Annotated in this window: 52 protein-coding genes (1 of these 52 only partly in view); 25 read left to right on the top strand and 27 right to left on the bottom strand. The window is 61.3% G+C overall.

The window, feature by feature from the left end:
* The 3 genes from AAFO90_RS07545 to AAFO90_RS07535 form a co-directional block, all read right to left on the bottom strand.
* A protein-coding gene (locus AAFO90_RS07545; protein WP_274828959.1) for an acetolactate synthase 3 large subunit crosses the window boundary here: on the bottom strand, positions 1-990 show its 5' portion. It extends 762 nt beyond the left edge of the window; only the first 990 of its 1,752 coding nucleotides appear in the window; the start codon lies at positions 988-990; its stop codon lies beyond the left edge, outside the window.
* Positions 991-1,361: 371 nt separating this feature from the next.
* Entirely contained in the window at positions 1,362-1,994 is a 633-nt protein-coding gene (locus AAFO90_RS07540) for a response regulator transcription factor (protein WP_274833384.1), read from the bottom strand.
* Between the two features lie 91 nt (positions 1,995-2,085).
* A complete protein-coding gene (locus AAFO90_RS07535) occupies positions 2,086-3,525 on the bottom strand; it encodes a cache domain-containing protein (RefSeq protein WP_347508980.1) in 1,440 nt (479 codons plus the stop codon).
* Between the two features lie 280 nt (positions 3,526-3,805).
* Here AAFO90_RS07535 and AAFO90_RS07530 point away from each other — a divergent pair, with 280 nt between their 5' ends.
* The 3 genes from AAFO90_RS07530 (at position 3,806) to AAFO90_RS07520 (ending at position 8,357) form a co-directional block, all read left to right on the top strand.
* Positions 3,806-4,888, top strand: coding sequence for a twin-arginine translocation signal domain-containing protein (locus tag AAFO90_RS07530; RefSeq protein ID WP_065270601.1), 1,083 nt, complete (start codon positions 3,806-3,808; stop codon positions 4,886-4,888).
* A 149-nt stretch (positions 4,889-5,037) separates the two neighbouring features.
* Entirely contained in the window at positions 5,038-5,985 is a 948-nt protein-coding gene (locus AAFO90_RS07525) for a TRAP transporter small permease subunit (protein ID WP_065270600.1), read from the top strand.
* A gap of 17 nt (positions 5,986-6,002) precedes the next feature.
* Positions 6,003-8,357 carry a TRAP transporter large permease subunit gene (locus AAFO90_RS07520; RefSeq protein WP_347508979.1) on the top strand — a complete coding sequence of 785 codons (2,355 nt, stop codon included), beginning with the start codon at positions 6,003-6,005 and terminating at the stop codon, positions 8,355-8,357.
* A 227-nt stretch (positions 8,358-8,584) separates the two neighbouring features.
* Here AAFO90_RS07520 and AAFO90_RS07515 read toward each other — a convergent pair whose 3' ends face one another.
* The 4 genes from AAFO90_RS07515 to AAFO90_RS07500 all read right to left on the bottom strand — a co-directional run bounded on the left by AAFO90_RS07515 (position 8,585) and on the right by AAFO90_RS07500 (position 11,169).
* Complete coding sequence (locus AAFO90_RS07515) at positions 8,585-9,400, bottom strand: arginyltransferase (protein WP_274828962.1); 816 nt, start codon at positions 9,398-9,400, stop codon at positions 8,585-8,587.
* A gap of 145 nt (positions 9,401-9,545) precedes the next feature.
* Positions 9,546-9,986, bottom strand: coding sequence for an RDD family protein (locus AAFO90_RS07510; RefSeq protein ID WP_347508978.1), 441 nt, complete (start codon positions 9,984-9,986; stop codon positions 9,546-9,548).
* A gap of 95 nt (positions 9,987-10,081) precedes the next feature.
* A complete protein-coding gene (locus AAFO90_RS07505; RefSeq protein ID WP_065270596.1) occupies positions 10,082-10,528 on the bottom strand; it encodes a DUF2852 domain-containing protein in 447 nt (148 codons plus the stop codon).
* Positions 10,529-10,686: 158 nt separating this feature from the next.
* Positions 10,687-11,169 (bottom strand): MarR family transcriptional regulator, encoded by a 483-nt coding sequence (locus AAFO90_RS07500; protein ID WP_347508977.1) that lies wholly within the window; start codon positions 11,167-11,169, stop codon positions 10,687-10,689.
* Between the two features lie 217 nt (positions 11,170-11,386).
* On the opposite strand from AAFO90_RS07500, the gene ectA reads away from it, so the two are divergent.
* The 4 genes from ectA to AAFO90_RS07480 are packed head-to-tail and all read left to right on the top strand — an operon-like array spanning position 11,387 to position 15,087.
* A complete protein-coding gene (gene ectA / locus AAFO90_RS07495; RefSeq protein WP_065270594.1) occupies positions 11,387-11,917 on the top strand; it encodes a diaminobutyrate acetyltransferase in 531 nt (176 codons plus the stop codon).
* 55 nt (positions 11,918-11,972) lie between these two features.
* The gene (ectB, locus tag AAFO90_RS07490; RefSeq protein WP_347508976.1) at positions 11,973-13,259 is read left to right on the top strand and encodes a diaminobutyrate--2-oxoglutarate transaminase; all 1,287 of its coding nucleotides are present in this window, start codon (positions 11,973-11,975) and stop codon (positions 13,257-13,259) included.
* 4 nt (positions 13,260-13,263) lie between these two features.
* On the top strand, positions 13,264-13,665 hold the full coding sequence (locus AAFO90_RS07485; RefSeq protein ID WP_274833388.1) for an ectoine synthase: 402 nt from the start codon (positions 13,264-13,266) through the stop codon (positions 13,663-13,665).
* A 3-nt stretch (positions 13,666-13,668) separates the two neighbouring features.
* Positions 13,669-15,087, top strand: a complete 1,419-nt coding sequence (locus AAFO90_RS07480; RefSeq protein ID WP_274866314.1) for an aspartate kinase — start codon at positions 13,669-13,671, stop codon at positions 15,085-15,087.
* Between the two features lie 168 nt (positions 15,088-15,255).
* Here AAFO90_RS07480 and AAFO90_RS07475 read toward each other — a convergent pair whose 3' ends face one another.
* A complete protein-coding gene (locus AAFO90_RS07475) occupies positions 15,256-15,753 on the bottom strand; it encodes a MarR family transcriptional regulator (RefSeq protein ID WP_347508975.1) in 498 nt (165 codons plus the stop codon).
* Positions 15,754-15,915: 162 nt separating this feature from the next.
* On the opposite strand from AAFO90_RS07475, the gene mnmH reads away from it, so the two are divergent.
* Positions 15,916-16,983, top strand: coding sequence for a tRNA 2-selenouridine(34) synthase MnmH (gene mnmH, locus AAFO90_RS07470; protein WP_274837225.1), 1,068 nt, complete (start codon positions 15,916-15,918; stop codon positions 16,981-16,983).
* On the opposite strand, the gene selD is transcribed toward mnmH, so the two are convergent.
* Genes selD through AAFO90_RS07435 form a run of 7 tightly spaced genes read right to left on the bottom strand, consistent with a single transcriptional unit; the run spans position 16,980 to position 25,115 of the window.
* Positions 16,980-19,142 carry a selenide, water dikinase SelD gene (gene selD, locus AAFO90_RS07465; RefSeq protein WP_347508974.1) on the bottom strand — a complete coding sequence of 721 codons (2,163 nt, stop codon included), beginning with the start codon at positions 19,140-19,142 and terminating at the stop codon, positions 16,980-16,982. The genes mnmH and selD overlap by 4 nt on opposite strands.
* 54 nt (positions 19,143-19,196) lie before the next feature.
* Positions 19,197-19,583, bottom strand: a complete 387-nt coding sequence (locus tag AAFO90_RS07460; RefSeq protein WP_347508973.1) for a Na+/H+ antiporter subunit G — start codon at positions 19,581-19,583, stop codon at positions 19,197-19,199.
* A 7-nt stretch (positions 19,584-19,590) separates the two neighbouring features.
* Positions 19,591-19,860, bottom strand: a complete 270-nt coding sequence (locus tag AAFO90_RS07455) for a K+/H+ antiporter subunit F (RefSeq protein WP_065270586.1) — start codon at positions 19,858-19,860, stop codon at positions 19,591-19,593.
* Positions 19,857-20,354: a Na+/H+ antiporter subunit E gene (locus AAFO90_RS07450; RefSeq protein ID WP_347508972.1), complete on the bottom strand. Its 498-nt coding sequence runs from the start codon at positions 20,352-20,354 to the stop codon at positions 19,857-19,859. The genes AAFO90_RS07455 and AAFO90_RS07450 overlap by 4 nt, the downstream gene beginning before the upstream one ends.
* The gene (locus AAFO90_RS07445) at positions 20,351-21,904 is read right to left on the bottom strand and encodes a monovalent cation/H+ antiporter subunit D (RefSeq protein ID WP_347508971.1); all 1,554 of its coding nucleotides are present in this window, start codon (positions 21,902-21,904) and stop codon (positions 20,351-20,353) included. The genes AAFO90_RS07450 and AAFO90_RS07445 overlap by 4 nt, the downstream gene beginning before the upstream one ends.
* The gene (locus AAFO90_RS07440) at positions 21,901-22,251 is read right to left on the bottom strand and encodes a Na+/H+ antiporter subunit C (protein WP_347508970.1); all 351 of its coding nucleotides are present in this window, start codon (positions 22,249-22,251) and stop codon (positions 21,901-21,903) included. Before AAFO90_RS07440 ends, AAFO90_RS07445 begins: the two co-directional genes overlap by 4 nt.
* Positions 22,252-22,253: 2 nt before the next feature.
* Complete coding sequence (locus tag AAFO90_RS07435) at positions 22,254-25,115, bottom strand: monovalent cation/H+ antiporter subunit A (protein ID WP_347508969.1); 2,862 nt, start codon at positions 25,113-25,115, stop codon at positions 22,254-22,256.
* A 297-nt stretch (positions 25,116-25,412) separates the two neighbouring features.
* Here AAFO90_RS07435 and AAFO90_RS07430 point away from each other — a divergent pair, with 297 nt between their 5' ends.
* The gene (locus AAFO90_RS07430) at positions 25,413-25,919 is read left to right on the top strand and encodes a rhodanese-like domain-containing protein (protein ID WP_274833396.1); all 507 of its coding nucleotides are present in this window, start codon (positions 25,413-25,415) and stop codon (positions 25,917-25,919) included.
* The gene (locus AAFO90_RS07425; protein WP_347508968.1) at positions 25,877-26,794 is read left to right on the top strand and encodes a PHB depolymerase family esterase; all 918 of its coding nucleotides are present in this window, start codon (positions 25,877-25,879) and stop codon (positions 26,792-26,794) included. Before AAFO90_RS07430 ends, AAFO90_RS07425 begins: the two co-directional genes overlap by 43 nt.
* A gap of 21 nt (positions 26,795-26,815) precedes the next feature.
* On the opposite strand, the gene mdoH is transcribed toward AAFO90_RS07425, so the two are convergent.
* From mdoH to AAFO90_RS07370, 11 genes are all read right to left on the bottom strand, one after another.
* On the bottom strand, positions 26,816-28,735 hold the full coding sequence (mdoH, locus tag AAFO90_RS07420) for a glucans biosynthesis glucosyltransferase MdoH (protein ID WP_347508967.1): 1,920 nt from the start codon (positions 28,733-28,735) through the stop codon (positions 26,816-26,818).
* Positions 28,732-30,237, bottom strand: a complete 1,506-nt coding sequence (locus AAFO90_RS07415) for a glucan biosynthesis protein G (RefSeq protein ID WP_347508966.1) — start codon at positions 30,235-30,237, stop codon at positions 28,732-28,734. Before AAFO90_RS07415 ends, mdoH begins: the two co-directional genes overlap by 4 nt.
* Positions 30,234-31,535: an OpgC domain-containing protein gene (locus AAFO90_RS07410; protein ID WP_347508965.1), complete on the bottom strand. Its 1,302-nt coding sequence runs from the start codon at positions 31,533-31,535 to the stop codon at positions 30,234-30,236. The genes AAFO90_RS07415 and AAFO90_RS07410 overlap by 4 nt, the downstream gene beginning before the upstream one ends.
* Positions 31,536-31,638: 103 nt before the next feature.
* On the bottom strand, positions 31,639-33,006 hold the full coding sequence (locus AAFO90_RS07405) for a tetratricopeptide repeat protein (RefSeq protein ID WP_347508964.1): 1,368 nt from the start codon (positions 33,004-33,006) through the stop codon (positions 31,639-31,641).
* A 248-nt stretch (positions 33,007-33,254) separates the two neighbouring features.
* On the bottom strand, positions 33,255-34,457 hold the full coding sequence (locus tag AAFO90_RS07400; RefSeq protein WP_347508963.1) for a CoA transferase: 1,203 nt from the start codon (positions 34,455-34,457) through the stop codon (positions 33,255-33,257).
* A complete protein-coding gene (locus AAFO90_RS07395; RefSeq protein WP_347508962.1) occupies positions 34,441-36,060 on the bottom strand; it encodes a thiamine pyrophosphate-binding protein in 1,620 nt (539 codons plus the stop codon). Before AAFO90_RS07395 ends, AAFO90_RS07400 begins: the two co-directional genes overlap by 17 nt.
* Positions 36,061-36,148: 88 nt before the next feature.
* Positions 36,149-36,619: a DUF302 domain-containing protein gene (locus AAFO90_RS07390; RefSeq protein ID WP_347509001.1), complete on the bottom strand. Its 471-nt coding sequence runs from the start codon at positions 36,617-36,619 to the stop codon at positions 36,149-36,151.
* Positions 36,620-36,833: 214 nt separating this feature from the next.
* Positions 36,834-38,864 (bottom strand): PhoX family phosphatase, encoded by a 2,031-nt coding sequence (locus AAFO90_RS07385; RefSeq protein ID WP_347508961.1) that lies wholly within the window; start codon positions 38,862-38,864, stop codon positions 36,834-36,836.
* A gap of 201 nt (positions 38,865-39,065) precedes the next feature.
* On the bottom strand, positions 39,066-40,124 hold the full coding sequence (locus tag AAFO90_RS07380; protein ID WP_347508960.1) for a YeeE/YedE family protein: 1,059 nt from the start codon (positions 40,122-40,124) through the stop codon (positions 39,066-39,068).
* A gap of 240 nt (positions 40,125-40,364) precedes the next feature.
* Positions 40,365-40,694, bottom strand: a complete 330-nt coding sequence (locus tag AAFO90_RS07375) for a metalloregulator ArsR/SmtB family transcription factor (protein WP_065270573.1) — start codon at positions 40,692-40,694, stop codon at positions 40,365-40,367.
* 85 nt (positions 40,695-40,779) lie between these two features.
* Positions 40,780-41,145 (bottom strand): hypothetical protein, encoded by a 366-nt coding sequence (locus AAFO90_RS07370; RefSeq protein ID WP_237028475.1) that lies wholly within the window; start codon positions 41,143-41,145, stop codon positions 40,780-40,782.
* A 187-nt stretch (positions 41,146-41,332) separates the two neighbouring features.
* Between AAFO90_RS07370 and AAFO90_RS07365 the strand changes: the two genes are divergently transcribed.
* From AAFO90_RS07365 to katG, 10 genes are all read left to right on the top strand, one after another.
* Positions 41,333-42,070: a cytochrome c biogenesis protein CcdA gene (locus AAFO90_RS07365; protein WP_347508959.1), complete on the top strand. Its 738-nt coding sequence runs from the start codon at positions 41,333-41,335 to the stop codon at positions 42,068-42,070.
* A 29-nt stretch (positions 42,071-42,099) separates the two neighbouring features.
* Entirely contained in the window at positions 42,100-42,702 is a 603-nt protein-coding gene (locus tag AAFO90_RS07360; protein ID WP_347508958.1) for a thioredoxin family protein, read from the top strand.
* A 124-nt stretch (positions 42,703-42,826) separates the two neighbouring features.
* Positions 42,827-43,303: a sulfur oxidation c-type cytochrome SoxX gene (soxX, locus tag AAFO90_RS07355; RefSeq protein ID WP_065270569.1), complete on the top strand. Its 477-nt coding sequence runs from the start codon at positions 42,827-42,829 to the stop codon at positions 43,301-43,303.
* A 49-nt stretch (positions 43,304-43,352) separates the two neighbouring features.
* Entirely contained in the window at positions 43,353-43,769 is a 417-nt protein-coding gene (gene soxY / locus AAFO90_RS07350; RefSeq protein WP_065273490.1) for a thiosulfate oxidation carrier protein SoxY, read from the top strand.
* A 38-nt stretch (positions 43,770-43,807) separates the two neighbouring features.
* Positions 43,808-44,137, top strand: coding sequence for a thiosulfate oxidation carrier complex protein SoxZ (gene soxZ / locus AAFO90_RS07345; RefSeq protein ID WP_065270568.1), 330 nt, complete (start codon positions 43,808-43,810; stop codon positions 44,135-44,137).
* A 77-nt stretch (positions 44,138-44,214) separates the two neighbouring features.
* Entirely contained in the window at positions 44,215-45,066 is an 852-nt protein-coding gene (gene soxA, locus AAFO90_RS07340; RefSeq protein WP_065270567.1) for a sulfur oxidation c-type cytochrome SoxA, read from the top strand.
* Between the two features lie 102 nt (positions 45,067-45,168).
* Complete coding sequence (soxB, locus tag AAFO90_RS07335; protein WP_347508957.1) at positions 45,169-46,866, top strand: thiosulfohydrolase SoxB; 1,698 nt, start codon at positions 45,169-45,171, stop codon at positions 46,864-46,866.
* 82 nt (positions 46,867-46,948) lie between these two features.
* Positions 46,949-48,232: a sulfite dehydrogenase gene (gene soxC / locus AAFO90_RS07330; protein WP_065273489.1), complete on the top strand. Its 1,284-nt coding sequence runs from the start codon at positions 46,949-46,951 to the stop codon at positions 48,230-48,232.
* Positions 48,216-49,271, top strand: a complete 1,056-nt coding sequence (locus AAFO90_RS07325; RefSeq protein WP_065270565.1) for a c-type cytochrome — start codon at positions 48,216-48,218, stop codon at positions 49,269-49,271. Before soxC ends, AAFO90_RS07325 begins: the two co-directional genes overlap by 17 nt.
* Before the next feature lie 414 nt (positions 49,272-49,685).
* A complete protein-coding gene (gene katG, locus AAFO90_RS07320; protein WP_347508956.1) occupies positions 49,686-51,902 on the top strand; it encodes a catalase/peroxidase HPI in 2,217 nt (738 codons plus the stop codon).
* A gap of 93 nt (positions 51,903-51,995) precedes the next feature.
* Here katG and AAFO90_RS07315 read toward each other — a convergent pair whose 3' ends face one another.
* Complete coding sequence (locus AAFO90_RS07315) at positions 51,996-53,003, bottom strand: GlxA family transcriptional regulator (protein WP_065270563.1); 1,008 nt, start codon at positions 53,001-53,003, stop codon at positions 51,996-51,998.
* 259 nt (positions 53,004-53,262) lie between these two features.
* On the opposite strand from AAFO90_RS07315, the gene AAFO90_RS07310 reads away from it, so the two are divergent.
* The 5 genes from AAFO90_RS07310 to mlaD all read left to right on the top strand — a co-directional run bounded on the left by AAFO90_RS07310 (position 53,263) and on the right by mlaD (position 56,781).
* Entirely contained in the window at positions 53,263-53,895 is a 633-nt protein-coding gene (locus tag AAFO90_RS07310) for an ATP-dependent Clp protease proteolytic subunit (RefSeq protein ID WP_347508955.1), read from the top strand.
* Positions 53,896-54,039: 144 nt separating this feature from the next.
* Positions 54,040-55,305, top strand: a complete 1,266-nt coding sequence (gene clpX / locus AAFO90_RS07305; RefSeq protein WP_065270561.1) for an ATP-dependent Clp protease ATP-binding subunit ClpX — start codon at positions 54,040-54,042, stop codon at positions 55,303-55,305.
* 107 nt (positions 55,306-55,412) lie between these two features.
* On the top strand, positions 55,413-55,775 hold the full coding sequence (locus tag AAFO90_RS07300; protein ID WP_274829027.1) for a RidA family protein: 363 nt from the start codon (positions 55,413-55,415) through the stop codon (positions 55,773-55,775).
* A 108-nt stretch (positions 55,776-55,883) separates the two neighbouring features.
* A complete protein-coding gene (locus AAFO90_RS07295) occupies positions 55,884-56,270 on the top strand; it encodes an NADH:ubiquinone oxidoreductase subunit NDUFA12 (protein ID WP_065270558.1) in 387 nt (128 codons plus the stop codon).
* Between the two features lie 55 nt (positions 56,271-56,325).
* Positions 56,326-56,781, top strand: a complete 456-nt coding sequence (gene mlaD, locus AAFO90_RS07290) for an outer membrane lipid asymmetry maintenance protein MlaD (RefSeq protein WP_065270557.1) — start codon at positions 56,326-56,328, stop codon at positions 56,779-56,781.
* Positions 56,782-56,922: the final 141 nt, after the last annotated feature.

Below are 56,922 nucleotides of genomic sequence, written 5' to 3'. Positions count from 1 at the left end.
ATCTTCCAGTACGTGGCCCACATCACCGACGATCGGGATATCGACGCGGATCACCTTGTTGATCGAGGAAGGATCAATGTCGATATGCGCCTTGGTCGATTTCGGGCTGAAGGCATCGATGCGGCCAGTGATCCGGTCGTCGAACCGCGCGCCGATATTGATCATCAGATCGCAGTCATGCATCGCCATGTTGGCCTCATAAAGACCATGCATACCCAGCATGCCGAGCCAGTTCGGGCCAGACGCAGGATAGGCGCCAAGGCCCATCAGGGTCGAGGTCACGGGAATGCCAGTGGCATCCACCAGTTCGCGCAGCAGCTGGCTGGCGCCGGGGCCGGAGTTGATCACGCCGCCGCCGGTATAGAACACCGGGCGTTTGGCGGTCTCGATGGCGGCCACCAGTTCGGTGATCTCTTCCATATCGCCCTTGACCGGCGGCTGGTAATGCGAGGCCGAGGGGCGCGGCGTCGTGTAGGTTCCGGTGGCGAATTGCACGTCTTTCGGAATGTCGATCAGAACCGGACCGGGGCGGCCCGAGGTGGCGACATGGAACGCCTCGTGCAGGGTACCGGACAGCTTGTCGGTGTCCTTCACCAGCCAGTTGTGCTTGGTGCAGGGGCGGGTGATGCCAACGGTGTCCGCCTCCTGGAAGGCGTCTGAACCGATCATGAAGGTCGGCACCTGACCGGTCAGCACCACCAGCGGAATGGAATCGAGCAGCGCATCGGTGAGGCCGGTCACCGCATTTGTTGCACCGGGCCCCGAGGTGACAAGAACGACGCCGGGTTTTCCGGTCGAACGCGCATATCCTTCGGCGGCGTGAACCGCGCCTTGCTCGTGGCGGACCAGAATGTGGCGGATATCGTTCTGCAGGAAGATTTCATCATAGATCGGAAGCACGGCGCCACCGGGGTATCCGAATACCGTGTCCACGCCCTGATCCTTCAGGGCCTGAACAACCATTTTTGCGCCGGTCATTTCACGTGTCATCTGCTTTTGCTCCAGTTGGCGGCAACGTCCATTCCGCATAAAAAAAGCCCCCGATTTTCTAGGTCGGAGGCGCATGGGTCAGATTATGGTCAACCGTTACCGGCCCATGCGCTTGGTTCCTACAATGACGACTAGGGAGGTCATTTACCCCAGGCTCCTCTTTTGCGTTGAAGCGCAGACTATGACCGGCCGGCAGGGGCGTCAACAGGCAAACCCATCAAAAATGCCCGTCTTTCGACATTTTCTTGCGCTCAAGGGCCGCGTTGCGACATTTCTCAAAAGGAGACTCCCGGAAATGTGACCGAAACCCGAGCCGCAGGGACTCAGCCGCAGGTGTCGCATGCCCCGGAAATGGGGTGGGGGAGCAGGGGCTACAGCCCGACGCCAGTGCCCTGTAGAACGCCGTGTTGCAGCGCATAGCGGGTGAGGCCGGCGGTCGAGGAAATGCCCAGCTTGCGCTTGATGTTCTTGCGGTGGGTTTCCACTGTGCGCACCGAGATATCGAGCGCAAGGGCAACTTCCTTGTTGGATTTGCCCTGAGCCAGTTCCAAGAGGATGGTCTGTTCGCGCCCGGTCAGCGCCTCGCGCAGACCGCTGTCCTTGGGCTTCAGCGACCCTTCGGCGCCGGTGCAGAGATAGCGTTCACCGCGCATCACCGCGTCGATAGCGTCCTTGATCTCTTCGGTGGGCACGTCCTTCAGCACATATCCCATGGCGCCATGGCTGAGCGCGGTAGAGATATATTCCGGGCTGTCGTGCATCGACAGGATCAGGATACGAGTGCTGGGGCTGCGCTCCAATATGATTTCGGTGGCGCCGAGGCCACCCAACCGGGGCATGTTGAGATCCATGAGGATCACATCGGGCGCCAGCTCGGCGACGCGGCTCACCGCTTCTTCGCCGTCGGTCAATGATCCGACCACCGCGATGTCATCGTAGCTTTCGAGAATCGACTGGATGCCCTCGGCGACCATCGGGTGGTCGTCCACGATCAGGACACGCACAGGCTCGCAATTTCCGTCTTTCAGCAGAGTGCCATCCCCCAACTGCCTATATGCTTCGGACCCGGCAGAGATACGGATCCTGCATCTGCCACTACGACACGCGTTTCGGAGCGGCTTCGTTCCCCGGTGGCAGCAGATGGCTCAAAGGGAGTGTTGCTTCGATCACCGTGCCGCTCTGGGTGCCCCGTGATGACAGAATCCGCAAGGTGCCGTCAAGCTGATCGATCCGCTCTTGCATGTTGCGCAGGCCGATGCCCGGCTCGCCTTCGGGCTTTTTCTGGGGCAGGCCACGGCCATTGTCGCTGATGCGCATGGTGGCGCCGCGGGCGTGGCCACGCAGGTCGATACTGACATGGCTTGCATCCGCGTGCCGTTCGATATTGGTCAGCGCCTCCTGCGCGATGCGGTACATGGCGATCTTGGCGTCCTGATCCAGCCGGTTGCGGAATACCACAGTGGTAAAATCCGTTTCGATTCCAGTGCGGGCCGCAAAATCATCGGTCAGCGCCTTCAGCGCAGGACCAAGGCCCAGATCATCCAGCACTCCCGGGCGCAGATCCCGGCTGATGCGGCGCACTTCGGAGATGGCGATGCCAAGGTGTTCGATCCCTTTGTCGAGCGGATCCGAAGCGCCATCGTGATCGCCCCGCATCAGGCGCCGCCGGGTGTTGTCCAGCGCATAGCGCACCCCGACCAGAAGCTGGCTGATCCCGTCGTGCAGCTCACGGGCCACGCGTCCACGCTCTTCTTCCTGCGCGTCGAAAACCCGCTGTGTAAGCTCTTTCAGCTTGGCATCGGCAAGGCGGCGCTCGCGGATGTTCAGAACCATGCCCGATGCAAAGACAAGGACCAGTGCAACAAGGGTAATTCCGCCAATATAGATAAAGGTCCGGCGTACCCGGGCTTCCACCTCGGCGCGGCTGGCGGCGACCGAGGCCAGCACATCGTCGATGAAGACGCCGGTCCCGACCGCCCATTGCCAGTCCTGCAGGCCAAGGACGTAGGTTACCATCTGCGCTTCTTCGCCAGTCGATGGTTTTTCCCACACGAAACTGTGCCAGCCTGCGCCTTGGCGCGCCTGCTCGATGAAGGTGTCCACGACTGGCGTGCCCTGGCTGTCGGTAAGCCCGCGCCAGTTCTGGTTGATGAACTCGGTTTGCCGGGGGCTGACCAGATTGTTGCCGTTGTAGTCATAGACGAAAAAGAAGCCGTCCTGGCCGTAGATCATCGCGCTAAGGATTTGCGTCACCCGTTCCTTTGCATCCGCATCATCCGGCGCAGCCAGACCGTAGATATGGGAAAAGGCATTGCGGGCCTGGGTGACATAGTTGCGCAATTCGGCCTTTTTGGCTTCGATCAGCTGCCGCTCCAGGGCCTTGATCTCCCGCTCGGCGAGGGCGCGGGACTGATTGGCCACCAAGAGCGCAATCGCCGCCACGGCCACCACCAGAGGCAGCGTCGCCAGAAGCGAAAGTTTCTGCGCATAGTTTGGTCGAAACAGGCTGGAAAACAGGCTGGAGAACGGGGGCATAGGGCTGTCCGGCGGCTGTGAGAGAGGGAAGACGAATCGTTACGCAATCGAAATCCGAAAGCAAAGGGGGCTTTGAGGCAGATTTTGCCGTCACCTGCGTAACAAAAGAAGCCTGCGCTCAAAATTAGTGCAACAATCGGACTGAAACTTACCAAAAAAGCGCCGATCTACGCAGTACTAGGTATTCACAAGTTTGGCCCCGTGGCTAGGCTGACGCCACTCGAACCGATCCGCCCAAGGCTTTGCTGCGGGCAATCCATATATCTGGGAGGAAAACATCATGGATCGTCGTTCCTTTTTGAAAACATCCGCTCTGGGCGGTACCGCCGCTGCTGCGTCCACTCTGGCAGCTCCGGCTTATGCTCAGGGTAAGCGCACTCTGACCATGGTTACCACCTGGGGTCGTGGTCTGGCTGGCGTGTTTGACGCCGCGCAGCGCGTTGCAGACAACGTCACCGCCATGTCCGATGGCAACCTGACCGTCGACATCAAAGCCGCCGGCGAACTGGTTGGCGCGTTTGAAGTGTTTGACGCCGTTTCCTCGGGTCAGGCTGACATGTATCACGGCGCCGACTACTACTTCGTTGGTCAGCACCCGGGCTATGCCTTCTTCACCGCCGTGCCCTTCGGCATGACCGCGCAGGAACTGTCCAACTGGTACTACTTCGACGGCGGCATGGAGCTGCACGACGAGCTGGGTCAGATCTTTGGTCTGAAATCCTTCCTCGGCGGCAACACCGGCGCGCAGGCTGGCGGCTGGTTCTCCAAAGAGATCAACAGCCCCGAAGACTTCAACGGTCTGAAGTTCCGTATGCCGGGTCTGGGCGGCAAGGCACTGGGTAAACTGGGCGCTTCCGTTCAGAACATCCCGGGTTCCGAAGTGTACCAGGCTCTGTCCTCTGGCGCCATCGACGGCACCGAGTGGATCGGCCCCTGGGCGGACGAAAAAGCCGGCTTCCAGGAAATCACCAAGACCTACTACACCGCTGGCTTCCACGAGCCGGGTGCGGGTCTGTCGGTTGCAACCAACCGCGACGTATTCGAGAGCCTGAGCCCCGCGCATCAGAAGATCATCGAAATCGCGTCGGCTGAATGCCACCAGTGGAACCTGGCACAGTTCCTGGCCAACAACGGTGCCGCTCTGCAGCGTCTGCAGGCCGGTGGCGTGAAGCTGATGGAATTCCCGGACTCCGTCTGGGATGCCTTCGGTAAGGCTTCCATGGAAGTGCATGCGGAAAACATGGGCGACGATCTCTACAAGAAGATCCACGACAGCGCCATGGCTTCGATGAAGTCCTCCTCCGCCTGGATCAAGACTTCCTCGGGCACCTACGTGTCGCAGCGCGACCGCGTTCTGGGCTAAGCGGCGTACTTACGCTTTCATCGGATCCTCCGCCATTGTGCGGGGGATCCCTTTTCCATTGCAGCAGGTCGAACCGGGCAAGCCAGCTCCTTGTGGAGCACCGCCAGCTCATCTAAAGACCCGCCGCAATCAATGATCCCGGGGGAACAATGCAGGACGACAGTGGCATTTCCTTTTTCGGCGCCCTGTGGGGTGGTCTTGTCTGGCTGGTCCAGAACATCGCTGGCGCCTTTTACAATCTTGGCTACGCGCTCTCCCATACCAGCGAATGGCTGGCATGGACCGGAGGGCTGGAGTCCGTAGAGGACAAACAGTCGCTTATGCGCTTTGTCTACTTCGGTGGCTCGGTCGAGTTCTTCTTTGTAGTGTTTACCGCGTTTCTGGTTCTGACAGCGGTGGGGATTTACCAGCGCCAAGTCATGTGGGGCGTGGTGCGCGGGCTGGAAGGCTTTGCCAATACCATCGGCCGCCTGTTCGCCTGGGCCGGTCTGATCATGGTCATCCAGCAGATCATCATCGTTTTCATGCAGCGGGTCTTTGCCCGGCCGGACATGAGTTTCGGTCTGGGGATCGAACTGCAGATGGACATCTCGTGGTTTGCCGAAGAGTTGAAGCTCTATAACGCGCTGGTGGTCTGTATGTGCGTTGCCTACACATTCGTGCAGGGCGGCCATGTGCGGGTTGACCTGATCTACTCCGGCATCAGCTTCCGCGCCAAGCGGGTGATCGACATGATCGGCTCGCTGATCTTCATGATGCCTGCGGCTGTTCTGACCTGGATGTATGGCTGGTTCTTCCTGTGGCGCCACCTGATCGTGCCGAAGCCTTCGGCCTCTGATGGGCTTGACCGGCTGGTGATGAAAGCACGTGCGCTGCGCTGGAACGTGGAAACCATCGGGTTTAGCCCGAACGGCTTCAACGGGTACTTCCTGTTCAAGATCCTGCTGGTCTCGTTTGCAGGCATCGTCTTCCTGCACGCCATTGCCTTCTTCTACCGCTCGTTCCTCGAGTTCGTCGAAGGTCAGGGTAGTGAAAACAAATACCTCGACAAGGATACCCTTGGAGAGGGCGAAGAAGCCTATGAAGGCGCGCATTAAACTAAGGGACAGCTGACATGCTATTCGGTCTTGATGGCGTCGAAATCGGCCTGATCATCGTATTCTTCTGCCTTTTCGGAGGCATTCTTTCCGGCTTCCCGGTGGCCTTTGCCATCGGCGGCGCCGGCATCATCTCCTTCGGGATTATCGCGGCGCTCGACAGTGCCGGGCTTCTGGTTCACCAGGCCATCGACACCTCGTCGCAGGTCTACCGGGATCTGGTGAATTCGGGCGTCAAACCCGATGTCATATCCATCTTCCGATATCCGGATCTTCCACGCGTTGCAGAGCATGTGTTCCCGCAGGGCTGGGAAAGCGCGATGGATCGCAACGTCTCCTTCATCGTGAACCGCATGAACGAGCGGGTTCTGGCTGGGGCGTCGATTGAAACGCTGCTGGCGGTTCTGATGTTCGTTCTGATGGGGATCACCCTGGAGCGGTCGAAGATCGCCAACGATCTGCTGACCACCATGGCGCGCGTCTTTGGCCCGCTGCCCGGCGGTCTGGCCGTGTCCATCGTGGTTGTGGGGGCCTTCCTGGCCGCTTCGACCGGCATCGTGGGCGCGACTGTGGTGACCATGGGGCTTCTGGCGCTGCCCACCATGCTGCGCAACAACTACTCGCCGGAGCTGGCGACGGGTGTGATTGCAGCTTCGGGCACGCTGGGGCAGATCATTCCGCCCTCCATCGTGATCGTTCTTCTGGGCACGCTGGCAGGGGATCTTTACTCCACTGCGCAAGAAAACCGTGCGCAGGAAGCGGGCTGTACCGATGCGCTGACCTTCCTGGGTGAGCCTGCGGTGGTTTCGGTCGGGACCTTGTTCCAGGCGGCGCTGCTGCCGGGCATCATGCTGGCGCTTCTTTATGCGCTTTATGCCTTTGGCTATGCGCTGATGAACCCGGAAAAGGCACCTGCGGTTGAACTCGGCGGCGCCAGTGACGAACCGGTGACCCGCACCGAGGCTCTGACCTGGTTCCTGGGCGCGCCTGCTGCGATCATCGTCGGCACCGTGCTGCTTGGCTCGTTCGGCGTTGTTGGCTCGCAGAACATCAATGTGTCCAGCTTCTCCGACGCTGGTCAGACCGCGTCGCTGCGCACCTCGGTCGGGGCGGAATGTCAGGCCTCGATGATCGAACTGCATGGTCAGGAAGCCTGGGACGCAGCGGTGGAAGAGCAGAAGGCGATCGATGCCGCTGGCGGTGTCGCCTCGGCTGAGCGTCTGAGCGAGGAAGAGATCGCTGCGGCAGAGGTCGAGAAGATTGCCAACGCGGCGCCGATTGGCACCGGTATCTCGGTGATCATCGTTCTGCTGGGCCTGGTTCTGGCCGTTGGCCGCGGTGTTGCGCCGTCGCGCGATACCAAGCCGCTGATCGTCGGGGCCATCGGTCTTCTGCTGCTGGCACTGGTCGACATTCTGCTGATCGCGCCGACCACGTCCCCCGGGGCGACGGTGCTGCTGATGCTGATCCCGCTGGCGATCGCGCTTTACGGCTGTAAAGAGGCGGCGATCCGCTGTGCGCGCAACGATCTGATCCGGGTGGTCTTCCCGCCGCTGGTTCTGATCGTGGCCGTGCTCGGCTCGATCCTTGGCGGTATCACCAACCCGACGCCCGCTGCGGCGCTGGGGGCAGGCGGTGCCATCATGCTGGCGGCGTATCGCCGTCTGCAGGACGAGGGACGCTCGGGCAAGGTGATCATCTGGTCCACCTTCGCGGTGATCCTGTGCATCCTGATCGGGGTGAACTTCGATCTGCGGATCAATCAGGACAACGTGTCGTTCGAAAGCTGGGTGGCCTTCTTCTTCGCTTATGCGGCCTACCTTTATGCGCTGTTCGGCCTGCTGTTTGGCTGCTGGGTGCTGTTCAAGGGCGGGGTTCTGACGCCGATCGTGCGTGAGACGGCGAAGGTGACCTCGATGGTCTTCACCATCCTGATCGGCTCGCAGCTTCTGAACCTGGTGGTGATCTCCTTTGGCGGCGAGCACTACATCCAGCAGTTCCTGAAGAGCTTTGACAACGAGATGACGGTCTTCCTGATCGTGATGCTGGTTCTGTTCTTCCTGGGCTTTGTGCTCGACTTCCTCGAGATCATCTACATCGTGATCCCGATCGTCGGGCCGGTGATCTACGGCGGTTCCTTCGATCCGAAATGGGTGACCATCATGGTTGCGGTGAACCTGCAGACCTCGTTCCTGACACCGCCCTTCGGCTTTGCGCTGTTCTACCTGCGCGGGGTTGCACCGAAGGAGGTGACAACGGGTCATATCTATCGCGGGGTGCTTCCCTTCGTGCTGATCCAGGTGGTTGGTCTTGCGATCCTGTGGCTGTTCCCGTCGATCGTGACAATCGTACCGGCGCTGATGCCAGGCTGATCCGGTTCAGCATATCACCAAAGACTTAAGGGGCCCCTCGTGGGCCCCTTTTTCATGGCGGCGGTGCAGATGGTGGTGACTGGAGCGCACAGGCAGACAGGCCGGACCCGGCGAGATCCGCCGGATAGCGTCAAGGTCGAGCTGTAGAGACGCGCGTGCAGCCCCAAGAGACGCCTTCAGCGGTTGGCTGCGTGGTTGTTGGGGCTAGGGCCCCGACTGCTGGAGAGTTACCGCCCGCGGTGGACCGGCTGCTGGGGAAGCTGAATATTGGCGACCTGTTCGGAAATCGTATCGGTCGCAGGGCTGTCCGCAGTATCTTGAACCTCGGACATCGCGGTCCACTTGCCCCCTTGATAGACCTCAAGGCCCGAGAACTTGACCTTATAACCCATCTTGGGGCTGCCTTTGACCCAGTAGCCGAGGTAGACATAGGGCAGCCCGGCATCGCGCGCGATGTCGATGTGATCGAGGATCATATAGGTGCCCAGCGAATTCTGCGGCAGGTTCGGGTTGTAGAAGGAATAGACCATGCTCAACCCGTCTTCGAGCACATCGGTCAGCGACACCGCAGTCAGTGCGTTGTCTTCGGGATTGGTGTATTCCACCACCCGACTGCGCACCGGAGTCTCCTCGATCATTGCGGCATATTCGAACACGTCCATATCGGCCATGCCGCCATCCGCGTGGCGGCTGTCCAGATAGTCGCGGAACAGCTGGTACTGGTCCTCGGTTGCCCAGGGCGATGTTGCCCGGCGGACCAGATGCGCGTTGCGCTTGCTGGTGCGTTTCTGGCTGCGGCTGGGCGTGAACTCTGCCACGTTGATGCGCGCCGACAGGCAGGCCGAACATTCCGAACAGGACGGACGATACAGCACGTTCTGAGAGCGCCGGAACCCCTGTTGCGAGAGGCTATTGTTCAGCTGCTCGACACCATCGCCCTGCAACGCCGTGAACAGCTTCCGCTCCATCCGCCCCTCCAGATAGGGGCATGGTTGGGGCGCAGTCACATAGAACTGCGGTGCGATCGGAAGAGTATGGCGCATAGGGTCGGGCTTGAGTCCAAGGCTTGTCAAAAAACACAATAAGGCTGGAGTTCACGATAGCAACGACCAACCCGCCCGCCAAGGCCGGTCTGCACAAATGGTTTAACAGTGATTGCCAAGCGGGATGTTTGCCCCGAGTTGACCGCTATCGCTGGATGCTGCGCCGGTTCAGCATCACCGTGCCGAGAATGGCATCGCCCAGCCCCTGACCGCGTGCCGATGTCAGCATCATGATCACCGAGATCACCCGCAAAAGCGGCACGGCCAGAGCAACCGTATAAGCACCCGTATGCAGCGCGGCCATCTGCAGATCCATCCGCTGGCCGGAAAGGTCACGCAGCTCGATGCCTGCAAAGCGCATCCCCAGCGTGGCAGAGCCGTTGGCGATGGTAACCGTCCGGTAGGCAAAGCCGATCGTCAGATAGAGCAGCGGCCAGATGAAGAGCCCGACAAAGGCAGTCATCACCACCGTCGCCATACACAGGCCGAATATGATCAGGCTGTCGACGACCCAGGCCAGCAGCCGTTTGGGGGCAACCGATGCGTAGAATTCAGCTTGGTAATCCGGGTCGGGCAGGGCGGTCATCTCAGGTGTCCTGTTTTGCGGGCGTGTGGGGGCAGGCGGGCAACCGAGGCCTCCCACCCGTATCTATGGGCGGGAGGCGCTGATGTCAGTAGGGATCAGTGGCGTTTGTCGCCGATATCCTCGTCGCTGATGTCTTGCGCTTCGGCAGGGGCGGCGGCGCGCTGTTCCATGAATTCGTCGAACTCAGCCTTGTCCTTGGCTTCGCGCAGGCGCTGCAGGAAGGCGTTGAAATCGTCCTGTTCCTGCTCCAGGCGGCGCAGCGTATCGGCCTTGTAGGCGTCAAAGGCACTGTTGCCGCTCGAAGTCATGGCGGACATGCCGTGGCGGGTCCAGGATTTGCGGTGGCGGCAGGATTTGTTGAACATACGTTTGCTCCAGATCATGTAAAACAGCAGGGCGAGGCCGATTGGCCAGAAGAACACAAAGCCAAGCACCATGGCAGCAATCCAGGCGCCTTTGCCCTTGCTGTCCAGCCAGGCCTCGCTGCGGGAAAACCAGCCCTGGTCATGCGGGGCGGCTGCGGTGGGGGTGATACTCGTCATTGGAACCTCCGGTATTGGGTTGATGTAAATCGCCTTCACATCCTCAATATCGTGCGCTCGCCTGCGCCCTGCAAGTCTATAAGTAAATGTTTTTTACATTTACTTTATATTGCACTGTTTTTTAACGATAAAATTATAAATTTTGGCGCGTGTGTGGCCTAGTGGTCGACGGCGTGGCGGATGTCGCCTGTGTCCAGCACTGGGGACGCGTCAATGTCGTCGGCGTCCAGCATTGCGGCCACGCGTTCGAGCCCGGCAACCAGCATCGCCTGCTCCCAGTCTTCCATCGCAGTGAACTTGCGCACGAAACGTTGTTGCAGCGGATCGGGGGAATCGGCCAGCACCCGGCGACCGGCATCGGTCAGCAGAATATTGGTCTGCCGCCGGTCCTGGCTCGACTTTTCACGCAGCACCAGACCGTCGCGCACCAGCTTGTCGACAAAAGAGGTGATGGTCCCCTGGGACACCCGCATCCGCAGCGATATCGCCTTGGCGGTGCTGTAACCCTGTTCTCCGATGATCTGAAGAACCCGGAACTGGGCTGGTGTCACGCCAGTGGTTTGCCGAATTTCGCGTCCGAACAATTCGGTGGCCCGGACGATGCGCCGAAGCGCGATCAAGCTGCTGTCGATGCGATCCATGAAGACTCCGTTGTTTTGATCATCAAACTATATAGGAAGATATGACACTATTCAAAGCAGAATACGCTTTGAAATATAAAGGATGCAGGGGCCGAAATGCGACGATATCCGCGACATAATGCCTAGAAACGACCTTTGTGTCGCAAAATTTGCTTTGCCTGTTGAAGTTTTCGTGAGGCGCTGTTATTTCGATTGCCGAAGCGAAAGGAGCGAACACATGCAATACCACGCTGACCCGAGGCGGATCCCGCTGCCCACACTGCGTAAACCGACAGCGTCGGATGGAGCGGATATCTGGGAGCTGGTCCGCAGCTGCAGGCCGCTTGACGAGAATTCGATGTACTGCAACTTGCTGCAGTGCGATCATTTTGCCGACACATGCGTGCTGGCCGAGCTGTCGGGCGAGGCTGTGGGGTGGATCTCTGCCTACGTCATGCCCAATGATCCCGAAACGCTGTTTGTCTGGCAGGTTGCCGTGTCCGAAAAGGCGCGCGGTCGCGGTCTGGGCGCGCTGATGCTGCAATCGATCATGCAGCGTGAAGCCTGCGAAGGCGTCACCCGCCTGCAGACCACGATTACCGCCGACAATGACGCCTCCTGGGCGTTGTTCCGCAAGTTCGCCAAGCTTCAGGACAGCGGTCTGGATATTCAGCCCTACTACACGCAGGCGCTGCATTTCCAGGATCGCCACAAAACGGAAAACCTGGTGACCATCCCCCTGGACGAGCGCGCTCAGCTGGCTGCTTGAGCCGCGCAGACGTCGGTTTTCACTTTCAACTCTTCTCCCACCCAAAAGAGGTCGTATGTCTACGAACACCTCCACCACAACTGTATTCAAACGTCGGGAATCCGAGGCGCGCAGCTATTGCCGCGGCTTTGATACCGTCTTTACCTCCGCGCAGGGCTCTGAAATGACTGCCCGCGACGGTCAAACATATATCGATTTTCTGGCCGGCTGCTCGTCGCTCAACTACGGGCACAACGACCCGGACATGAAAGAGGCGCTGATCGCGCATCTGCAGGCCGATGGCATCGCCCATGGTCTGGACATGCACACCGATACCAAGGCCGATTTCCTCGAGACCTTCGAGAACGTCATCCTGCGTCCGCGTAACATGGACCACAAGGTGATGTTCACCGGTCCCACCGGTGCCAACGCGGTCGAAGCGGCGATGAAAATTGCCCGCAAGGTGACCGGACGCAGCAATATCGTGGCCTTCACCAATGGGTTCCACGGTGTGACGCAGGGTGCGCTGGCCGCCACCGGCAACGGCTATCACCGCGGCGGCGCCGGACTGCCCCTCAATAACGTGACCCGTCTGCCGTTTGACGGCTACATGGGGCAGGGCACCGATACCGCCGATTACCTTGAGGCGATGCTGAACGATCCGTCTTCGGGTCTGGACGCACCTGCTGCGATCCTGCTGGAGACCGTGCAGGGCGAGGGCGGCCTGAACGCCGCGCGCGCCGAATGGGTGCAGCGCATTGCCCGTCTGGCAAAGGAAGCAGGCGCTCTGCTGATCATCGACGATATTCAGGCCGGTTGCGGCCGCACCGGGACCTTCTTCTCGTTCGAAGAGTTCGGCATCGACCCCGACATCGTCACCATGGCGAAATCGGTTTCGGGCTTTGGCCTGCCGATGGCGCTGGTTTTGGTGAAGCCCGAGCATGATGTGATGGGCCCGGCCGAACACAACGGCACCTTCCGCGGCAACACCCATGCCTTTGTCACGGCCCGCGTCGCGATCGAGAAATTCTGGTCGGACAGCGCCTTTCAGGATGACATCGCCCGCCGGGCGAAGATCGTCGAAAAGGCCCTGCAGGAAATCGCCGACATGGTGCCCGGCTCGCGGCTAAAGGGTCGCAGCATGATGCGCGGTGTCGATGTCGGATCTGGTGAACTGGCTGGGGATATCTGCGCCCGTGCGTTCCAGAATGGCCTGATTGTCGAAACCTCCGGCCCTAATGATGAGGTCGTCAAGATCCTCGCCCCCCTGACCACGCCCGCCGCCCAGCTCGAAGCTGGCCTCAGCATTCTCAAGGATGCCGCGCGGGACGTGATCGGAACAACCAAAGTTGCAGCGGAGTAAGACAATGATTGTCCGTGACTATAACGATATCCTTGAAAAAGACCGCGACCGCGTGGTCAGCGATGCGGAGTGGACCAGCGTCCGTATGCTTCTGGCCGATGATGGGATGGGCTTTTCCTTCCACATCACCTTCCTCGAGGCAGGCTCGGAACATACGTTCGAATACAAGAACCACTTTGAGAGCGTCTATTGCATGCAGGGCACCGGGTCGATCACCGACCTGGCGACCGGCGAGACGCATCACATCCGTCCCGGCGTGATGTATGCGCTCGACAAACACGACCGCCACGTGCTGAAAGCTGACGAACAGCTCGTGATGGCCTGCTGCTTCAATCCGCCCGTTACGGGAACCGAAGTACACCGGGAAGACGGATCCTACGCGGCGCCAGAAACCGTCGAGGCTTAAGCCATGACCCATACTGTAGAAAAGATCGGCGGGACATCCATGTCCCGCCTGAACGAGCTACGGGATACGCTGTTCATCAAGAACGATGAGCCCGAATACGGGCGTATTTTCGTTGTGTCCGCCTTTGGTGGCATCACCAACCTGCTGCTGGAGCACAAGAAGACCGGTGCCCCTGGTGTTTATGCCCGCTTTGCCAATGCCGAGGATGACCACGGCTGGTTCGATGCCCTGAACGAGGTGTCGGCCGCGATGATCGCCGCGCATGAGGCGGTTCTGGACAATGCCGGCGATGTTGCCCAGGCGACCGCCTTTGTGCAGGAACGTATCGAAGGCGCCCGCAATTGCCTGATCGACCTGCAGCGTCTGTGCTCCTACGGCCATTTCCGCCTCAACACGCATCTGCTGCAGATCCGCGAGCTGCTCTCTGGTCTCGGCGAGGCGCATTCGGCGCTGGTTGCCGTGCTGATGTTGCAGCGGGCGGGCGTCAACGCGCGTCTGGTGGATCTGTCCGGCTGGCGCGGCGATGCGGATATGTCGCTGGAACAGCGGATTGAAACGGCTCTGGAAGGGGTCGACCCGGCGCAGGAAATGCCCATCGTCACCGGCTACGCGCAATGCGCCGAAGGCCTGATGCGGGAATTCGACCGGGGCTATTCCGAGGTGACCTTCTCGCAGTTGGCAGCACAGACCGGCGCGCGTGAGGCGATCATTCACAAGGAATTCCACCTGTCCTCTGCCGATCCCAAACTGGTCGGTGCCGAGAACGCCCGCAAACTGGGCCACACCAACTATGACGTGGCGGACCAGATGGCAAACCTCGGCATGGAGGCGATCCACCCCTCGGCGGCAAAGACCCTGCGTCAGTCCGGTGTGCCGCTGCGCGTCACCAACTGCTTTGAGCCCAATGATCCGGGCACGGTTATCGACGATCAACCCGCGCCCAAGGCAGCGGCCGAAATCGTCACCGGCCTTGATATCATTGCGCTGGAGCTGTTCGAACAGGACATGGTCGGCGTCAAAGGCTATGACGCTGCGGTGCTGGACATCCTGACCCGCCACAACGTGCGGATCGTGTCGAAGGTGACCAATGCCAATACGGTGACCCACTATCTGGACGCCTCGCTGAAATCGATGCGCCGGGTCGAGGCCGATCTGTTGGCCCGCTTCCCGCAGGCCGAGGTCAACAGCGAAAAGCTGTCGCTGATCTCCGTCGTGGGACGCGATCTGAGTGGCCTGCACGTGCTGGCCCGGGGGATGAATGCCCTTGAGAAGAAGGATATTCTGCCGCGCGGTGCAACGCAGGGGCCACGCAATGTGGACACCCAGTTCATCCTGCAGCGCGAGGACAAGGACGCAGCCATTGCACTGCTGCATTCGGAGTTCTTCGGAGCCACCGAGTCCCAGGCGCTGAAAGCGGCCTAAGAGCGGAAGCGATTTAGGCAAAAACGACCGGTTTTCAGTCGGGTGGCGCGTTTCGTGCCCCGCGTTCTGAAAACTGGTCGTTTTGCTTTTTACAGATGTGTTCGGGGGCTGGCGAAACGCGCGGCCGAAGCATAAGCCTCCACGCGAATGCCTTTTAGGCTATACGCGCTAGGTTTGCCGGGGCGGTCTGCGCAGGGGGGCGCGGCTGCGTTCGTTGCCAGCGGCTGTCGCCTTTTGCAGCAGCGTCATGAATTGTTCCTGCTCTTCAGGGCTGAGGCCGGTCAGGATCTCGCCTTGCACCTCGCGTACAAGGGGGTGCGCCCGGGCCAGAACCTCTTTGCCAGTTTCGGTCAGGGTCAGCTGTCGCGCGCGGCGATCCCGCGGGCTGACGGTGCGGTCGATCAGCTTTTTCGCTTCCAGCCGGTCGATCACTTTGCCCAGTGTCGCCCGGTCATAGGCAATAAGCCCCGCAACAGAGGCCTGATCAATGCCAGGGTTGGCATCAATGGCTTTCAGCGCGGCGTATTGAACAGGGGTGAGGTCAATATCGTGGGCGGCGACCTTTTCGGTGAACTGGGCCACTGAAATCTGATGCAAGCGGCGGATCAGGTGACCGGGAAACTGATGCAGATCCAACGCGTGATCATCCTCATCTTGTGCGTCCATAAACCCTGTTCCGGCTGTTGCTGTCTCGTCCGACTGTGATGCACAGATAAACCAGAATAGTGGGTAAATGGCCACCATATACCGTGTCGCAGCCGGTCAATCGGCGGCCTGGCCCGTAAAACCCGCTTTCCCTTGTGGATGCAGCGGGCTAGACCCTGTTTCATGGTAAAAAGTTTTTCTTCCCTTCAGGATATGTACGATCATGGCTATGACACCATCATTGATGTGCGTAGCCCGGCCGAATTTGCAGAGGATCACGTCCCCGGTGCCATCAACCTGCCGGTCCTGAACAATGAAGAACGGGCCGAGGTTGGTACGATCTATGTGCAAGAAAGCCCCTTTTTGGCGCGCAAGCTGGGCGCGGCCATGGTGTTCCGCAATGCCGCGCGGCACATCGAAGAGACGCTGAGCCAATACGAAGGCGGCTGGCGGCCGCTGGTCTATTGCTGGCGCGGTGGGCAGCGCTCCGGCAGTTTCACCTATCTCTTGCAGCAGATCGGCTGGCGGGCCGAGATGATCTCAGGCGGCTACCAATCCTACCGCAGGCTGGTGCATCAGATGTTGTATGAGGATGATCTGCCTTACCGGCTTGTATTGCTGGATGGCTATACCGGCACGGCGAAGACCGACCTTCTGAAGCATGTGGCAGAACTGGGCGCGCAGGTTCTGGATCTGGAAGGGCTGGCCAATCACCGCGGCTCGCTTTTGGGGGGCATGCCGGAGGACCAGCCCGGCCAGAAGGCCTTTGAATCTGCGCTTGCGGGTGCGCTGAGCCGTCTGGACCCCAGCCGCCCTGTGCTTGTCGAGGCGGAATCGAGCAAGGTTGGAGACCGGATCATTCCCCCCAGCCTCTGGAGCCTGATGAAACAGGCGCCACGGATCGAGGTCAGCGCCTCGGTCGAAGAACGCTGCCGCTACCTGCTGCGGACCTACAGCGACGGTCTGCCAGATGCGGATACACTGTCCGAAATGCTGGAGCGGCTTCGTGCGCGTCGCTCGAATGCGGTGGTGGATGGCTGGCTGTCCCTGATCGAAGAGGGCGATATGGCAGGCCTGGCACGGGCCCTGATGGAACAGCATTACGATCCGGCCTACCGCAGTTCACGCCGCAACATCGGCGCTGATGCCGTGGCAGAAGTACAACTGAAGGATCTGGACGATCAGACGCTGCAATCTGCCGCCACAACCATCTGCGACACGCTTGAAGGTCTGGCCGCAAAGGGTTTTTAAGTCAAAACAATTTGCCCTGCGCCTTGGGTAACCTTCCCGATGATCGCCGCCGGGTAACCTGCCTCTTTCAGCTGCTGCAGCACCCCTTCGGCCTTGTCCTGCGGTAGGGCCGCGAGCAGGCCGCCAGCGGTCTGCGGGTCGAACAGCAGATCCTGCGCGCCATTGGTGCGCCATTCCGGCAGCAACGCAGCGTTTTCCGGGAAAAGCGAGGAGCGGATGCCGCTGTCGGCCAGCTGCGCGGCGCCCTCCATCAGCGGCACGGCGGCAAAATCAATCTCTCCACTGACGCCTGAAGCCTCGCAGATGCCAAGGAGATGCCCGGCCAGACCAAAGCCGGTGACGTCGGTCATCGCGTGGGCTTCGGGTGCCAGAATGCGGGAGGCTGCGGCTTGCGGCTGTGCCATCTGTTCAAGCGCAGCGGTAACCCAGGCGCCTTCGGCCTTGCCTGCCATTTCGGCGGCCATGATCACGCCAGAGCCGAGCGGTTTGGTCAGGACCAGTGCGTCGCCCGGCTGCGCCCCGGCAAGGGTCACAGGATCCTGGCTGCAAAGCCCTGTGACGGTGAACCCCACAGTCAGCTCATCCCCCAGCGAAGTATGACCGCCGATGATCTCGGCGCCTGCATCCTCCATCACGCTGCGCGCGGCGGTCATGATTTCACTCAGGGTCCGTTGCTGCAGGGCAGGCGCCAGACGCGGCAGGATCAGGTTGGCGGTGGCGGCCTGCGGGGCGGCGCCCATGGCCCAGATATCGCCAAGCGCGTGCACCGCCGCGATACGGGCCATCACGAAGGGATCAAGGGTGAAGGCGCGCAGATGATCAGTGCTGATCACCTGCCGCACGTCGCCCATGGTCAGAAGAGCCGCATCATCGCCGGGCAGGGCGGTGACATCCTCACGCAGGCTCGCCACGCGCGACACGCCTGCCGCATTCAAGGCGGCGCGCCCGGCCTTGGCGCCGCAGCCGCCGCACATGGGTTTGTCGCCCAGCACTGCAGGCAGGTCCAGCGTATGTTCGGGCGGCAGGTCTGGAACCTCCATTTCGGGCAGGCTGCGGAATTGCTCCATGAAGTTCTGATCGATCCGGTCCTTCCAGCGCCAGATCATTGGGCCGGAGAATTGGGTGCCGAACCTTTCTCCCAGCGCTTCCTTGGCGCCCATGGAAATTAATTTCAGGTAATCCTTCTGCGGCCGGTAGTGGCGCATCGGATCGCCGGTGATGGCGGCGCGCAAGTTGTGCAGCAGAATCGGGGCCTGTCGCACTGCGTAGACGCCGGCCTTGGGGCGCGGGGCATAGGCCAGATGCGCGCAATCCCCGGCGGCAAAGACCTGCGGGTCCGAGGTTTGCAGGCTGTCCGAAACGGTGAGGAAACCGTCCTGTACCTCAAGCCCGGTGTTGGCCAGCCAGTCATGCGGGCGTGCCCCAGCGGCGCCGGTGGTGAAGTCCGAGAGAACCTCGCGCCCGCCTTCGAGTTCGATATGGCTGGAATGGATGCGATTGACGGCGGTGTTTTCAACGACGGTGACGCCTTGCTCGGAAAAGGCGCGGCGCAGCCGCTCGCGGATCCCGGCGCTGGCGGTGCCCAGAACCGGGCCGCTGTCGATCAGGGTGGCTTGTTCCAGGCGGCCCCGGCTGCGCAGGGCATGAGCCATCGCCAGAACCAGCTCGGCTCCGGCCACGCCGCCGCCGATCACCGCGATGCGGGCAGGGCCATCGCCGCCGCGGAACGCGTCCCAGCGGCGGGCAAAACTACCAAGCGGCTTCGCCGGGATGCCATGTTCTGCAAACCCGGGCAGGTTTGGCATGTCAGAGGTAATCCCCACATCGACCGAGGCCACGTCATAAGCGATGTCAGGTCGCCCCGGCACCCGGACATTGCGGGTTTCGGGATCAAGTCCCTCCGCCGCGCCCTGCACCAGCCGCGCTCCGGCAAAGCGCGCCAGCCGGACCAGATCGATATCAAGATCGCCCCGCGCGTAGTGACCGGCGACAAAGCCGGGCAACATCCCCGAATAGGGCGCGGTTGGGCCGGGGTTGATCAGCGTCAGCCGCGCGCCGGGCAGCGGGCGCATCCCCCATTTCAGCAGCACCAGCGCATGGGCATGCCCGCCTCCGATCAAAACCACATCTTTGGTTTGGGGCAGGCGGGAGGTATCCATTTCGGTGGCTCACTTTCTGTTTCTGGGGCCGTGGGCCAATGGCCCGGGGTGGGGCTATTGCGGCTGATCTGTGCTTTCGGCCTCTTCCGGCGGGGTGTTGTGGGTGGCCCAGATCGCATCTGGTCCAGCCGAAGGCAGAGTGCCTGTTTCTTCGCGACGGTGAATGTGCACCTTGGCGATGAAATGCGCGGTCACCGGGGCGGTCAAGAACAGAAACAGCGTGATCATCAATTCGTGTAGCGACAAGCGCCCTTCAAAGGCGATCGCGTGCACCATCGAGGCAAGAAGAACCCCGCCCACGCCCAGAGTCGTCGCCTTGGTCGGAGCGTGCAGCCGCGACATCGGGTCATTGAGTTTCAACAGGCCGTATGAGCCGACAAAGCCGAACACACCGGCCATGACCAGAAAGCCTGCAATCAGAACGTCGAGTATCATATCCATAAGAGCCTCACTCGATGATGTTGCCGCGCAGGATAAAGCGCGCGTAGGCCACGGTTGAAACGAAACCAAGCATGGCGATGATCATCGCCGCTTCGAAAAAGATCTCGGTTCCGAGCGCCAGCCCATAAAGAACCATCAGCGCGATGGCGTTGATGAACATGGTATCAAGCGCCAGAATCCGATCGGCCATGGCGGCGGCGAACATCACCTTCCAGAGGTTCATCAACAGCGCCAGCGCAAAGCAGACAAAAGCAAAAAGAGCCGCAGTTTCAATCATTCGAAAATCTCCATCAGGCGGCGCTCGTAGCGCTCTTTGATTTCGTCCCGAACCGCATCAGGGTCGTCGCAATCAAGGCAATGCACCAGCAGGGCGTGACCTTCGGCGGAAACGTCTGCAGTGACGGTGCCCGGCGTCATGGTGATGGTGCCGGCCAGCACGGTGATCGCCTCGGGGGTGCGCAGCTCCAGCGGCACGGTCACCCAGTTGGGCTGCCGCTTTGCGTTGGATTTGAACACCACGATCCGCGCCACGGTGATATTGGCAACAACGATGTCCCAGATCACGATCAGGATATAGGCCGCGATCTTGACCGGGTGTTTCATGCGCAGTTGCTGCGGCCAGAACGGCTGGGTCAGGAAGGGGATCAGCAGGCCCAGCAGAAAGCCGAAGACCAGCGAGTTCAGCGTGAAGCTGTTGACGATGAGAACCCAGGTGAGGGTCAGCAGCAGCGTCAGCACCGGGTGCGGCAGAAGTCGATGCGTCAGTTTCATTCCCCGGTCCTCCCCAGGACGGTGTCAATATAGGCATCTGGCGCAAAGAGTTGCGCGGAGGTGGCCTCGGCGTAGTCCATCATCGGACCTGCAAAGACGGTCAGCAGAATTAGCCCGGCCAGAAGACCGAAGCTGGCCACGAAAGGCAGGGACGAGCCGCGTTGCGCCTGCACCGGCGCCTCCTCTGGGTCATCTGCTTCCACTTCGCTTTCAGCATCCTCTTGCGGTGCAAGTCCGTGGCTTTTCCAGAAGATCAGGCTGCCCGCCCGCGCCAGACCGATGATGGTAACCAGCGACGACACCAGAATGACGCCCCAGATCCACCAGACCAGATCATGCCCACGCGCAGCATCCATCACCAAGAGCTTGCCCAGGAAGCCGGACAGAGGCGGCATGCCCGCCATGGCGATGGATCCACCAAAGAACAGCGCCGCGATCAGCCCGCTTTGCTTCATCACCGGTTTCGGGGCGATCTCGCCGCCCTGGCGTTCCATCACCATGTCGGCGACCAGGAACAGGAAGGCGGTCGCAAGCGTCGAATGCACAGTGTAGTAAAGCGCAGCGCCTACAGAATCCGGGGTGAAAAGCGCCACCGCCGTCAGCAGGGTTCCCATCGAGGTGATGGCGCCAAAGGCGACAAGCCGCCCGATCTCACGCGCGCCAAGAACACCGATGGCCCCCACGGCAAGCGTCAGCAGCGCCGCGGGCAGCAGCCAGTCGCCGGCCAGACCCGCGGTGATCTCGGCCTCGGGGCCAAAGACCAGCGTGTACATACGCAGGATGGCATAGGCGCCGACCTTGGTCATGATCGCAAACAGGGCCGCCACCGGCAAAGGCGCGTTGGCATAAGAGGCTGGCAGCCAGAAATGCAGCGGCAGCACCGCGGCTTTGATGGCAAAGACCAACAAGAGCATGATCGCGCCGACCCGCAACAGGGCAGTGTCCTCGGCCGGAAGCTCGGCCACCCGCACCGCCAGATCGGCCATGTTGAGCGTGCCAGTCACGGAATAGAGCGTGCCAAGAGCAAACAGGAACAGGGTGGAACCCAGCAGGTTGTAGACGACATATTGCACACCGGCCTGGAACCTTGTGGCGCCGCCTGCGTGGATCATCAGACCATAAGAGGCGATCAGTAGGACCTCGAAGAAAACGAAGAGGTTGAAGGCGTCGCCGGTCAGGAAGGCACCGATGATGCCCATCAGCTGGAACTGGAACAGCGCATGGAAGTTGGCGCCGCGCGCGTCCCAGCCGGTTCCGATGGCATATAGCACCACCGCCAGCGCCAGCACCGCCGTCAGGACGATCATCATCGCCGACAGCCGGTCCAGCACCAGCACGATGCCAAAGGGCGCAGGCCAGTCGCCGAGCTCATAGACCTGTACCGTGCCATCGGCGGCCTGGCTGGCCAGAACCAGGGTGATCAGGGCAATCGCAACCGTGCTGGCAATCGAGAAGATGCGTTGCAGATCCAGATGATAGCGCACCACCATGATGATGAAGGGGGCAACAATCGCAGGCAGAACGATGGGGGCAATCAGAAGATGGTTCATGCGTCCTCTCCCGTCTGCGTATTGCTGGTCATGTCGATGCGGTCATCGCGCGAGGACAGGAACGCCCCCAGCGCGATCATCACCACAACCGCCGTCATCCCGAAAGAGATCACGATCGCCGTCAGAACCAGCGCCTGCGGCAGCGGATCCGTGTAGGCGACTTCCTCGTATTTGTTGAGGATGGGCGGCGCGTTGACCATCAGGCGCCCAGTGGCGAACAGGAAGACGTTCACCGCATAGGATACCAGCGACAGGCCCAGGATCACCGGAAAGGTGCGTTTGCGCAGGATCAGGTAGATCCCTGCGGCGGTCAGGATACCAACAGCCGAAGCAACCAGAAGTTCCATGCTCAGACCTCGTTTTCGTTCTTGGGCTCGTCATCGCGGGCCGGGTTGATGTCCATGGCGTATTCCGAGGAAATCCCCGGCTGCCAGGCAAAGCGGGAGAGGCTTTCGAGCGCGAGCAGCACCGCGCCGACAACCGCAAGGAAGACGCCGAGGTCGAACAGCGCCGCGGTGGCCCATTCGAACTCCTTCAGCGGCGGCCAGTGGATATAGCCAAAGGCCGAGGTCAGGAACGGCATGTCGTTGAACCAGGCGCCGATACCGGTGGCGGCGGCGATCAGCACGCCGGAGCCGATGATGCCGTGGTAGTAGAACCGCTGCCGTTCAGAGGTCCAGGCAAAGCCCGAGGCCATGTATTGCATGATGACAGCAATGGCCGCGATCAGACCGGCGATAAAGCCGCCGCCCGGCAGGTTGTGACCCCGGAAGAAGATATAGGCCGCCACCATCAACGCCAGCGGCATCATCACGCGGGTCGCGACCACCATCATCATCGGGTGGGCATCGCCTGCCTGCGGCAGATCCGGTTTTCGGTTCAGCAGATAGGCCCGCACGCGGGTGCCCAGAACCGCCTCGGTCAGGGCATAGATGACCAGTGCCGCGATGCCGAGAACGATAATCTCGCCAAAGGTATCAAAGCCCCGGAAATCCACCAGAATAACGTTCACCACATTGGTGCCGCCGCCGCCCTTGTAAGAGTTGGCGAGGTGGAATTCGGAAATGCTGGGCGCCGCGAAATCGCGCGTCATCAGCGCATAGATCAGCCCGCCTGCGCCAAGACCGGCCACAACGGCGATGGCACCATCACGCAGCCGGACCAGCGCCGGGGTCTCGACCGGGGTTTCCTTGGGCATGAAGTTCAGCGCCAGCAGCATCAGCACGATGGTCACAACCTCGACCGAAAGCTGGGTCAGCGCCAGATCGGGGGCCGACAGGTAGTTGAACGACATGGAGACCACCAGACCCACGACGCCGATCAGGACCAGTGCCAGCAGGCGGTTGCGGTGACGCGCGACGATCAGCAGCGTTGCGAGAACCAGGCTGAGCCACCCGAGTGCCGGGATCGCGCCGATTTCCTGCAGGCTGCGGGTTGCCGGGCCAGTGGTGCCGGTGGAATAGGCATACCAGCTGATCGCCACGGTAAAGCTGATCATCACCGCGCCATAGCGGGTGATCGAGCCATTGTGCAGCCCGTCGGTCACCGCCTTGGCCAGACGCGCCAGCACCGCCATCAGGGCATCAAAGATATCCTTGGCCTCGGGGCGGGGGGCGGCGTTCCAGGCGCGCATCAGGGGCTTGTGCAGCGCGAGCAGCAGCGCACCGCCGCCCACAGCCACCAGCGACATGTAAAGGGCGGGCGTCAAACCATGCCAGAGTTTCAGCGAGTAATAGGGCAGCTCTTCTCCGCCAATCACGGCGCCAGCGGCCACGGCCACCAGTGGCCCGGCGATCTTGGCCGAGAACAGGCCGATCAGCACCACCAGCGTGATCAGGAAGGCCGGGGCCAGCCACATGCCCGCACCCGGATCATGGGGATGCGCGGGATAGTCGTCCCGCTTGGGGCCAAAGAAGACATGAACGATGAAGCGGAAGGAATAGGCTGCCGAGAACAGCGCCGCGATCAGCGCAAGGCCCGGCACCAGATAGTGCGATCCGGCCCAGACCGTGTGTACGGTTTCCTCCAGCATCATCTCCTTGGACAGGAAGCCGTTGAAGGGCGGGATACCCGCCATCGACAGGGCCGCGACAAAGGCGATGGTAAAGGTCACCGGCATCAGGTGGCGCAGACCGCCCAAACGTTTGATGTCACGGGTGTGCGCCTCGTGATCGACGATTCCGGCCGACATGAACAACGCCGCCTTGAAGGTGGCGTGGTTGATGATGTGGAATACTGCGCCAACCGCTGCGATCTTGGTGCCAAACCCCAGAAGCATGGTGATCAGGCCCAGATGGCTGACGGTGGAGAATGCCAGCAGACCTTTGAGATCATCCTTGAACAGGGCAATTACGGCACCGATGAGCATGGTCACAAGGCCGGTGGTCGCCACGATGTAGAACCACTCCGGGGTGCCGGCCAGAACCGGCCACATCCGCGCCATCAGGAACAGGCCTGCTTTCACCATGGTGGCGGAGTGCAGATAGGCTGAAACCGGCGTAGGCGCCGCCATGGCGTGGGGCAGCCAGAAATGGAACGGGAACTGTGCCGATTTGGTGAAACAGCCCAGCAGGATCAGGATCAGCGCGGGCAGGTAGAGCGGCGACGCCTGGATAAGGTCCTTGTTCTCCAAGATCACGCTCAGATCATAAGAACCGACGATATTGCCGAGGATCAGCATGCCCCCGATCATCGCTAGGCCACCGGAGCCGGTCACTGTCAGCGCCATGCGCGCGCCCTGACGGCCTTCGGGAAGGTGTTTCCAGTATCCGATGAGCAGGAAGGAGGACAGCGAGGTCAGCTCCCAGAACACCAGCAACAACAAGATGTTATCTGAGAGGACGATGCCGACCATCGCACCCTGGAACAGCAACAGGTAGGTGTAGAACTGTCCCATGGGATCTTCGCGTGAAAGGTAAAACCGCGCGTAGAGGATGATCAGCATTCCGATCCCAAGGATCAGCGTAGCAAAGAGAAACCCAAGCCCATCCAGAAAGAAATTCGCATTGAGCCCCAGACCGGGCAGCCAGTCGAATGTGGCTGTGATGACCTCTCCGCGAAATACAGCGGGGGCATGCAGCAGAAGGCCGGTTAGGGCCAGGAAGGTGGTCAGACCAGCCGCCGAAGCGGAGGCGTTACGCCCCGCCCGGATCAGCAGAGCGGGAAAGACCGCTCCTAGAAAAGGCAGGGCCGCAATCAAAAACAGGGACACGTGCAGATCTCCTGGTAGGGCTAGGCGAATTTTGACTTTGCCTAAGCAATTTTTCGCTTCTGTGCCAGCCCCGCAGGCCCGGTTCTGAGGAAGATCGGGCAAATGACGCTGGAATTGTTGGACATTGCGCCACTACTTGGGGCTGGGGGGCGCAGTTGACAAGATTTTGAATGGCCAAAATTCGCCCTCTGTGCTGATCGGGAATACAAATGCTGCTAGAACGGTGTCCAAAGGGATGACACCCGCCTGAAACACGGCGCTGCGGGGCGTGTTTCCCCGGATATTGGAGAGACGCAGATGCAAGACCCAATCAGTGCGGAGACGCAGGAGGCCAGCGGGCGGCCGGTCACTATGTCGCGGCGCAAGCTGTTGTCCTCTGCGGGCATCCTTCTGGGCGCTGCGGCGGTCGGCGCGGTGGCCTGGCGCTATCGGCCCGCGCCGGATCACGACCGTCCGCGCCTGTCCGTGGCCGAGGCGTTTTCCGCTGCCGGAGCGGGGTCGATCACTCTGGTCGACATCCGCACACCCCGGGAATGGCGCAGTACCGGCGTTCCGGTCGGCAGCGTCCAGATTGACATGCGTCGTGACGATTTTACTGAGGCGCTGTCCCGCGCATTGGGGGGGAACCGCGCCGCGCCGGTGGCGCTGATCTGCGCCCGCGGTGTGCGTTCGGCCCGGATGGTGCGGCGCATGGCAGAGGCAGGGTTTTCACAGATCATGGATGTGCCCGAAGGTATGCTCGGCTCTGGTGCCGGACCGGGATGGATCGCGGGCAACCTGCCGGTGGCGCGGTGGCAGGGCTAGGCCCCGTGCGCCACTGGCGCAGCCTGTTCCGGCGCCGGGCCGGAGGAATTCTTCTTTCGTTGTTCGTGACGGCACTCTGCTCGGGCTCTGCGCTGGCAGGCTGCGGCGCTGCAGCAGAAGCTTGCGATCTGCCGTCCGGTGACTACCACATCGCCACACCCGATCCGGGCGCCTCGGCCAGTGCGGAAGCAAAAGGCACTCCGGCGGTGGTGTTTCTGCACGGCTATGGCGGTTCGGGCGCCGGGGTGCTGCGCAACCGCGCCTTGGTTCAAAAGTTGCAGGACCGGGGCTATGCGCTGATCGCGCCGACCGCCTTGCCGCGCTGGAATGGCAAGAGGTCGTGGAACTTCCTGCCCGGGGCCGAGGGACGGGATGAGGCGCAGTTCCTGCAACAGGTCCTTGGCGATGCGGAGTCGCGGTTCGGCATCGACCGGCAGAGGGTTGTTCTTGCTGGGTTTTCCGCCGGGGCCTTTATGGTGAACTACCTCGCCTGCGCCCATCCCGGGGATTTTGCTGCCTTCGCTCCGGTGGCGGGGGGATTCTGGCGACCACGGCCCGAGACCTGCGCCGGTCCGGTGCGGTTGCTGCACACCCACGGTTGGGCCGACAAGGTCGTGCCACTGGAGGGGCGCATTCTGGGCAGCAGCACGCGCGAACAGGATGATATCTTTGCCGGGCTGGCCCTGTGGCGGCAGGTGAACGGCTGCGCCGATGACGCGCCCGATTATTTGTGGGTTACCGGACTGGAGCTGCACCGCCGCTGGGATTGCCAACCCGGGGGCGATATTGAACTGACGCTCGGTCCGGGGGGGCACCGCATTCCGGGCTCTTGGCCCGCGCGAGTCGTCGAGTGGTTTGAGCGGACCCCGGACTGACGCCCGGGGCACGCGGTTCTACTATTCCGCCGCTGAACGGTGGTCAGGTGCCCCGGCAAAGACGCGTTCAACCGCCTTGCGATAGGTCCGGGCGGTTCGGGCGATACGGGGTTCGGCAAAAACCTCGCGCGTGCCCATCCAGAACCTGAGTCGAAGCGCGGGACGCATCCCCGACAGGGCCGACAGCGGCAGCACCAGTAGCAGCGACAAGGCAATTGGCGCCAGCCAGACGGAAACCATCCCGGCCAGGATCCCGGCGCTGAGCGCAAGACCGCTGGTGAATTCGAGTGCATGACAGATCAGCATGGTCTTCAGCCCATAGCGCCCGCCATCCCGCGCCTGCGGCGCCCAGCCCCGTTGCAGGCGCAGGGCGCTACGCAGGACGGCGATCATCTGCTGCACCATCAGGATCGGCGCATAAAGGATTGCCAGCAGGATTTCGGATGTCACGGAGAGCGCGAACTGCCGCCCTCCGCCATAATCCGATAGCCGCGCGCCAGTCAGGGGCAGCGCGGCAAGGGCCAGAAGTTTTGGCGCCAGCAGCATCGCATAGATCACCAGAATCACGGCGACATGGCGCGGCTCTGACATATCCGGCCAGGAGGGGCGCAGCGGGTCGGTGGGGCTGAAATACTGCAGCGCCGAGGTTTCCCCGTCTTCTCCGATCAGCGCCCATATCACCAGAAGCGCAAACCAGATCGGCGCCATCAGGTACCCGATCGCCCCATGCAAGAGATGGAACCGTGAAATCGCGCAGAAACCCTGCGCGCTCAGCAGTTTCAGGTGCTGCAGATTGCCCTGGCACCAGCGCCGGTCGCGCAGGATGTGATCGATCAGGGTCGGCGGCGTCTCTTCATAGGAACCTTGGATACGGGGCAGGAAATGCACGCCCCAGCCGGCCCGGCGTAACAGACCTGCCTCGACGAAATCATGGCTCATGATCAGGGTCTTGCCGCCGAATGTCTGTTGCAGCTCGGGCAGTCCGGCGCAGGCGGCAAAGGCGCGGGTGCGCAGGATGGCGTTATGGCCCCAGTAGTTACCCTCGGCGCCGACCCAGCGTGCCAGCCCTTCGGCCATGGCAAGGCCATAGACCCCGTTGGCAAACTGCTGCATGCGGCCAAAGACGGATCTGGCGCCGATCAGCTGTGGGAAGCTCTGGATCAGTCCGGCTGCCGGATCTCGGCGCAGCGCATCGGCCAGTTGGGCAATCGCCCGGCCAGTCATCAGACTGTCGGCATCCAGCACCAGCATGGCGTCATAGCCGCCACCCCAGCGGCGCACCCAATCCGCGATATTGCCCGCCTTGCGCCCGGTGTTGTCCTCGCGGCGGCGATAGTAGAGCCGGATACCGGGCGGCAGCGCGGCGCGCAGCGCCGCTACGCCCGCCAGTTCCTGCGCCGCGATCCGGTCATCCCGTGTGTCGGACAGGATGAACATGGCGTAATCATGCGCACCGCCCCAGGCATGCAGATCCTCCAGCATAGTGCGGGCGTTGCCGAACACGGCGGCCGGATCTTCGTTGTGGACGGGCACCAGCACAGCAACGGTAAGCGGCGGCGTGTCGGGTGCGATGGGACCGGTCGGAACCCGGCGCTCGGCCTCTTGCCTGCGCTGCCACAGGCTGAACAGGCCCAAGAGCACGGTGGAGACCGAAAAGCAGATCCAGAAGAAATTGAAGGCAATGAGCGCCAGAAGCAGAACCTCGATCATCATGAAGCCGCCATCGGCAAACCAGCCTTGCATCACGAAGGTCAGCAAGGCGGTTGCAACCATCGCCGGGGAAAAGGCAATGACCCGCCAGAGCGCCACGCGCATCTGCGGCGCAGTGCCGGGGGCGCTCATGTCGCGGAAAGCGGCGCCAAAGTTCTGCTCTGGCATCGCCATGGGCTGTTCGGGCGGCAGCATCTTCGCCGCAGAGGGGGCGGAGATCAGATCTTTCATGCGGTCCACCTGTAAAGCCAGACTTCGGTGGCAGGCTGCCCGTCCCGGCGCAGCGCCGCCCGTAACTCCACAAGGGAGCGGTCACCGGGTTCAAAGCTGAAGGCGAGCCGCAGGCCACCGGTGGCCGGATTGCGCTGCAGGACCCCGGTGCTGAGCTCGACATGCGGCGAGGAAAGCACGACGTCGAAGTTTTCGGGATCGCCTGCCAAAAGCGGATGATCTTCGAAGTCCACGGTCATGATCCGCCCCGGATCGCCAAAGACACGTGCGCCCGCGGCGGTGTCCACTACCTGCGCCAGCGTACCATTGGGGCCGGTGCCCCAGGTCAGGCGGTAATCAAGCCGCACCTCGGCTCCGGCCGGATAGGGCGTGCGCGGGCGCCAATAGGCTACGATATTGTCGTAGATTTCCTTGTCCGCCGGGATCTCTACCAGCGTGACGGCGCCCTTGCCCCAAACGCCCTTGGGTTCGACCCAGAGGCTGGGCCGGTCCTGATAATGCGCCTCAAGATCGGCGAAGTCCGACAGGTTGCGGCTGCGCTGCATCAACCCGAAACCTCGGGGGTTCTCGTCTACAAAGGAGGACACCTGCAGCTGCGCCGGATTGGCCAGTGGTCGCCACAGGGTTTCGCCGTTGCCATTCTCGATCAAAAGCCCGTCGCTGTCGTGTACGGCGGGGCGGAAATCGTCGAACCGGTTGCGGTTGGTGCGATCAAACAGGAACATCGAGGTCAGCGGCGCGATCCCTGCATGGGTCAGCTCTTCGCGTGGGAACAGCGTTGCTTCGACCTCCATCACGCAGGCGGCGCCGGGGGTGATGGTGAAGCGGTAGGCGCCTGCGGCCGAGGGCGAATCCATTAGCGCATGCACGACCATGTGGCGCTGTCCGGGGGCAGGGGCCTCCAGCCAGAATTCAATAAACTCGGGGAATTCCTCGCCTTCGGCGTCGCCGGTGTGAAGGGCCAGCCCGCGCGCCGACAGCCCATAGGCCTGCCCGATGCCGATGGCCCGAAAATAGCTGGCGCCCTGAAAGACGCAGAATTCATTCTTCTTGCCCGGCTCGCTCAGCTCGGTGCGCAGGCGAAAGCCCGAATACCCCAGCGCTCCTTCGGTGCTGAGATCCGGGGCCTTGTCTGTCTTGTCGAACAGGGTCAGATCAAAGGCAACAGGCTGCGCCAGCCCGTCCGCGACGCTGTGCATCTGCACCGCACGGGGGAAATAGAGGCCCGGCAGGAAGAAATCGACATTATAGCTGCGTTCCGTCTTGCTCCACAGCGCGTCGCGGCTGCGGAACCAGCGGGTCTGATAATCCTCATAGGTGAGATCCAGCCAGTCCTGCGGCACAGTGGGACGTGCGCGATAAGGCATCTGTGCCAGCATGCGGGCCTTGTCGATGACATCCTGATGCCGGAACGGAACGGAGGCGGCCTTGGCCGCGAGCGGAGCTGTCAGCGCAAGGCCGGAGACACCGGCAAGGAAACCGCGGCGCGAAAGACGGCTCATCGCTTTGCCCTCCAGGGGTGGGATTTGAACCAGGCGGCGGCAAAGGCACAGGCGATGATTAGGCAGAACCCGGCGATATTTGCCGCAGCGGTGATCAGGATGCCCCGGTCAGTCTGATCCAGCGCAAAGCCGATCAGACGGGCCAGCGCCATCGAGAAGACGAAGACCGCAAGGGACTGTTGCCCGACCTTGGTGATGATGCGCAGGACAAAGGACCAGAGCCGCGCCAGCTCCGAATGACCGGAGGCGATCAGCCGCTGACCACCAGCTCCGGCGGCCACCCAGCCGAGATAGGCCAGTGCCAGAAAGTGCGCATAGCGCAACAGGCCGAAATCGGTTTTCTCGCGCCACTCGTCCGTGAAGGCCCAGGCCGGGCGGATGGCGGCGGCCAGGTCGTCGTTCCAGGCCTCAACCCACAGGAAGACCTTCCAGGAGCCAAAGGGGGCAGAGAAGATCAGGAAGGCTGCAGATACAAGGACCAGTGCCCGCGACACGGGCGGCGCCGGAAGCCAGCCTTTCATGAAGGCAAAGCCCGTGAAAAACAGCAATTGCCAGCCGAAGGGGTTGAAGAACCATTCCCGCGCCGACCAGGGTTCGGCAGGCAGGGATGCTCCGTCCGGTCCAAGGCCGATCATATAGGGGTTCGCGGCCAGCCAGATCAGCGCCGAAGCTGCGGCAACTGTCCAGAGGCCGAAACGCTCCAACCCCATCATCAGCGGCATCAAGGCCAGCACCACCAGATACATCGGCAGGATGTCAAAGTAGTTCGGCACATAGGTCAGGGTGAACAGGCCCACGAGCTGCGGCATCGGGTCATTGAAGAAATGGCCAAGGTTCAGAGAGTTGACGTAGCTTTTTTCAAAGGCACCGGTCAGGTCCAGCGCCGCCATGGTCATGGCGACAAAGAAGAACAGGCCGATATGAGCCCAGAATACCTGCCAGCAGCGGAATACCACCCGGGCAGTGCCCATCAGCCAGCCACGGCGCGCAAAGGACCCGCCAAAGGCGATGGCCGAGGCCATGCCCGAGCAGAAGACAAAAATCTCGGTTGCATCGGAAAACCCGAACCGGGCTGGGATCCAGCCGGTCCAGCGGTTGCCAGGAATATGAGCGACCAGGATGATGAACATGGCAATGCCGCGATAGAAATCGAGCCGCGGGTCGCGGACGCGCTTTTGCTCACCTGCCGGGGCTGGGGCATGCTCCGATGCGGGCGCACGGCGGGTGTTGGCCGCTGCCGGACCTGCCACGGCCGGAATCTCTGCTGTGGGAGAGGGGAACTTGGAAATACGCGCCATCGTTAAGCGGTGTCCTTCCTGTCAATCAAACATTGTGGCGGCGATGTAAGGGCGCGCCCGAGGCCAGGACCGGCATCCGGGCGCGCTCCGATCATTTCGCAGATCACTCGGCCGGCAGGCTGCGGCTGTCCGGCTGATTGCGCGCCTCGCTGATCAGGGCACGGCGGGCCAGAGCATAGTTGTCCTCGGCGCCACCGCGCTGGGCGCGGCGGCTGTCCAGCATGCGGGATACCTCGCTCAGGCGACCTGCGCGGATCCCGGCATCGATGGTCATGCGTTCAAAAACGTCGCGCTGGGCGTGGCTGCCACCGGCCAGTTGCATGGAGCCACGGGCCTGCGCCAGGTTGTCAAAGGCGAGCGCGAAATCACCTTCGCCAAAGGCCTCCAGCCCGCTGGCGGCGGCGCGGCCGGGATCTGCCATGCGCTGCCGCGCCTCGTCCCCGCCTGCGGCTGCCGCATCGGCGTGGATACGCTGCACCATCCGGGTGGTTTCATCCGGGCGCCCGCGCCCGGCCAGCGCCAGAAGGTAGTGCAGATCGGCAAAGATCAGGCTGCCATCCTCGGTCCGGGCGGCGCAGAGGTCGGAAAGTTCTTCCCAGCGGTTGCCGACGGCAATGCCTTCCAATTCCAGCCGCATCAGCAGCGAGGTGGCATTGGAAATATCGCGGTAATCGTCGGTCTTGTCCTGGCGGATCTCGCGGTCGTAAAGGTCCAGAACGGTGTCGGTCTGGCCCAGGTCCAGATGCATCAGCGCCTTGTGCCACCAGACGTGATAGCGGAAGTTGTTGCAATGGCTCCAGGCCTCTTCGCGGCCAGTCAGCCAGTCGAGCCCGGCCTTGGCGTTGCCGGTCATGTCATGCACATGCGCCACCGCATGCAGGCCCCAGGCATCATCCGGCGCCATCCAGAGTGCCTGACGCCCCGCAGTCTCCGCCTTACTGTAGTCGCCGGTTTCCTCCAGCGCGAAGGCGTGACAGCCAAGCAGATAGCCGCGCCCGGGGTGATCCGGCGCATAGGCGGGCATCACCCGTTCCACTGACCGGCGCATCCCGGCGCTGTCGCCAAGGACGAAACGGATCGCTTGGCTCATCTTCATGGCAAGGCTGTCGGCAGGGTGAGAGCGCAGGACCTGCTCCAGCTTCTCAACGGCGGCGGTGGGGCGGCCCGCCAGCCACAGCTCCAGCGCATCGGCGAAGAGCCGCTCCCGGGGCAGGGCAGAGGCATAGGCGATGCGGGCAGCAGCCAGCGCATCGCGGGCAGGGGTGCGCATTTCGCGGCGGCCCAGCAGCAGCAGGAACAAACCCTTGGCTGCCTGCCCAAGGGTGAATTCGGGGGCGGCCTCCAGCAGCTTACCCAGATGCACCGGGGCCTCTGCGCTGTGCGACAGAACCCCGATCTGAACCGCGTTCCACAGATCCAGCATTTCGGGATCTTTCAGGCTCGTCTCCTGTCCGAAGAGATCATGTGTCATTTGGGTCCAATCCTTACCACCGGTGTTGTTCACTAGGGGAAGGTTAGAACAGTGGTTTTCATCGCGCGACGGGCGCTCTCGCTTTGGTGAAGGCGCGTGTTTGAAGGTGGGGAAACCCGCTGAAACCTGTAATATTTGCGGGCAATTTCCCGCCAGACGGGTCTTTGAAACGCAAAACGCCCACCACGAAGGCAGGCGTTTGCCGGTTTTTGTAACATTCGGCCGGATCGTGCCGGGCAGAATATGGCCTAAGCCTTGGAAAACGGGTCCTCGGCGCCGAGAATCCGGTCGCTGTCAGCGCCGCAGCTGGGCGGTGCGTGGCGGTAGGTGACCGGGGTGCGCGAGAAATTGAGCGGATTTCCAAGCAGTTTCACGGGAGTGTCCCCGGCCTGCATGTCGATGGCCATGCCCCGCGCAGCCACCTGATCGGAGGCAAAGACCCGGTCGAGCGTCTGCACCGGACCGGCGGTCACCTTGCGGGCCTCCATCGCGGCGATCACCTCGTCCATGGTGAAGCGTTTGAGCGCCGGGATCATGATGTCGTTGAGCGTCGCGCGATGCTCCAGCCGCGCCGGGTTGGTGGCAAAACGGGGATCGTCTGCAAGGCCTTCGAGCCCGAGGAACTCCATCACGCGCCGGAACTGGGCATCGTTGCCCACCGCCAGGATGACGTGGGAGTCCGAGGTCTCGTAGACGCCATAAGGCATGATGCTGGGGTGTTCGTTGCCGCGCCGGGTCGGCAAGGTACCGGTGTTGAGATAGGCGACGCCTTCGTTGATCAGCCAGGCAATGGTGCTGTCGACCAGAGCGAGGTCGATCTGCTGCCCTTCACCGGTTTTTTCCTGGTGGCGCAGCGCAGCCAGAATGCCAATGCAGGCATACATACCGCACATCACATCGGCGATGCCGGTGCCAACCTTCACGGGCTGCCCCTCGGGATCGCCGGTGAGTGACATGATGCCGCTAAACCCCTGTGCCACAAGATCATATCCCGGGCGGTGGTTGTTGGGGCCGGTCTGCCCGTAGCCCGAGATCGAGCAGTAGACCAGCCGGGGAAACTCATCCTTGAGGCTGGCGTAATCCAGCCCGTATTTCGCTAGTCCGCCGGGTTTGAAATTCTCGATCAGGATATCGGCCTCGGCAGCGAGCCTGCGGATCTCGGCCTGACCTTCGGAGGTGGTGATATCCACCGCGACCGAGCGTTTGTTGCGGTTGGCGGCCATGTAGTAGGCCGACAGATCCGTGGGGTTGCCGTCGGCGTCCATGGCATAGGGGGGGCCCCATTGGCGGGTATCGTCACCCCCCGATTTGGGGTTTTCCACCTTGATGACCGTGGCGCCGAGATCGCCCAGCAGCTGGGTACAGGTGGGGCCGGCCAGAATGCGCGACAGGTCGAGAACCTTGACCCCATCAAGGGCCCCGTGTGGCAGCGTGTCAGATGCGTCCATCATATCCTCCGGGTTCGATTTCGGCAGAGATGACAGTGAAACGATCAGAAGCCAAGGCATCGGTGAGGGCGGCGCGCAGTTCGGTGCGGTTACGTACCGTCACGCCGTTGCCGCCAAAGGCCCGGCCCATCGCGGCAAAATCGTGCCGGGCGAAATCGACGCCGCGGTTTTTAAGCTGGCGTTGACGCTGTTTCAGCTCAATCAGGGCGAGGGTGGCATCGGCAAAAACCACGAAGATCGGCGCCACATCCAATTCGGCAGCGGTGGCCAGATCCCCGGCCACCATCAGGAAGCCTGCATCGCCGGAAAAGCTGACGACGGGACGGTCCGGTTGCGCCAGCTTGCGCCCGATCGCCATCGGCACGGCACAGCCCATTGTGCAAAGCCCGGATGACTGGATCAGCCCGCGCGGCTCGTTGCACTGCCACATCTGGCTGAGCAGGATCCGGTGGGCGCCGCTGTCTGCGGTGGCCAGCGTCTCGGCAGGCAGGGTGGCGCGGCATTCGGCGATCACTGCCGCCGGTCCCCAGCTGTCATCCTGCGGATCAAAGGCGGTGTGCAGCGCCTGTTGCGCGGTGCTCAGCTCTCCGCCGGGCCAGCGCGTCGGTGCTGTCTCGGCTTTTTCCGTCAGGGCATCCAGCGCGGGGGTAAGCGGCGCCACGATGTTGAGGCTGGCCTGATGCATGTAATGGGTGTTGGGTTCGGCAGCGATCTCGATCACGCGCTGGTGGGTTGGGTCCCAGGCGTTGCGCCAGCCGGGGCGCATTTCGATAGGATCATAGCCAAGCGACAGGATCAGATCCGACTGCGCCGCCAGCGGCAACAGGTGGCTGTCGGCCAGGGGGGACAGCCCGGCGCCGCCAAGGCACAGGGGGTGATCTTCGGGCAGGATGCCCTTCGCCTTGTAGCTGGTGACAAAGGGGATCTGATGCGCCTCCAGAAAGGCGCGAAGGACAGGACCCGCGCCTTCGGCCACCGCATCAAGTCCGATGATGGCAAAGGGACGCTCGGCCTGCGCCAGCCAGCTGCGCGCCTGCGCCAGTGTGTCATTGTCTGGCTGGGTGGGCGCAGCAGGCGCGCGGCGGAAGTTGCGATCCCTGGCAGGGGCATCCGCGACCGAGATCGGCACGTCGATATGCACCGGACCATTGCGCGGCTCGGTCGCGATGGCGACCGCCTTGTCTGCGATCACGTCAGCCGCATCCGCATCCAGACGGAAGGTCGCCTTGGTGATGGGGGCGAAGACGGCGCCATGGTCGAGCACCTGATGGGTGTAGCTTTGCGCCTCGGCAGCATCGACGCAGCCGGTGAGAACCAGCATCGGCACCCGGTCCTGATGGGCGTTGGCCACCACATTGACCCCGTTGAGCGCGCCGGGGCCGAGGGTGGCAACCAGAATAACCGGGGCACCATCGGCATGATGCACACCTTCGCCCATGAAGCCGGCAGCGTTTTCGTGTTTCGCCAGATGGAAGGTGATGCCTGCTGCCTCAAGCGCGTCGACCAGCGTCAGCACCTCTCCGCCGGGCATGCCAAAGGCGTGGCGGCACCCGGCCGCATAAAGGCGCCGGGCCAGAACGTCGGCGGCGCGTAAACTGTCAGTCATGGCGATCTGTTCCTATCTGATGTCAGAGCCAGATTGCCTGCCCTGACGCCGGGTGCAAGCACCCTCACGGCTCTGTGACCCGGTTGTATTACTTCACTGCATCCTGTGCGATCTGATCAAACCTCTGGTCCAGCTCCTCTGCAAGCGCCATCAGCCTGTCGCCGCCTTCGTCCCGGTAGGGGGCAAAGACATGGCTTGGCCGCTTATAAGAGAGCTGCGCCGTGCCGCCCGCCATTTCGGTGACATAGAGGCGGATCGGGGCTTCGATCATGGCGGCGGTCGAGGTTTCTAGAATGTTGACCGCAAAGACATTGTTGAAGACGCCGATGACCCGGTTGCCCGGAATGGTGATCCCGCGCGCCGCCGCTGCGCCGGTGGGACCGGCCTGCGTGACGATGGCCAGATCGCTGGCCCGCACCGCCGCCTGCGTATCCTGCAACAACTGCCGGTAGGATTTCGCCGTGTCGTGCACCTCCCAGCCGGGGCGGGCAGACACCTCTCCGGCGATGCTTGCCTGCGCGGTCAGGGCGATGGAAGAGAGGGACAGTCCGGACAGCATGGGCAGACTGAAGGCGAGTGAAACGAGGATCGGGCGCAGGTTCATCATTGGCTCCGTTGGATCATGTATCCCAAGCTTAACTCGGTTTTTGATCACGCGGGCGTCACATCCCCGTGCCGCGCACATGCTCCGGCTGGGAGGCCGGGCGGCAGCGACAAAGCAAAACGCGCCCCTTTTGAGGGCGCGCTGAAAGTTTGTTCATGCCTTGGGCGGGTTACATCGCGATCTTGCCGCCGCCCTTCTTGGTGACCACCACGACCGAGGGGCGCGGCGGCATCTTGGGGTCAAAGTCGGGCCAGCGGGTGGCCGGATCCTCAAAAGTCGAGGCGCGCTCGAACCCTTTCAGGGCCTTGGTGCCATCGGTGCCGGGGTGCTGCACCGCCAGGAACAGGGTTTCGCCGTTGTCGGTGAAGTAGGGGCCGCAGAGCTCCCCGCCGACGGGGCAGCGGAAGAACAGCTTGGACGTGCCACGCAGATCGCCTTCGGTCTCGACGCCATAAAGGCCATCGGATTTGCCGGTCTTGCCCCATTTGCTGCCCTGGTCGGTGGAGACCCAGAGGCGGCCATCGGCGTCAAAGGCGCAGTTGTCCGGGGAACCGAACCAGCCGTTGGCGCTGGTTTCCGGGTTCCACTGGGCGCCCACCTCGGTCAGTTCAGGATCGCCGCATTGCACAAGGATCGACCAGGTGCCGCGGGTGGCGGCGTGATCGCCACCCTCTTCCTTGACCTCGATGATGTGACCAAAATTCGATTTGGCACGGGGGTTTGCGGCGTTAACCTGATCCTCGGTGCGCTTGGAGTTGTTGGTCAGCATGATGTAGGCGGTGCCGTCGCCGCGCGGCTGCGCGTCTTCGGGGCGGTCCATCGGGGTGGCGCCCAGGGCATCGGCAGCAAGGCGGGTGTCGATCAGGACATCGGCCTGGCTGGCAAAACCGTTTTCAGTGGTCAGCGGGCCGGTGCCATGCACCAGCGGCAACCATTCTACGCTGCCGTCTTCGTTAAAGCGGGCCGCGTAGAGGGTCCCGTCGCTGAGAAGGGCGCTGTTGGCGACGGCATCGTCGGACACTACGCCATTCGAGACATATTTGTACTGGTAGTCAAAGCGGTTGTCGTCGCCCATGTAGACGACCAGCTTGCCCGAAGAGGAAACAGTGGTTTCGGCGCCTTCGTGGCGGAAACGGCCCAGGGCGGTGTGTTTTACCGGCTTGGCGTCGGGGTTACGCGGGTCGACTTCAACAACCCAGCCAAAGCGGTTTGGCTCATTGGGCTCCTTGTCGATGTTGAACCGGTCGTAGAACTTGCCCCAGGCATACCAGCGGCCCGGCACGCCGTAGCGTTTCATGTTCTTGGCTTCGGGCTGGGCCGAGATATCGGGTTTGCCATCGCCATCAACCACATCGGTCCAGAAATAGCCGTGGAAGTTCTCTTCGGCCATCAGGTAGGTGCCCCAGGGGGTCATGCCGCCGGCACAGTTGTTGAGCGTGCCGATGACCGACAGACCCGAAGGATCGGCGTTGGTCTTCATGCGGTCGTGACCGGCGGCGGGGCCGTCGATGGTCATCTCGGTATTGAGCGGCGTGATGCGACGGTTCATCTTGCCATCGCGCACCACGGCCCATTTGCCGCCTGCGCCCTTGGCGATCTCGACGACGGTGCCACCATGGGCGGCCATTTCGATGTCGATCAGCTCCTTGGTCATGCCTTCGAACCCGGCGCGGTCCTGACGGCCCAGACCGGGGAACATGACTTCTTCGTTGGTGTATTCGTGGTTGACGCAGAGCAAGCCACGGGTGCCTTCGGCGTTCAGCGGGGTAAAGCCGACATAGTCGTTGTTATAACCAAACTGCTTCAGTTGGGCTGCGGCGCTTTGGTTCATCACATCGAATTCCGGCGCATCGGCGGTGATCGGATCACCCCAGCGCAGCAGAACGTCGGCGTCATAACCTTCGGCGATATGGTGGGTTTCGTCGTTGCCCCAGGTCAGTTCCTCGAAGTTGTAGCGACCCGCGCCATGGCTGCCTGCAGCCGCTTCGGTCGGGGCGATCAGGGCGGAGGTGCCGAACAGGGCAGTGGTGGCGGAGACGCCCAGCATGCCTTTCAGCAGGTCGCGACGCCCGTAACGGGCGTTGATCACATCGCCGATGGTGCGTTCAAGCCGGGGATTGGTGGGGATATCGTCAAAGGCCTCATAGGCCTCGGCCTTGTTGCCGATTTCGGGATCGTTGATGATTTGCTTGCGGTCCATGGCTTGCTCCAAAGTTCCAGATGCCGACGGTGCGTCGCCGCGTGCTAAGTTGCGCGGACCTGTAACAATTGCGTGACGCGCCCCAAGGTTTTACCAAACCGTTACAACTTGGGCCGTTTTTCGCCTGTTCGTGATACTTCATCTGGAGCCGATGCCCCGTATATCATGCTGTGGCGGCGTCGGCGAAGGGGCGAATCCGGATCACTCGGCGGGGCGGAAGCCTTCGATCAGCTGCCGCAGGCCAATCGCCGCCCCGGCAAAAATCGCCAGGAAGGTGACCGGCGCGGAAACGGCGAGCAGCGAAAATGCGCTGAGCCCCTGACCGACGGTGCAGCCCATGGCGATGACGGCACCTGCGCCCATGATGCCCGCACCCACGATCTGGCGGCGCAATTCGCGGGGATCTTCGCAGGCCTCCCAGCGAAAATGCCCCTTGATCAGCGAGCCGATGAAGGCCCCGGCCCAGACCCCTGCGATGGAGCCGACGGCAAAAGACAAGGGGCGCAGGCTGCCGGTCATGGTCCACAAAATAGTCTCACCCAGAGGGGCAGAAAAGGAATGCGACACCACCGGGAGGGCTTCGAAACCGGTCTGGTTGACCTCGCTGGTCAGGCCCCAGCCCGAAACGATGGCAAGGCCGACGATCACGGACCAGAAGACCGCGCTCTTGTCCTGACGCAGTTCGCGTCCGCAAAGCGCGGCGATGACCAGTACGGCGCCGACGGCAAGCCCAATGGTGTGCAGTGGCAGACCCGTCAGGACAGCGGCGTGATGGGCCAGCCCGGGGGGAATATCGGTCGTGACCTGATGCTGCTCAAAGAAGAAATTGCGCAAGGGCGCAAGCGGACCGGAAAGAACCACATAGGTGGACACGCCCATGACCAGCACGATGACGAAACTGCGCAGATCGCCGCCGCCCAGTCGGGCGATAGCGCCATAGCCGCAATTGCCGCTGAGCGCCATTCCGTAGCCGAACATCAAACCCCCGATGATTGAAGCCAGAGGCATCCATCTGATGCTGAGGTGGAAACTTTCGCTTTCATCCATAAGTCCTGCTGAAATAAGGGAAAAGCTGCCGATAACGGCGACGCCAATTGCCAATATCCACATACGCATGCGCAGGGTGGAGCCGCCATAAAGAACGTCCTCGATCGCGCCAAGCGTGCAGAACCTGCCCAGCCGGGCAGCAAGGCCAAGAAGGATTCCGCCTACGAGGCCTGCAATGGCCGCCAGGTGATGTTCTGTCAGCATATCAAACATGAGACGCCCCTCCCGGCAGGTTTCCTATCTTTCGAGTCATGCAGAAAGGAGGTGTGCGATGCAAGCGGCATCGCGCTGTCGCCGCCTGCTGTCGATGGGCAGGTGGTCAGCTATGCGAGCTCGGGAACACAACGGGGCGGACAGATGTTGAAGGATCTACAGGTCGCTCAGGCCGTGCGTATCTTGCTGGCCCCGGACCGGGACAAGACGGGTAGGGCAGGGAGAAAATCTAGGTCGTGCTTAGTTGCAGAAGAGGTCGTAGACCACTTCGAGGATGCGGCGCGGACGGTCGTCTGCCAGCCGGTAGTAGATGGCCTTGCCGTCGCGGCGCGGCACAACCAGACCTTCAAGGCGCAGGCGGGACAGTTGCTGCGATACCGCTGCCTGACGCGCCGAAAGCAGCTCTTCCAGCTCGGTGACGGATTTCTCGCCGGTGACCAGATGGCACAGGATCATGAGACGACCTTCGTGGCTGATCGCCTTGAGGAAATTGGACGCCGTGGTGGCGTTGTCCATCATCTTCTCAAGATCGTCATCTGCCATGTCTACCGAAAATTGCGGCAACCCCATCGCTCATTCTCCTTTGTGGCGGGCCGAATGGCCCCGCACATCTATACTTGTCCCAGTCAGCCAGACGTGTCGGTCTCCAAACCGGTCAGCTGTCGCCCACTTCTCCATCCGGCGCAAAGTCTGCATGATCGCGCAGCAGCGCCTCCAGCAGGGGCCAGAAAAAATCGGCCCCCGGATATCCTTCGAGCCGGGCCTTCTCATGACCGTCCTCCACAATCAAGAAGGTCGGGGTAAAAAGAACGCGACGAGTTGTTTCCAAGTCATCCGGCATATTGCGCAGATCCACCCGGCGCAGCGGCGCAAAGGCGCCTTCGGCCGTTTTGGGATAGATCGGTGCGATTTCTTCGTTCCAGCGCGCGCACCATTCGCAGCCATGCTGTTCGACCATCACCAGTTCCACTGCCCGGGCAGGTAGGCTGAGCGTGCACAGCACAAAAAAACCGGCCAGCAACCGGCGCAGCAGCAGCAAGGGCCGCAGGGGAACTGTGGACGCAAAAACCATGATGAAGCCGTTCGAAGCCGTTGACGAAGGTGCAGTGAGTAGGTTCTTTATGTAACACAACTTAATTTGAATATGTGAATGAGACAAGGCGCGCCGTCCCCGAATATCGGCTATTGCGCCCAAAAAAGGAGCTGAGATGCTCGAAATATCGTACTTTGGGGCCCTGTTTGCCGGTTTGTTGAGCTTTTTCACGCCCTGCATCCTGCCGATGGTGCCTTTTTACCTGTCCTACATGGGCGGGCTTTCGATGGCTGAACTGCGCGGCGACGGGCGCATTGCGCCGGGGGCGCAGCGTCGGCTGGTGATCTCTGCGCTGTGTTTCGCAGCTGGTGTCACCACGGTGTTCATGCTGATGGGCATGGGAGCTACCGCGCTGGGGCAGTTGTTCGGGCGCTACATGGATATTCTGGCCTATGGCGCCGCCGGGGTGCTGGTCCTGTTCGGCCTGCATTTCCTGGGCGTAATGCGCATTCCGCTGCTTTACCGCGAGGCACGCATGGAAAGCTCGGCCGAGCCTTCCACGCTGATCGGTGCCTATCTGATGGGGCTGGCCTTTGGCTTTGGCTGGACCCCCTGCGTGGGACCGGCGCTGGCGTCGATCCTGATGATCGCCTCTGGCATGGGGGACATCTGGCGCGGTGGCCTGCTCTTGCTGGTCTACGGTGTTGGAATGACAGCGCCTTTCGTCGTTGCCGCCCTGTTTGCAAAGCCGTTCCTGGCCTGGGTGGCGCGGCACCGGACCGCTTTTGCTTGGGTGGAAAAGGCGATGGGGGTTATGCTGATCCTGTTCGCTGTGCTGATTGTCACCGGAGGTGTCAGCTACATTGCCGAAGCAATGATCCGCTGGATGCCCGGACTGTCCACAATTGGCTGACTGTCACCATAAATGGGAGAGACAAGGCAATGAATAGATTACTCAAAATGATTTCCGCACCGCTTGCCGCGCTGGCGCTTCCGGTGCTTCTGGCCGGGCCGGTGGTAGCGGTCGAGGTGGGCGACGACGGCCTTCATAAAACCGCATGGATGCGTGACACCTTCAAGGACCTTCAGGAAGACCTTGCCGAGGCGAATGCAGAGGGCAAGCGGCTGGTTCTTTTCTTTGAGCAGCGGGGCTGCATTTACTGCGCCAAGATGCACGAGGAGGTGTTCCCGCGTCCGGAGGTCAGCAACTACATCGAAGAGAATTATTTCGTCGTTCAGCTGAACCTGCACGGATCCACCGAGGTAACGGATTTCGACGGTGAAACCCTGCAGGAGCGGGAGATGGCGCGGAAGTGGAACGTGCTGTTCACGCCGACGATTCTTTTCCTGCCGGAAGAGGTGCCCGAGGATCAGACCGCGGTGCAGGCGGCCGTTTCCATCATGCCGGGGGCCTTTGGGGCGGGGACCACGCTCGATATGTTCACCTGGGTCAACGAGAAGCGGTACGAGCTTGATAATGGGGAGGATTTCCAAAGGTATCACGCACGCCGCATTCAGGAGCGCAACAATGGATCAACAGACTGATCCTTTGCGCAAGAAAATTAAAATTCACATTAATGAATTTGTTGTTGCGTCCCAGGCCTTCGGTGGCCTACGGTATGCAATAGCTAAGCAGGCCACTTCGCGGTGGCAGCCAACGGGAGGAACCATGAAGAGACTATCTCTGACACTGGCCATGTGTCTGGCCGGGACCATGTCGCAGGCGGGCGAAGTCGCGCCGAAAGACGTGAAATTCACCGAGGATGGCGCAATTGCCGAATCGTTGACAGGTGTTGCTGGCGACGCAGCCAACGGTGCGATCATTGCCGGGACCAAGTCCAAGGGGAACTGCGTGGCCTGTCATCAGGTGACTGCACTGGCTGACGTGCCCTTCCACGGCGAAATCGGCCCCATGCTGGACGGCGCGGGGGAGCGCTGGAGCGAAGCTGAGCTGCGTGGCCTCGTGGCGAATGCAAAAATGACGTTCGAGGGCACCATGATGCCTGCGTTCTACAAGGTCGACGGGTTTATCCGTCCGGGCGATGCCTACACCGGTAAGGCGGGCGCAGAGCCGCTGCCGCCGATCCTGACCGCCCAGGAGATTGAAGATGTCGTCGCTTTCCTCGCGACGCTGAAAGAAGAGTGAGACAGCAGCTTCCAGCTGCTTGTCCGAGCGAAGTCAAAGGAGACAAATGATGGAGTTCTCACGTCGCGAAACCCTGGCGATGGGCCTGGGCGCCGCCGTGCTGACGGTTCTGCCCTACCGCCTGAGCGCATCGGCAGACGATAAGATCGCCGAGTTCACCGGCGGTGCCGATATGGCCGACAGCGGTATTGAACTGACTGCGCCGGAGATTGCCGAAAACGGCAACACCGTGCCGATTTCGGTTAACGCCCCCGGCGCGACCGCGATCATGGTTCTGGCCACCGGCAACCCGACCCCCGGCGTTGCAACCTTCAACTTCGGCCCCGGTGCCGCCAGCCAGTCCGCATCCACCCGGATCCGCCTTGCTGGTACCCAGGACGTCGTGGCCATTGCCAAAATGGCAGACGGCAGCTTTGCCAAGGCAAGCGCCGCTGTGAAAGTGACCATCGGAGGCTGCGGCGGCTGATCGCCCCGCATCCCTTTCCGAATTCAAGGAGTTAAGACATGGCATCCGGTGTAAAACCCCGCGTCAAGGTCCCGAAGAAAGCCGCTGCTGGCGAAGCCGTCACCATCAAGACGCTGATCAGCCACAAGATGGAAAGCGGCCAGCGTAAGGACAAGGAAGGCAACGTCATTCCGCGTTCGATCATCAACCGTTTCACTTGCGAGTTTAACGGCGCCATGGTGATCGACGTCACGATGGAACCGGCGATTTCCACCAACCCTTACATTGAGTTTGAAGCCACCGTGCCTGAAGCAGGCGACTTCAAATTCACATGGTATGACGATGATGGATCCGTCTACGACACGGCGAAGTCGATCAAGATCGCCTGATCCTTTCCGGATCTCAAAGGCAAGCGTCTCGTCCGCCACTCCGGCGGGCGAGGCGGATACCCAAGGGAGGATATGGAATGAAATATAAGGCACTCACTGCCATTGCCGCCGTGCTGGCCCTGCCGATGGCCGCCTTCGCCGGCGCAGACGACGACACGCTCGTGGTGAACGAAGAGATCGAAATGGTCACCAAGACTGCGGCTCCGGCTGCAGTCGCTGACGCATTGGACGAAGTCATGTCTGGCTGGCACTTCCGCTCGGACGAGACGCAGGCCCTGCAGATGGACGATTTCGAAAACCCTGCGATGGTTTTCGTCGATCAGGCGATGGACAGCTGGGAAACCGTCGAAGGATCCGAAGGCAAGTCCTGCGCGTCCTGCCACGACGATGTTGCCGACAGCATGAAAGGCGTGCGCGCAGTCTATCCCAAGTGGAACGAAGAAGCTGGCGAAGTCCGCACCCTGGCCATGCAGATCAACGACTGCCGCGAAAACCAGATGGGCGCCGACAAGTGGAAATACACTGGCGGTGACATGGCGTCGATGGAGGCTCTGATCTCTGTCCAGTCGCGTGGCATGCCCGTCAACGTTGCCACCGATGGTCCGGTTCAGGCGATGTGGGAAAAAGGTAAGGAAATGTATTACACGCGTACCGGCCAGCTCGAGCTGTCCTGCGCGAACTGCCATGAAGACAACTATGGCAACATGATCCGCGCCGACCACCTGAGCCAAGGCCAGATCAATGGCTTCCCGGCCTACCGCCTGAAAAACGCCAAGCTGAACACAGTTCATGCTCGTTTCAAAGGCTGCGTACGTGATACCCGCGCCGAAACCTACAAGCCCGGTTCGCAGGATTTCGTCGCACTTGAGCTTTATGTCGCTTCGCGCGGCAACGGCCTGTCGGTCGAAGGACCGTCTGTCCGTAACTAAACCCGGAACGACCCCGTGCCAGTTCATGGTGCGGGGTCTTTCGTTCTTTCAATATTCACACATGCGAATATGTCGTATGTTTACACAGGATATCAGAGTACCATGATCTCGCGCCGTGATTTTCTGCAGGTTTCGATGGCCGCCTCTGCCCTAGTCGGGGCATCTGGTTTTGGCAATTGGGGGCGTCTTGCGGCGCAGCAAAGCCTGACTCAGGATCAATTGCTGGAGTTTGATACCTTCGGCAATATCAGCATCATCCATGTCACCGACATTCATGCGCAGCTGAAACCGATCTATTTCCGTGAACCCTCGATCAACCTCGGGGTGGGCGCGAACAAGGGTCAGGTGCCGCATATCACCGGTGCCGACTTCCGCAAGGCCTATGGCATCGCGGATGGCAGTCCTTCCGCTTACGCGCTCACCTATGACGATTTTTCCTCCCTCGCCAAAGGCTACGGGCGCGTAGGCGGTCTGGACCGCATGTCGACAGTGATCAATGCCATCCGTGCCGACCGCCCGGATGCGCTGCTGCTGGACGGCGGTGACACCTGGCACGGCTCCATGACCTGTCACAAGACCGAAGGTCAGGACATGGTCAATGTCATGAACGCGCTGAAACCGGATGCGATGACCTTCCACTGGGAGTTCACGCTGGGCTCTGACCGTGTGAATGAGATCGTCGAAGGTTTGCCCTTTGCCGCGCTGGGGCAGAACATCTTTGACTCGGAATGGGACGAACCGGCCGAGCTGTTCAAGCCCTACAAGTTCTTCGAACGCGGCGGCGCCAAGGTCGCCGTCATTGGTCAGGCCTTCCCCTATATGCCCATCGCGAACCCCGGCTGGATGTTCCCGGAATACTCCTTCGGGATCCGTGACGAGCATATGCAGGAGATGGTGGACGAGGTGCGCGCAGCGGGCGCCGATGTGGTGGTCTGCCTGTCGCACAATGGTTTCGACGTGGACAAGAAGATGGCCAGCGTTGTCACCGGTATCGACGTGATCCTGTCGGGCCACACCCACGATGCGCTGCCCGAACCGGTGCTGGTGGGCACGACCCACATCATCGCCTCCGGTTCCAGCGGCAAATTCGTCTCCCGCGTGGATCTGGACGTGCGCGATGGTCAGATGATGGGTCTGAAGCACAAGCTGATCCCGATCTTCTCGGATGTCATCGCTCCCGATCCTGTGATCTCCAAGCTGATCGATGAACAGCGCGCGCCGTTCAAGGCTGAGCTGGAAGAGGTGATCGGCCAGACCGACTCGCTGCTCTATCGTCGCGGCAACTTCAACGGCACCTGGGATGATCTGATCTGCGATGCGCTGCTGAGCGAACGCGAGGCTGATATCGCCATGTCGCCCGGCGTGCGCTGGGGCCCGTCGCTGGTACCGGGTGACGACATCACCCGCGAAGACATCTGGAACGTGACCTCGATGAGCTATGGCGCCGCCTATCGCAGCGAGATGACCGGTGAATTCATCAAGGTGATCCTGGAAGACGTGGCTGACAACATCTTCAACCCGGACCCCTATTACCAGCAGGGCGGCGACATGGTGCGCATCGGTGGCATGGGCTACCGCATCGACATCACCAAACCGCAGGGCGAACGGATCACCGAGATGACGCTGCTGAAGAACGGTGAGGCGATCGATCCGGCGAAGACCTACATGGTCGCCGGCTGGGCCAGCGTCAACGAAGGCACCGAAGGTCCGCAGATCTGGGACGTCGTCGAAAACCACATCAAGAAAATGGGCACCGTCACGGTCAACCCGAACAACTCGGTCAAGGTGGTCGGCGCTTAATCAGCGCCGCCGCCTGACGGGCAAATTTTGCGCCGATGAGGCCCTGCCAGGGCACTCATCTAAATATGGAGGCATGAACAAGATGAGCGATAATTCAAAGGGTTTCACCCCGTCGCGCCGTCAGTTTCTGGCGGGTGCGGCTGCGGCCGGGGCCGGATCTGCGGTTGCTGGTGCGGCCCAGGCGGCCGGGCCTGACCCGCTGATCACGGAAGTCCAGGAATGGGCCAGCGGCCTGGGTGATGGCGTCGACGCCACCCCGTATGGTCTTCCGATCAGCTATGAATCGGATGTGATCCGCCGCAACGTGGAATGGCTGACCGCCGATACGATTTCGTCGATCAACTTTACCCCGATCCACGCGCTGGATGGCACCATCACGCCGCAGGGTTGTGCGTTCGAACGTCACCACTCGGGCGCGATCGAGCTGAAGAAAGAAGACTACCGCCTGATGATCAACGGTCTGGTCGACACGCCGCTGGTCTTCTCCTATGCCGATCTGGAGCGTTTTCCTCGTGAAAACCGCGTCTACTTCTGCGAATGCGCGGCGAACTCGGGCATGGAATGGGCCGGTGCCCAGCTGAACGGCGCCCAGTTCACCCACGGCATGATCCACAACATGGAATATTCCGGCGTCAGCTTGCGCACGCTGCTGGAAGAGGCCGGTCTGGATGCTGCAGGCGATCTGAAGGACAAATGGGTCTATGTGGAAGGCGCCGATGCCTCCTCCAACGGTCGTTCGATCCCGATGGACAAGGCGCTGGACGACGTTCTGGTGGCTTTCAAGGCCAACGGCGAAGCCCTGCGCAAAGAGCACGGCTATCCGGTGCGTCTGGTCGTTCCCGGCTGGGAAGGCAACATGTGGGTCAAGTGGCTGCGTCGCATCGAAGTCACCAACGGCCCGGTTGAATCCCGCGAGGAAACCTCGAAGTACACCGACACGCTGGCCGACGGCACCAGCCGCAAATGGACCTGGGAAATGGATGCGAAATCCGTTGTAACCAGCCCCAGCCCGCAGTCGCCGATCACCCACGGCAAGGGGCCGCTGGTCATCACCGGTCTGGCCTGGTCCGGTCGCGGCCACATCACCGGCGTTGATGTCTCCATTGATGGCGGCAAGACCTGGAATGAGGCCCGCCTTGCGGCGCCCGGAACCGATAAGGCGCTGACGCGCTTCTACCTCGATATCGACTGGGATGGTCAGGAAATGTTCCTGCAAAGCCGCGCCCGCGACAGCTCGGGCTATGTGCAGCCGACCAAGACCCAGCTGCGCGATGTGCGTGGTCTGAACTCGATCTATCACAACAATTCCATCCAGACCTGGTGGGTGAAGGCAAACGGAGAGGCGGAAAATGTCGAAGTTTCCTAATCTGATCGCAGCAACAGCAGTGGCCACCGCCTTGGCGGTGCCTGCCTATGCAGAGAAATTCGGACTGGGCCGCCCGGCACTGCCCGAAGAGATCGCCGCATGGAATCAGGACGTCAGCCCCGATGGGACCGGCCTGCCCGAAGGTTCCGGTGATGTCTTCACCGGCGAAGAAATTTTTGCCGAACAATGCGCTGTCTGCCATGGCGATTTCGCCGAGGGCGTTGGAAACTGGCCGAAACTGGCGGGCGGTGCCGACACGCTGGACCACGAGGACCCGCTGAAGACGGTCGGTTCCTACTGGCCGCATCTGTCGACCACCTGGGATTACGTCAACCGCTCGATGCCGTTTGGCGCGGCGCAGACGCTGGAACCGGATGAGGTCTATGCCATCGTGGCCTATATCCTGTACTCCAACGATCTGGTGGATGACGAGTTCACCCTGTCGAACGAGAACTTCCTGGATGTGGAAATGCCCAACGCGGATGGCTTCATCGTCGATGACCGCCTGACCTCCGAAGCGCATTTCTGGACCGACACGCCTTGCATGGAAAACTGCAAGGACAGCGTGGAAATCACCATGCGTGCGGCGGTTCTCGATGTGACCCCGGACGAAACCGGCGAAGTCCCACCGGCGGAAACCGGTGAAGCCGTGGTTGAAGAGGCCAAGGCGGAAGAGCCTGCCGCCGCTGAGCCGGTGGAAGAGGTTGCCGCGCTGGACCCTGAACTGGTTGCAGATGGCGAAAAGGTCTTCAAAAAGTGTAAGTCTTGCCACCAGGTGGGTGACAAGGCCAAGAACAAGACCGGTCCGGTTCTGAACGGAATCGTTGGTCACGCTGCTGGTGCTGTGGAAGGCTTCCGTTATTCCAAGGCCATGAAGTCGGCCAATGAAGACGGTCTGGTCTGGACCGAAGAAGAGCTTTCTGCCTTCCTGGCAAAGCCGAAGAAATACATGAAAAAGACCAAAATGTCCTTTGCTGGGCTGAAGAAAGACGACGACATCGAAGCGGTCATCGCCTATCTGAAGTCCTTCGGCGGCTGATGGTCTGACGGCCATATGGATCTGGCATTGCCGCTCTTCATGGGGCGGCGGGGCCGGGCAGTCCACCTGGCAATACATTTCTGAAAACAGGCGCGGATCGTTTCCGCGCCTGTTTTTTATTGCCGATCAGGATTGATTGTTGGCTGGGTCGCTGTGGTTCGCGCATCCGCGAACAAAGGCATAGGAGTTTGCTATGGTTGCTATCAGTAAAAATAACTTATTTTTATCACACGGATTTGTTAGAACGTTTCTGGGTTAAGGGAGGGAGGCCTTTTGGGCTGCGGATCCGATCTGCGTTTCTGCACTCCACGCAAAGGCTCTTCTCCTGACAGACACTTGTCCTTCTGGAATGACGCATTCCGGGGCAGGTGTCGCGCCACGACGACAGAAACGTAGCAATAATCGGAGGAAAAAATGGACGGCAATGATATTCCCGGCGGCAAATGCCCGGTGATGCACGGCGGCACAACCACCTTTGGCGCGCGCGTCAACAGCGATTGGTGGCCGAACCAGCTGAACCTGCGGATCCTGCATCAGAACAGCGCAAAGTCCGACCCGATGGGGCAGGCCTTTGATTACGCAGAGGAATTCAAAAAACTCGACCTGAAGGCGCTGAAGAAAGACCTTTATGCGCTGATGACCGACAGCCAGGACTGGTGGCCGGCGGATTACGGTCACTATGGCGGTCTGTTCATCCGCATGGCCTGGCACAGCGCAGGCACCTACCGCACCGGCGATGGCCGCGGGGGCGGTGGCACGGGGCAGCAGCGTTTTGCGCCGCTGAACAGCTGGCCGGACAACGGCAACCTCGACAAGGCGCGTCGCCTGCTGTGGCCGATCAAGCAGAAGTACGGCAACAAGATTTCCTGGGCCGACCTGATGATCCTTGCGGGCAACTGCGCGCTTGAGGACATGGGCTTCAAGACCTTCGGCTTTGCCGGTGGCCGTGCCGACGTGTGGGAGCCGGAAGAGGACATCTACTGGGGCGCCGAAGACGAATGGCTGGCGACCTCTGACACGGAAAACAGCCGTTATTCTGGCGATCGCGAGCTGGAAAACCCGCTGGCCGCCGTGCAGATGGGCCTGATCTACGTGAACCCTGAAGGTCCTGACGGTAACCCGGACCCCATCGCCTCGGGCCGCGACATCCGCGAAACCTTTGCCCGCATGGCGATGAACGACGAGGAAACCGTCGCGCTGACCGCTGGTGGCCACACCTTCGGCAAGATGCACGGCGCGGGCGATGCCGCTCATGTGGGCGCCGAACCCGAAGCCGCGCCGATGGAGGCGATGGGTTTTGGCTGGCTCAGCAGCTACAAATCCGGCAAGGGCCGTGACACCATCACCTCGGGTCTGGAAGGCGCCTGGACGTCGAACCCGATCAAATGGGACAACGGTTATTTTGACGTGCTGTTCAAATACGAATGGGAAAAGGTCAAAAGCCCGGCCGGTGCCTGGGTCTGGACTCCCAAGGACATCCTGGAAGAGGATATGGCGCCCGATCCGGAGGATCCGTCCAAGAAGGTTCCGATCTTCATGTCCACTGCCGACATGGCAATGCGCATGGACCCGGCCTATGAGAAGATCTCGCGTCGTTTCCACGAGAACCCGGACGCGTTCGCAGATGCCTTTGCCCGCGCTTGGTTCAAGCTGACCCACCGCGATATGGGGCCGAAATCGCGCTACTTGGGCGATGAGGTTCCCGCCGAAGATCTGATCTGGCAGGATCCGATCCCTGCCGTGACCCATCCGGTCATTGGTGAGGCGGAAATCGCCGAACTGAAAGAGAAGATTGCGGCTTCGGATCTGACCATCCCTGAGCTGGTTTCGACCGCCTGGGCCTCGGCCTCGACCTTCCGTGGGTCGGACAAGCGGGGCGGTGCCAACGGTGCCCGTATCCGTCTGGCGCCGCAAAAGGACTGGGAAGCCAACCAACCCGAACAGCTGGCCCGTGTTCTGGGCGTGCTGGAAGGGATCCAGGGCGCCTTCAACGCAGGCCGCAGCGATGGCAAACAGGTGTCGCTGGCAGATCTGATCGTGCTGGGTGGCTCGGTTGGTATCGAGCAGGCTGCAAAGAAGGCTGGGCAGGACATCACCGTGCCCTTCACCCCCGGACGCGCGGATGCAACGGCTGAGCAGACCGATGTGGAATCCTTCGAGGTGCTGGAACCGGTGGCTGATGGTTTCCGCAACTACCAGAAGACGCAGTTCACTGTTGCGCCGGAAGAGATGATGCTGGACCGGGCGCAGCTGCTGACGCTGACGGCGCCGGAAATGACAGCACTTGTCGGTGGCCTGCGGGTTCTGAACACCAACGTCGGGCAGACTACCCATGGTGTCTTCACGGAAAAGCCTGAAACCCTGTCCAACGACTTTTTCGTCAATCTTCTGGATATGTCGACCGAGTGGAAACCCACCTCGGACGAGGCACAGGAGTTCGAAGGCCGCGACCGCGCCAGCGGAGAGGTCAAATGGACAGCCACCCGTTGTGATCTGGTCTTTGGCTCCAACTCGCAACTGCGCGCCCTGGCCGAGGTCTATGCCCAGGCGGACAATGGCGGAAAATTCGTCAATGATTTCGTGGCGGCCTGGACCAAGGTGATGAACGCAGATCGCTTCGATCTGGCCTGAACGCGGCCTGTCTGATCCGACCATAAAACAACCAACGCCCCGGCATTTGCCGGGGCGTTCTTACTTGGAGGCCGGGCATCAGCCCGTTGGGTGTCAGGACCAGCCTTTACGGAAGAAATGCGGGCTGGCACCGAATTTACGTTTGAACTGGCGGGAAAAATGCGTGGTGCTGTTGAAGCCCGAAGCCAGCGCGATCTCGGTCACCGACATCGAGGTTTCATTCATCAGGGCAAAGGCATGGCTGAGCCGCATATCGCAATAGACGTGCATCGGGCTCTGGTTCAGGTAGCGGGCAAAAAGCCGCTCCAGCTGGCGACGGGAGATATCCAATCGGGCGCAGAGATCGCCGATCTGAAGCGGTTCTTCGATCGCTTCTTGCATCAGCTGCAAGGCGTTCAGCAGGCGCTGGTTGCGGCTGCCGATGGCAACCGCGAAATTCGACTTCTGCGGCGCGGCCTGTCCGCCGGAGCGGGCATGCAGGCACATGTCGGCCACGATAATGGCCAGCTGTTTGCCGTGGCGCGCTTCAATGAGGCTCAGCATCAAGTCGGTCGCGGCATTGCCGCCGCCGCAGGTCATCAGGGGACCCGAAACCTCGAATGTATTGGCGGATGGGGTCAAGCGCGGAAATCGTTCGATGAACCCCGGCTGGTTCTCCCAGTGCAGGGTGAATTTCTGATCCTTGATCAGTCCGGCCTGAGCCAGTGCAAAGGCGCCTGTGCAGATGCCACCGATCGAACGGCCAAAGCGGCTTTCGCGGCGCAGCCAGTTGAGCGTGGCCTCGCCAGCCGTGCTTTGGGGTTCGACCCCGGCACAGACAAAGCCAAGACTGTCGGCGGGCAGGGGGCGCAGGGGCATGTCCGGCGTGATCATCATCCCGTTTGAACACCGGATCGGTTCGCCATCCTCGGTCATCACGAACCAGCGATAAAGCCGCGTGTTGGTGACCTGATTGGCGATCCGCAAAGGTTCGATTGCGGCTGCGACGGGCAGCATCGTCGCCTTTTTCAGCAGCAGGAAATAGAAATCCTGCGGTTCCCCTTCAAATGGCACGTCCAGCTTTGCCGCCGCACCTTTTTGAACGAAGCTGTCATCTGTCATGGCATGGATCCGCCGCCGGGAGTGTCTCTGTGTCTTAAGCCAGAGTTTTGCAGGCAGGCCGGGGAATTGCGACCGGGGATTCGCGAATAGCGACCTGCTGGCCCGGGGTGTGGAACCGGTCGCAGGAGGAGCGGCAGGACGGGCGCAGGCAGTTTAAATTCGCATACCGCCCCTTGCAGGCCTTTTGGGCGAGCACTAAGACTCAGGTAACAGTTGGTCCGATATGATGGCGGACATAATTCAAAGCAGGCAGGTCCTAATGATTGATCCGACAGAAACATACATGAACACTCTGGTGCCCATGGTGGTTGAACAGACCAGCCGGGGTGAGCGCGCCTACGATATCTTCTCGCGCCTGCTGAAAGAGCGTATCATCTTCCTCAACGGTCCGGTTCACGACGGGATGAGCTCGCTGGTCGTGGCGCAGCTGCTGCACCTTGAGGCGGAAAACCCGTCCAAGGAAATCTCGATGTATATCAATAGCCCCGGCGGTGTCGTGACCTCGGGTCTGTCGATCTACGACACCATGCAGTACATCAAACCCAAGGTCTCGACCCTAGTGATTGGTCAGGCGGCCTCGATGGGCTCGCTTCTGCTGACCGCGGGTGAGCCCGGCATGCGCTTTTCGCTGCCCAACAGCCGCGTGATGGTACACCAGCCGTCCGGCGGGTATCAGGGTCAGGCGACCGACATCATGATCCACGCCGAGGAAACGCTGAAGCTGAAGCGCCGCCTCAATGAAATTTACGTGAAGCACACCGGCCAGGAATACGAGAAGGTCGAAAGCGCACTGGAGCGTGACAATTTCATGTCGCCCGAAGAAGCCAAGGCCTTTGGCCTGATTGACGAAATCGTCGAAAGCCGCATCAAAGGCGACGACGAAACCAGCTAAGCCCGGTAGATCAACTGGGTGTGTGCCCCTATCCCTTTGGGGCACACTTTGACATTGTGACCGCTTGAGCAGTGTCTTAAGCTGTCAAAAAGGCGAAGGGGGCTGACGGCTCTTTTTCGGCCCGAGCGGACTGAAAGGTAGATCATGGCAACGAACTCAAGCGGCGACAGCAAGAACACGCTTTACTGTTCCTTCTGCGGCAAAAGCCAGCATGAGGTGCGCAAGCTGATTGCAGGACCGACCGTGTTCATCTGCGACGAATGCGTCGAACTGTGCATGGACATCATCCGCGAAGAAACCAAGGCGTCGGGGCTGAAGGCCACCGATGGCGTGCCCACGCCCAAGGACATCTGCGAGGTTCTTGACGATTATGTGATCGGTCAGGCCACGGCAAAGCGGGTTCTTTCGGTGGCGGTTCACAACCACTACAAGCGTTTGAACCACGCGCAGAAAACTGCCAGCGATATCGAACTGGCGAAATCCAACATCCTGCTGATCGGCCCCACCGGCTGCGGCAAGACGCTGCTGGCGCAGACGCTGGCGCGCATTCTGGATGTGCCCTTTACCATGGCTGACGCCACCACGCTGACCGAAGCCGGTTACGTGGGCGAGGATGTGGAGAACATCATCCTCAAGCTGTTGCAGGCGTCGGAATACAACGTCGAGCGCGCGCAGCGCGGCATCGTCTATATCGACGAGGTCGACAAGATCACCCGCAAGTCGGAAAACCCCTCGATCACCCGCGACGTGTCGGGCGAGGGCGTTCAGCAGGCGCTGCTGAAACTGATGGAAGGTACCGTGGCCTCCGTTCCGCCGCAGGGCGGGCGCAAGCATCCGCAGCAGGAATTCCTGCAAGTGGACACCACCAACATCCTGTTCATCTGCGGTGGCGCTTTTGCCGGTCTCGACCGGATCATCGCGCAGCGCGGCAAGGGCTCTGCCATGGGCTTTGGCGCCGATGTGCGTGACAACGATGACCGCGGCGTAGGCGAGATCTTCCAGGATCTGGAACCCGAAGATCTGCTGAAATTCGGCCTGATCCCGGAATTTGTTGGCCGTCTGCCGGTTCTGGCAACGCTGGAAGATCTGGATGAGGACGCGCTTGTCACCATCCTGACCAAGCCGAAGAACGCGCTGATCAAACAGTACCAGCGCCTGTTCGAGCTGGAAGACACCGAGCTGGACTTCACCGACGAGGCGCTGATGGCAATTGCCAAGAAAGCCATCGAACGCAAAACCGGTGCCCGGGGCCTGCGCTCGATCCTCGAAGATATCCTGCTCGACACCATGTTCGAATTGCCGGGCATGGAGAACGTCACCAAGGTAGTCGTGAACGAGGAAGCGGTGACATCGGATGCGCAGCCTCTGATGATCTATGCCGACGAAAAGGAATCCGCATCGGCCGGTTAACCAGCTGATGTGGATCGCATTTGCGCTGTTGCGCAGAGGGGCGAACGTCATTTTGACGTTCGCCTTTTTCTATGGGGTTTGGGCTTCAATACAGAGAGGGTCATTTCATGACGATCAAACGCATTTCATCCGGCGGTGAATTTGAGAAAAAGGTTGGCTATTGCCGGGCCGTTGTGGCGGGCGGTTTCGTGCATGTCGCAGGCACCGTGGGGCAGGGAGAGGATGTTGTCTCCCAGTGCCGCTCGGCGCTGGATATCATTGCAAAGGCACTGGCGGAGGCTGGCGCTTCCTTTGCCGATGTGGTGCGGGTGAACTATTACCTGCCGGACCGGGCTGAATTCGATGCCTGCTGGCCGATGCTGGCCGAAACCTTTGGGGATAATCCCCCCGCTGCAACCATGATCGAATGCGGGCTGATCGACCCGAAGTATCGGATTGAAATCGAAGTTACGGCCCTTCTGCCCCAGTAAGCCTGGGATCGTGCCAATTCCTGCCATGCTGTTAGCCACAGGGTTGCAACCCACTGGACCTCGCGCCGAAAGTACGCCATATCAGGGGCAACATTTTCGGAGGCACCCATGGGAATCCTGAACTCTCTTCTGCGCGCTGTGACCTGGTGGAACGGCTCCACGCTCAACACCGCTATCTACACCCGCCGCAAAGGCATCAAAGTGGGTGAGGATGACGCGGGCAATGTGTTCTACCGCAATGCCGATGACAGCCGCCGCTGGGTCATGTTCAACGGTGAGGCCGAAGCTTCGCGCGTCAGCCCCGATTGGCACGGCTGGCTGCACCGGACCTTTGACGAGGTGCCGAGCGACAAGCCGCTGGCGCATAAGACCTGGGAAAAACCGCATCAGGAAAACCTGACCGGCACCGCGCTGGCATATGCTCCGGCCGGATCGATCCGCCGGGGCGGTGAGCCTGAGCGACGCAGCGACTACGAGGCCTGGGTTCCCGAGTAACCCCTGATACCTTTGCGGTGTCAGCTGACGACAAATAACGATTTAGGCAGGCGATATGTCCCATAATACCACAGAGGTTCTGGCCGGTGGCGTTGTCGTTGCGGCAGCGCTGGCGTTTGCCGTTTACGCTGGACAGGCGGCGGGCCTGTCGCGTGGTGGCGCAGGCTATCCGCTCAGCGCCTCTTTCCGCTCTCTCGAAGGGGTCACCGTCGGCACTGACGTACGGCTGGCCGGGGTCAAGATCGGCACCGTCACCGGGGTCGAGCTGAACCCGCAGACCTTCCGCGCCGATACCAGTTTTACCGTCGACAATGGCATCGTGATACCCGACGACAGCTCGGCAGTGATTTCCTCCGAAGGGTTGCTGGGCGGTAACTTCGTCGAGATCATGCCCGGTGGTTCGCCGCTGAACCTGGAGGCCGGGGAGGAGATCCTCGACACTCAAGGCGCTGTTAGCCTGATTTCGCTTCTGGTGAAATTCGTTTCCGGAAGTGGTGGAGAAGACCAGTGACGCACCTCGCGGCCCGGGAATGTCCCGAACGATGTTGAAAAGCGTTTCGGGCGACGCTGCGGATTTCATGGTTATGCGGCTTGATCCAACGGGTCAACCAGCGCATCATTTTGTGGGTCGCGGTGTTTTTCCAATGCGGCC

It is taken from the genome of Phaeobacter sp. CAU 1743, from assembly GCF_039839315.1.
GTDB classification, from domain to species: domain Bacteria; phylum Pseudomonadota; class Alphaproteobacteria; order Rhodobacterales; family Rhodobacteraceae; genus Phycobacter; species Phycobacter gallaeciensis_A.
The sequence above is the reverse complement of the archived record's forward strand: the minus strand, read 5'-3'. Positions and strand labels throughout refer to the sequence as shown.

Bases quoted from the DNA above. Each gene is read 5' to 3' on its own strand.
- AAFO90_RS07380 (WP_347508960.1), bottom strand. From the start codon at position 40,124: ATGTTTGATATGCTGACAGAACATCACCTGGCGGCCATTGCAGGCCTC.
- selD (WP_347508974.1), bottom strand. From the start codon at position 19,142: ATGGATACCTCCCGCCTGCCCCAAACCAAAGATGTGGTTTTGATCGGA.
- AAFO90_RS07530 (WP_065270601.1), top strand. From the start codon at position 3,806: ATGGATCGTCGTTCCTTTTTGAAAACATCCGCTCTGGGCGGTACCGCC.
- AAFO90_RS07360 (WP_347508958.1), top strand. From the start codon at position 42,100: ATGAATAGATTACTCAAAATGATTTCCGCACCGCTTGCCGCGCTGGCG.
- katG (WP_347508956.1), top strand. From the start codon at position 49,686: ATGGACGGCAATGATATTCCCGGCGGCAAATGCCCGGTGATGCACGGC.
- AAFO90_RS07455 (WP_065270586.1), bottom strand. From the start codon at position 19,860: ATGATTGAAACTGCGGCTCTTTTTGCTTTTGTCTGCTTTGCGCTGGCG.
- mlaD (WP_065270557.1), top strand. From the start codon at position 56,326: ATGTCCCATAATACCACAGAGGTTCTGGCCGGTGGCGTTGTCGTTGCG.
- soxY (WP_065273490.1), top strand. From the start codon at position 43,353: ATGGAGTTCTCACGTCGCGAAACCCTGGCGATGGGCCTGGGCGCCGCC.
- mdoH (WP_347508967.1), bottom strand. From the start codon at position 28,735: ATGAAAGATCTGATCTCCGCCCCCTCTGCGGCGAAGATGCTGCCGCCC.
- AAFO90_RS07510 (WP_347508978.1), bottom strand. From the start codon at position 9,986: ATGACCGCCCTGCCCGACCCGGATTACCAAGCTGAATTCTACGCATCG.
- AAFO90_RS07535 (WP_347508980.1), bottom strand. From the start codon at position 3,525: ATGCCCCCGTTCTCCAGCCTGTTTTCCAGCCTGTTTCGACCAAACTAT.
- AAFO90_RS07485 (WP_274833388.1), top strand. From the start codon at position 13,264: ATGATTGTCCGTGACTATAACGATATCCTTGAAAAAGACCGCGACCGC.
- mnmH (WP_274837225.1), top strand. From the start codon at position 15,916: ATGGTAAAAAGTTTTTCTTCCCTTCAGGATATGTACGATCATGGCTAT.
- AAFO90_RS07475 (WP_347508975.1), bottom strand. From the start codon at position 15,753: ATGGACGCACAAGATGAGGATGATCACGCGTTGGATCTGCATCAGTTT.
- AAFO90_RS07505 (WP_065270596.1), bottom strand. From the start codon at position 10,528: ATGACGAGTATCACCCCCACCGCAGCCGCCCCGCATGACCAGGGCTGG.
- ectB (WP_347508976.1), top strand. From the start codon at position 11,973: ATGTCTACGAACACCTCCACCACAACTGTATTCAAACGTCGGGAATCC.
- AAFO90_RS07385 (WP_347508961.1), bottom strand. From the start codon at position 38,864: ATGGACCGCAAGCAAATCATCAACGATCCCGAAATCGGCAACAAGGCC.
- AAFO90_RS07440 (WP_347508970.1), bottom strand. From the start codon at position 22,251: ATGGAACTTCTGGTTGCTTCGGCTGTTGGTATCCTGACCGCCGCAGGG.
- AAFO90_RS07395 (WP_347508962.1), bottom strand. From the start codon at position 36,060: ATGACTGACAGTTTACGCGCCGCCGACGTTCTGGCCCGGCGCCTTTAT.
- soxA (WP_065270567.1), top strand. From the start codon at position 44,215: ATGAAATATAAGGCACTCACTGCCATTGCCGCCGTGCTGGCCCTGCCG.
- AAFO90_RS07365 (WP_347508959.1), top strand. From the start codon at position 41,333: ATGCTCGAAATATCGTACTTTGGGGCCCTGTTTGCCGGTTTGTTGAGC.
- AAFO90_RS07400 (WP_347508963.1), bottom strand. From the start codon at position 34,457: ATGATGGACGCATCTGACACGCTGCCACACGGGGCCCTTGATGGGGTC.
- AAFO90_RS07415 (WP_347508966.1), bottom strand. From the start codon at position 30,237: ATGAGCCGTCTTTCGCGCCGCGGTTTCCTTGCCGGTGTCTCCGGCCTT.
- AAFO90_RS07375 (WP_065270573.1), bottom strand. From the start codon at position 40,694: ATGGGGTTGCCGCAATTTTCGGTAGACATGGCAGATGACGATCTTGAG.
- AAFO90_RS07410 (WP_347508965.1), bottom strand. From the start codon at position 31,535: ATGGCGCGTATTTCCAAGTTCCCCTCTCCCACAGCAGAGATTCCGGCC.
- AAFO90_RS07390 (WP_347509001.1), bottom strand. From the start codon at position 36,619: ATGCTGTCCGGACTGTCCCTCTCTTCCATCGCCCTGACCGCGCAGGCA.
- AAFO90_RS07315 (WP_065270563.1), bottom strand. From the start codon at position 53,003: ATGACAGATGACAGCTTCGTTCAAAAAGGTGCGGCGGCAAAGCTGGAC.
- soxX (WP_065270569.1), top strand. From the start codon at position 42,827: ATGAAGAGACTATCTCTGACACTGGCCATGTGTCTGGCCGGGACCATG.
- AAFO90_RS07425 (WP_347508968.1), top strand. From the start codon at position 25,877: ATGGATCGCGGGCAACCTGCCGGTGGCGCGGTGGCAGGGCTAGGCCCC.
- AAFO90_RS07500 (WP_347508977.1), bottom strand. From the start codon at position 11,169: ATGGATCGCATCGACAGCAGCTTGATCGCGCTTCGGCGCATCGTCCGG.
- AAFO90_RS07325 (WP_065270565.1), top strand. From the start codon at position 48,216: ATGTCGAAGTTTCCTAATCTGATCGCAGCAACAGCAGTGGCCACCGCC.
- AAFO90_RS07460 (WP_347508973.1), bottom strand. From the start codon at position 19,583: ATGGATATGATACTCGACGTTCTGATTGCAGGCTTTCTGGTCATGGCC.
- AAFO90_RS07430 (WP_274833396.1), top strand. From the start codon at position 25,413: ATGCAAGACCCAATCAGTGCGGAGACGCAGGAGGCCAGCGGGCGGCCG.
- soxC (WP_065273489.1), top strand. From the start codon at position 46,949: ATGAGCGATAATTCAAAGGGTTTCACCCCGTCGCGCCGTCAGTTTCTG.
- AAFO90_RS07520 (WP_347508979.1), top strand. From the start codon at position 6,003: ATGCTATTCGGTCTTGATGGCGTCGAAATCGGCCTGATCATCGTATTC.
- AAFO90_RS07310 (WP_347508955.1), top strand. From the start codon at position 53,263: ATGATTGATCCGACAGAAACATACATGAACACTCTGGTGCCCATGGTG.
- ectA (WP_065270594.1), top strand. From the start codon at position 11,387: ATGCAATACCACGCTGACCCGAGGCGGATCCCGCTGCCCACACTGCGT.
- AAFO90_RS07480 (WP_274866314.1), top strand. From the start codon at position 13,669: ATGACCCATACTGTAGAAAAGATCGGCGGGACATCCATGTCCCGCCTG.
- AAFO90_RS07525 (WP_065270600.1), top strand. From the start codon at position 5,038: ATGCAGGACGACAGTGGCATTTCCTTTTTCGGCGCCCTGTGGGGTGGT.
- AAFO90_RS07515 (WP_274828962.1), bottom strand. From the start codon at position 9,400: ATGCGCCATACTCTTCCGATCGCACCGCAGTTCTATGTGACTGCGCCC.
- soxZ (WP_065270568.1), top strand. From the start codon at position 43,808: ATGGCATCCGGTGTAAAACCCCGCGTCAAGGTCCCGAAGAAAGCCGCT.
- AAFO90_RS07445 (WP_347508971.1), bottom strand. From the start codon at position 21,904: ATGAACCATCTTCTGATTGCCCCCATCGTTCTGCCTGCGATTGTTGCC.
- clpX (WP_065270561.1), top strand. From the start codon at position 54,040: ATGGCAACGAACTCAAGCGGCGACAGCAAGAACACGCTTTACTGTTCC.
- AAFO90_RS07300 (WP_274829027.1), top strand. From the start codon at position 55,413: ATGACGATCAAACGCATTTCATCCGGCGGTGAATTTGAGAAAAAGGTT.
- AAFO90_RS07295 (WP_065270558.1), top strand. From the start codon at position 55,884: ATGGGAATCCTGAACTCTCTTCTGCGCGCTGTGACCTGGTGGAACGGC.
- soxB (WP_347508957.1), top strand. From the start codon at position 45,169: ATGATCTCGCGCCGTGATTTTCTGCAGGTTTCGATGGCCGCCTCTGCC.
- AAFO90_RS07450 (WP_347508972.1), bottom strand. From the start codon at position 20,354: ATGAAACTGACGCATCGACTTCTGCCGCACCCGGTGCTGACGCTGCTG.
- AAFO90_RS07405 (WP_347508964.1), bottom strand. From the start codon at position 33,006: ATGACACATGATCTCTTCGGACAGGAGACGAGCCTGAAAGATCCCGAA.